The sequence below is a fragment of the Arcobacter sp. YIC-80 genome (assembly GCF_044841725.1).
Classification (GTDB): domain Bacteria; phylum Campylobacterota; class Campylobacteria; order Campylobacterales; family Arcobacteraceae; genus Arcobacter_B.
In genome coordinates this window covers 57672-114807 of sequence record NZ_JBJBSI010000006.1, presented here as the reverse complement: position 1 = coordinate 114807, position 57136 = coordinate 57672, and the positions used below count along the sequence as shown (strand labels likewise).

Annotated in this window: 63 protein-coding genes (1 of these 63 running past the window's edge); 33 read left to right on the top strand and 30 right to left on the bottom strand. The window is 27.1% G+C overall.

What is annotated here, in order from left to right; translation table 11 throughout:
* Nucleotides 1-87: 87 nt before the first annotated feature.
* Both ACH5BK_RS09580 and ACH5BK_RS09575 read left to right on the top strand, forming a co-directional pair.
* Entirely contained in the window at nucleotides 88-831 is a 744-nt protein-coding gene (locus ACH5BK_RS09580; RefSeq protein ID WP_404306792.1) for a GNAT family N-acetyltransferase, read from the top strand.
* On the top strand, nucleotides 828-1454 hold the full coding sequence (locus tag ACH5BK_RS09575) for an NAD(P)H-dependent oxidoreductase (RefSeq protein ID WP_404306790.1): 627 nt from the start codon (nucleotides 828-830) through the stop codon (nucleotides 1452-1454). Before ACH5BK_RS09580 ends, ACH5BK_RS09575 begins: the two co-directional genes overlap by 4 nt.
* Before the next feature lie 5 nt (nucleotides 1455-1459).
* Here the strand turns inward: ACH5BK_RS09575 and ACH5BK_RS09570 are convergent, their stop codons facing one another.
* Both ACH5BK_RS09570 and ilvC read right to left on the bottom strand, forming a co-directional pair.
* A complete protein-coding gene (locus ACH5BK_RS09570) occupies nucleotides 1460-2569 on the bottom strand; it encodes a divergent polysaccharide deacetylase family protein (protein WP_404306788.1) in 1110 nt (369 codons plus the stop codon).
* Nucleotides 2570-2610: 41 nt separating this feature from the next.
* Complete coding sequence (ilvC, locus tag ACH5BK_RS09565; RefSeq protein ID WP_404306786.1) at nucleotides 2611-3633, bottom strand: ketol-acid reductoisomerase; 1023 nt, start codon at nucleotides 3631-3633, stop codon at nucleotides 2611-2613.
* A 188-nt stretch (nucleotides 3634-3821) separates the two neighbouring features.
* On the opposite strand from ilvC, the gene ACH5BK_RS09560 reads away from it, so the two are divergent.
* On the top strand, nucleotides 3822-5672 hold the full coding sequence (locus ACH5BK_RS09560; RefSeq protein WP_404306784.1) for an RNB domain-containing ribonuclease: 1851 nt from the start codon (nucleotides 3822-3824) through the stop codon (nucleotides 5670-5672).
* 4 nt (nucleotides 5673-5676) lie between these two features.
* Here ACH5BK_RS09560 and fliW read toward each other — a convergent pair whose 3' ends face one another.
* Nucleotides 5677-6042 carry a flagellar assembly protein FliW gene (fliW, locus tag ACH5BK_RS09555; RefSeq protein ID WP_404306782.1) on the bottom strand — a complete coding sequence of 122 codons (366 nt, stop codon included), beginning with the start codon at nucleotides 6040-6042 and terminating at the stop codon, nucleotides 5677-5679.
* 62 nt (nucleotides 6043-6104) lie between these two features.
* On the opposite strand from fliW, the gene holA reads away from it, so the two are divergent.
* The 5 genes from holA to ACH5BK_RS09530 all read left to right on the top strand — a co-directional run bounded on the left by holA (nucleotide 6105) and on the right by ACH5BK_RS09530 (nucleotide 8610).
* Nucleotides 6105-7085 (top strand): DNA polymerase III subunit delta, encoded by a 981-nt coding sequence (holA, locus tag ACH5BK_RS09550; RefSeq protein WP_404306780.1) that lies wholly within the window; start codon nucleotides 6105-6107, stop codon nucleotides 7083-7085.
* Between the two features lie 82 nt (nucleotides 7086-7167).
* Nucleotides 7168-7521, top strand: a complete 354-nt coding sequence (rpsF, locus tag ACH5BK_RS09545; RefSeq protein WP_404306778.1) for a 30S ribosomal protein S6 — start codon at nucleotides 7168-7170, stop codon at nucleotides 7519-7521.
* A gap of 23 nt (nucleotides 7522-7544) precedes the next feature.
* Nucleotides 7545-8081, top strand: coding sequence for a single-stranded DNA-binding protein (locus tag ACH5BK_RS09540; protein ID WP_404306776.1), 537 nt, complete (start codon nucleotides 7545-7547; stop codon nucleotides 8079-8081).
* 17 nt (nucleotides 8082-8098) lie between these two features.
* On the top strand, nucleotides 8099-8356 hold the full coding sequence (gene rpsR / locus ACH5BK_RS09535) for a 30S ribosomal protein S18 (RefSeq protein ID WP_404306774.1): 258 nt from the start codon (nucleotides 8099-8101) through the stop codon (nucleotides 8354-8356).
* Nucleotides 8357-8421: 65 nt separating this feature from the next.
* Entirely contained in the window at nucleotides 8422-8610 is a 189-nt protein-coding gene (locus ACH5BK_RS09530; RefSeq protein ID WP_404306772.1) for a hypothetical protein, read from the top strand.
* Nucleotides 8611-8634: 24 nt separating this feature from the next.
* Here the strand turns inward: ACH5BK_RS09530 and ACH5BK_RS09525 are convergent, their stop codons facing one another.
* From ACH5BK_RS09525 to nusA, 3 genes are all read right to left on the bottom strand, one after another.
* Nucleotides 8635-10614, bottom strand: coding sequence for a BCCT family transporter (locus tag ACH5BK_RS09525; protein WP_404306770.1), 1980 nt, complete (start codon nucleotides 10612-10614; stop codon nucleotides 8635-8637).
* Nucleotides 10615-10727: 113 nt separating this feature from the next.
* Nucleotides 10728-12131, bottom strand: coding sequence for a cysteine--tRNA ligase (gene cysS / locus ACH5BK_RS09520; protein WP_404306768.1), 1404 nt, complete (start codon nucleotides 12129-12131; stop codon nucleotides 10728-10730).
* Between the two features lies 1 nt (nucleotide 12132).
* Nucleotides 12133-13305, bottom strand: coding sequence for a transcription termination factor NusA (gene nusA / locus ACH5BK_RS09515; protein ID WP_404306766.1), 1173 nt, complete (start codon nucleotides 13303-13305; stop codon nucleotides 12133-12135).
* Between the two features lie 150 nt (nucleotides 13306-13455).
* Here nusA and ACH5BK_RS09510 point away from each other — a divergent pair, with 150 nt between their 5' ends.
* From ACH5BK_RS09510 to ACH5BK_RS09495, 4 genes are read left to right on the top strand one after another with little or no spacing between them, the layout of a single operon-like run.
* Nucleotides 13456-13698: an HP0268 family nuclease gene (locus ACH5BK_RS09510; protein ID WP_404306764.1), complete on the top strand. Its 243-nt coding sequence runs from the start codon at nucleotides 13456-13458 to the stop codon at nucleotides 13696-13698.
* A 19-nt stretch (nucleotides 13699-13717) separates the two neighbouring features.
* The gene (gene miaB, locus ACH5BK_RS09505; RefSeq protein ID WP_404306762.1) at nucleotides 13718-15028 is read left to right on the top strand and encodes a tRNA (N6-isopentenyl adenosine(37)-C2)-methylthiotransferase MiaB; all 1311 of its coding nucleotides are present in this window, start codon (nucleotides 13718-13720) and stop codon (nucleotides 15026-15028) included.
* A 2-nt stretch (nucleotides 15029-15030) separates the two neighbouring features.
* Nucleotides 15031-15657, top strand: a complete 627-nt coding sequence (locus ACH5BK_RS09500; RefSeq protein ID WP_404306760.1) for a lysophospholipid acyltransferase family protein — start codon at nucleotides 15031-15033, stop codon at nucleotides 15655-15657.
* A 16-nt stretch (nucleotides 15658-15673) separates the two neighbouring features.
* A complete protein-coding gene (locus tag ACH5BK_RS09495; protein ID WP_404306758.1) occupies nucleotides 15674-17239 on the top strand; it encodes a hypothetical protein in 1566 nt (521 codons plus the stop codon).
* Between the two features lie 27 nt (nucleotides 17240-17266).
* On the opposite strand, the gene mqnE is transcribed toward ACH5BK_RS09495, so the two are convergent.
* From mqnE to ACH5BK_RS09470, 5 genes are read right to left on the bottom strand one after another with little or no spacing between them, the layout of a single operon-like run.
* A complete protein-coding gene (mqnE, locus tag ACH5BK_RS09490) occupies nucleotides 17267-18331 on the bottom strand; it encodes an aminofutalosine synthase MqnE (RefSeq protein ID WP_404306756.1) in 1065 nt (354 codons plus the stop codon).
* A 7-nt stretch (nucleotides 18332-18338) separates the two neighbouring features.
* A complete protein-coding gene (locus ACH5BK_RS09485; protein WP_404306754.1) occupies nucleotides 18339-18659 on the bottom strand; it encodes a hypothetical protein in 321 nt (106 codons plus the stop codon).
* A gap of 6 nt (nucleotides 18660-18665) precedes the next feature.
* Complete coding sequence (locus tag ACH5BK_RS09480; protein ID WP_404306752.1) at nucleotides 18666-19322, bottom strand: carbonic anhydrase; 657 nt, start codon at nucleotides 19320-19322, stop codon at nucleotides 18666-18668.
* Nucleotides 19319-19561, bottom strand: a complete 243-nt coding sequence (locus ACH5BK_RS09475; protein ID WP_404306750.1) for a hypothetical protein — start codon at nucleotides 19559-19561, stop codon at nucleotides 19319-19321. Before ACH5BK_RS09475 ends, ACH5BK_RS09480 begins: the two co-directional genes overlap by 4 nt.
* Nucleotides 19558-20652 carry an aminotransferase class I/II-fold pyridoxal phosphate-dependent enzyme gene (locus ACH5BK_RS09470; protein WP_404306748.1) on the bottom strand — a complete coding sequence of 365 codons (1095 nt, stop codon included), beginning with the start codon at nucleotides 20650-20652 and terminating at the stop codon, nucleotides 19558-19560. Before ACH5BK_RS09470 ends, ACH5BK_RS09475 begins: the two co-directional genes overlap by 4 nt.
* Nucleotides 20653-20883: 231 nt before the next feature.
* Here ACH5BK_RS09470 and ACH5BK_RS09465 point away from each other — a divergent pair, with 231 nt between their 5' ends.
* Together ACH5BK_RS09465 and ACH5BK_RS09460 are read left to right on the top strand one after the other, a co-directional pair.
* Complete coding sequence (locus ACH5BK_RS09465; RefSeq protein ID WP_404306746.1) at nucleotides 20884-21696, top strand: AraC family transcriptional regulator; 813 nt, start codon at nucleotides 20884-20886, stop codon at nucleotides 21694-21696.
* Nucleotides 21686-22867, top strand: coding sequence for a YbfB/YjiJ family MFS transporter (locus ACH5BK_RS09460; protein WP_404306744.1), 1182 nt, complete (start codon nucleotides 21686-21688; stop codon nucleotides 22865-22867). The genes ACH5BK_RS09465 and ACH5BK_RS09460 overlap by 11 nt, the downstream gene beginning before the upstream one ends.
* Before the next feature lie 20 nt (nucleotides 22868-22887).
* Here ACH5BK_RS09460 and ACH5BK_RS09455 read toward each other — a convergent pair whose 3' ends face one another.
* The 7 genes from ACH5BK_RS09455 to ACH5BK_RS09425 all read right to left on the bottom strand — a co-directional run bounded on the left by ACH5BK_RS09455 (nucleotide 22888) and on the right by ACH5BK_RS09425 (nucleotide 29552).
* A complete protein-coding gene (locus ACH5BK_RS09455; RefSeq protein WP_404306742.1) occupies nucleotides 22888-24483 on the bottom strand; it encodes a cation:proton antiporter in 1596 nt (531 codons plus the stop codon).
* 55 nt (nucleotides 24484-24538) lie between these two features.
* Nucleotides 24539-24871 (bottom strand): YraN family protein, encoded by a 333-nt coding sequence (locus ACH5BK_RS09450; RefSeq protein ID WP_404306740.1) that lies wholly within the window; start codon nucleotides 24869-24871, stop codon nucleotides 24539-24541.
* Nucleotides 24872-24877: 6 nt separating this feature from the next.
* Nucleotides 24878-25078: a sulfur carrier protein ThiS gene (thiS, locus tag ACH5BK_RS09445; RefSeq protein WP_404306737.1), complete on the bottom strand. Its 201-nt coding sequence runs from the start codon at nucleotides 25076-25078 to the stop codon at nucleotides 24878-24880.
* A gap of 2 nt (nucleotides 25079-25080) precedes the next feature.
* Complete coding sequence (locus tag ACH5BK_RS09440; protein WP_404306735.1) at nucleotides 25081-25746, bottom strand: response regulator transcription factor; 666 nt, start codon at nucleotides 25744-25746, stop codon at nucleotides 25081-25083.
* Nucleotides 25743-27650, bottom strand: a complete 1908-nt coding sequence (locus tag ACH5BK_RS09435) for an FIST N-terminal domain-containing protein (protein ID WP_404306733.1) — start codon at nucleotides 27648-27650, stop codon at nucleotides 25743-25745. Before ACH5BK_RS09435 ends, ACH5BK_RS09440 begins: the two co-directional genes overlap by 4 nt.
* Before the next feature lie 103 nt (nucleotides 27651-27753).
* Nucleotides 27754-28761: an SAM-dependent methyltransferase gene (locus ACH5BK_RS09430; RefSeq protein ID WP_404306731.1), complete on the bottom strand. Its 1008-nt coding sequence runs from the start codon at nucleotides 28759-28761 to the stop codon at nucleotides 27754-27756.
* A 62-nt stretch (nucleotides 28762-28823) separates the two neighbouring features.
* The gene (locus ACH5BK_RS09425; RefSeq protein ID WP_404306729.1) at nucleotides 28824-29552 is read right to left on the bottom strand and encodes an OmpA family protein; all 729 of its coding nucleotides are present in this window, start codon (nucleotides 29550-29552) and stop codon (nucleotides 28824-28826) included.
* A 124-nt stretch (nucleotides 29553-29676) separates the two neighbouring features.
* Here ACH5BK_RS09425 and pyk point away from each other — a divergent pair, with 124 nt between their 5' ends.
* Nucleotides 29677-31119: a pyruvate kinase gene (pyk, locus tag ACH5BK_RS09420; RefSeq protein ID WP_404306727.1), complete on the top strand. Its 1443-nt coding sequence runs from the start codon at nucleotides 29677-29679 to the stop codon at nucleotides 31117-31119.
* Between the two features lie 22 nt (nucleotides 31120-31141).
* Here the strand turns inward: pyk and ACH5BK_RS09415 are convergent, their stop codons facing one another.
* The 3 genes from ACH5BK_RS09415 to ACH5BK_RS09405 are packed head-to-tail and all read right to left on the bottom strand — an operon-like array spanning nucleotide 31142 to nucleotide 35468.
* A complete protein-coding gene (locus ACH5BK_RS09415; protein ID WP_404306725.1) occupies nucleotides 31142-33100 on the bottom strand; it encodes a cache domain-containing protein in 1959 nt (652 codons plus the stop codon).
* A gap of 15 nt (nucleotides 33101-33115) precedes the next feature.
* A complete protein-coding gene (locus ACH5BK_RS09410; RefSeq protein ID WP_404306723.1) occupies nucleotides 33116-34306 on the bottom strand; it encodes a TolC family protein in 1191 nt (396 codons plus the stop codon).
* A complete protein-coding gene (locus ACH5BK_RS09405) occupies nucleotides 34284-35468 on the bottom strand; it encodes an aspartate aminotransferase family protein (RefSeq protein ID WP_404306721.1) in 1185 nt (394 codons plus the stop codon). The genes ACH5BK_RS09410 and ACH5BK_RS09405 overlap by 23 nt, the downstream gene beginning before the upstream one ends.
* 140 nt (nucleotides 35469-35608) lie before the next feature.
* On the opposite strand from ACH5BK_RS09405, the gene ACH5BK_RS09400 reads away from it, so the two are divergent.
* From ACH5BK_RS09400 to ACH5BK_RS09390, 3 genes are all read left to right on the top strand, one after another.
* The gene (locus tag ACH5BK_RS09400; RefSeq protein ID WP_404306719.1) at nucleotides 35609-36487 is read left to right on the top strand and encodes an aspartate carbamoyltransferase catalytic subunit; all 879 of its coding nucleotides are present in this window, start codon (nucleotides 35609-35611) and stop codon (nucleotides 36485-36487) included.
* A gap of 11 nt (nucleotides 36488-36498) precedes the next feature.
* Complete coding sequence (locus tag ACH5BK_RS09395; RefSeq protein ID WP_404306717.1) at nucleotides 36499-37464, top strand: aminodeoxychorismate synthase component I; 966 nt, start codon at nucleotides 36499-36501, stop codon at nucleotides 37462-37464.
* 66 nt (nucleotides 37465-37530) lie between these two features.
* A complete protein-coding gene (locus tag ACH5BK_RS09390) occupies nucleotides 37531-38556 on the top strand; it encodes a Cj0069 family protein (RefSeq protein WP_404306715.1) in 1026 nt (341 codons plus the stop codon).
* A gap of 9 nt (nucleotides 38557-38565) precedes the next feature.
* On the opposite strand, the gene ACH5BK_RS09385 is transcribed toward ACH5BK_RS09390, so the two are convergent.
* Nucleotides 38566-39342, bottom strand: a complete 777-nt coding sequence (locus ACH5BK_RS09385; protein ID WP_404306713.1) for a hypothetical protein — start codon at nucleotides 39340-39342, stop codon at nucleotides 38566-38568.
* A 68-nt stretch (nucleotides 39343-39410) separates the two neighbouring features.
* Here ACH5BK_RS09385 and ACH5BK_RS09380 point away from each other — a divergent pair, with 68 nt between their 5' ends.
* Nucleotides 39411-39971, top strand: a complete 561-nt coding sequence (locus ACH5BK_RS09380; RefSeq protein WP_404306711.1) for an aminotransferase class IV family protein — start codon at nucleotides 39411-39413, stop codon at nucleotides 39969-39971.
* Here ACH5BK_RS09380 and ACH5BK_RS09375 read toward each other — a convergent pair.
* The gene (locus ACH5BK_RS09375) at nucleotides 39953-40594 is read right to left on the bottom strand and encodes a transglutaminase-like cysteine peptidase (protein ID WP_404306709.1); all 642 of its coding nucleotides are present in this window, start codon (nucleotides 40592-40594) and stop codon (nucleotides 39953-39955) included. The genes ACH5BK_RS09380 and ACH5BK_RS09375 overlap by 19 nt on opposite strands.
* Nucleotides 40595-40636: 42 nt before the next feature.
* Between ACH5BK_RS09375 and ACH5BK_RS09370 the strand changes: the two genes are divergently transcribed.
* From ACH5BK_RS09370 to ACH5BK_RS09360, 3 genes are read left to right on the top strand one after another with little or no spacing between them, the layout of a single operon-like run.
* Complete coding sequence (locus ACH5BK_RS09370) at nucleotides 40637-41074, top strand: hypothetical protein (protein ID WP_404306707.1); 438 nt, start codon at nucleotides 40637-40639, stop codon at nucleotides 41072-41074.
* A 12-nt stretch (nucleotides 41075-41086) separates the two neighbouring features.
* The gene (locus ACH5BK_RS09365) at nucleotides 41087-41770 is read left to right on the top strand and encodes an AzlC family ABC transporter permease (RefSeq protein ID WP_404306706.1); all 684 of its coding nucleotides are present in this window, start codon (nucleotides 41087-41089) and stop codon (nucleotides 41768-41770) included.
* A complete protein-coding gene (locus ACH5BK_RS09360; protein ID WP_404306704.1) occupies nucleotides 41767-42087 on the top strand; it encodes a branched-chain amino acid transporter permease in 321 nt (106 codons plus the stop codon). The genes ACH5BK_RS09365 and ACH5BK_RS09360 overlap by 4 nt, the downstream gene beginning before the upstream one ends.
* 72 nt (nucleotides 42088-42159) lie before the next feature.
* Here the strand turns inward: ACH5BK_RS09360 and ACH5BK_RS09355 are convergent, their stop codons facing one another.
* The 6 genes from ACH5BK_RS09355 to ACH5BK_RS09330 form a co-directional block, all read right to left on the bottom strand.
* A complete protein-coding gene (locus ACH5BK_RS09355) occupies nucleotides 42160-43158 on the bottom strand; it encodes a beta-ketoacyl-ACP synthase III (RefSeq protein ID WP_404306702.1) in 999 nt (332 codons plus the stop codon).
* Between the two features lie 39 nt (nucleotides 43159-43197).
* Entirely contained in the window at nucleotides 43198-44190 is a 993-nt protein-coding gene (plsX, locus tag ACH5BK_RS09350) for a phosphate acyltransferase PlsX (RefSeq protein WP_404306700.1), read from the bottom strand.
* Entirely contained in the window at nucleotides 44190-44342 is a 153-nt protein-coding gene (gene rpmF / locus ACH5BK_RS09345) for a 50S ribosomal protein L32 (RefSeq protein ID WP_404306698.1), read from the bottom strand. Before rpmF ends, plsX begins: the two co-directional genes overlap by 1 nt.
* 10 nt (nucleotides 44343-44352) lie before the next feature.
* Nucleotides 44353-44733 (bottom strand): hypothetical protein, encoded by a 381-nt coding sequence (locus ACH5BK_RS09340; protein ID WP_404306696.1) that lies wholly within the window; start codon nucleotides 44731-44733, stop codon nucleotides 44353-44355.
* Nucleotides 44734-44759: 26 nt separating this feature from the next.
* A complete protein-coding gene (gene ndk, locus ACH5BK_RS09335; RefSeq protein WP_404306694.1) occupies nucleotides 44760-45173 on the bottom strand; it encodes a nucleoside-diphosphate kinase in 414 nt (137 codons plus the stop codon).
* 120 nt (nucleotides 45174-45293) lie between these two features.
* Nucleotides 45294-45569, bottom strand: coding sequence for an NADH-quinone oxidoreductase subunit I (locus ACH5BK_RS09330; RefSeq protein WP_404306692.1), 276 nt, complete (start codon nucleotides 45567-45569; stop codon nucleotides 45294-45296).
* A 309-nt stretch (nucleotides 45570-45878) separates the two neighbouring features.
* Here ACH5BK_RS09330 and ACH5BK_RS09325 point away from each other — a divergent pair, with 309 nt between their 5' ends.
* From ACH5BK_RS09325 to ACH5BK_RS09305, 5 genes are all read left to right on the top strand, one after another.
* The gene (locus ACH5BK_RS09325; protein ID WP_404306690.1) at nucleotides 45879-46475 is read left to right on the top strand and encodes a peroxiredoxin; all 597 of its coding nucleotides are present in this window, start codon (nucleotides 45879-45881) and stop codon (nucleotides 46473-46475) included.
* Nucleotides 46476-46651: 176 nt separating this feature from the next.
* Entirely contained in the window at nucleotides 46652-47974 is a 1323-nt protein-coding gene (rho, locus tag ACH5BK_RS09320) for a transcription termination factor Rho (RefSeq protein ID WP_254576334.1), read from the top strand.
* A gap of 164 nt (nucleotides 47975-48138) precedes the next feature.
* The gene (locus tag ACH5BK_RS09315) at nucleotides 48139-49095 is read left to right on the top strand and encodes a methionine ABC transporter ATP-binding protein (protein ID WP_404306688.1); all 957 of its coding nucleotides are present in this window, start codon (nucleotides 48139-48141) and stop codon (nucleotides 49093-49095) included.
* Nucleotides 49095-49733, top strand: a complete 639-nt coding sequence (locus ACH5BK_RS09310) for a methionine ABC transporter permease (protein WP_404306686.1) — start codon at nucleotides 49095-49097, stop codon at nucleotides 49731-49733. The genes ACH5BK_RS09315 and ACH5BK_RS09310 overlap by 1 nt, the downstream gene beginning before the upstream one ends.
* Nucleotides 49734-49747: 14 nt before the next feature.
* Nucleotides 49748-50557 (top strand): MetQ/NlpA family ABC transporter substrate-binding protein, encoded by an 810-nt coding sequence (locus ACH5BK_RS09305; RefSeq protein ID WP_404306684.1) that lies wholly within the window; start codon nucleotides 49748-49750, stop codon nucleotides 50555-50557.
* A gap of 50 nt (nucleotides 50558-50607) precedes the next feature.
* Here the strand turns inward: ACH5BK_RS09305 and ACH5BK_RS09300 are convergent, their stop codons facing one another.
* Nucleotides 50608-51273, bottom strand: a complete 666-nt coding sequence (locus ACH5BK_RS09300; RefSeq protein ID WP_404306682.1) for a uracil-DNA glycosylase family protein — start codon at nucleotides 51271-51273, stop codon at nucleotides 50608-50610.
* 137 nt (nucleotides 51274-51410) lie between these two features.
* Between ACH5BK_RS09300 and murI the strand changes: the two genes are divergently transcribed.
* The 6 genes from murI to ACH5BK_RS09270 all read left to right on the top strand — a co-directional run.
* On the top strand, nucleotides 51411-52208 hold the full coding sequence (gene murI, locus ACH5BK_RS09295) for a glutamate racemase (protein ID WP_404306680.1): 798 nt from the start codon (nucleotides 51411-51413) through the stop codon (nucleotides 52206-52208).
* The gene (locus ACH5BK_RS09290) at nucleotides 52205-54472 is read left to right on the top strand and encodes a DNA polymerase III subunit gamma/tau (protein ID WP_404306678.1); all 2268 of its coding nucleotides are present in this window, start codon (nucleotides 52205-52207) and stop codon (nucleotides 54470-54472) included. Before murI ends, ACH5BK_RS09290 begins: the two co-directional genes overlap by 4 nt.
* 9 nt (nucleotides 54473-54481) lie before the next feature.
* Nucleotides 54482-55321 (top strand): DsbA family protein, encoded by an 840-nt coding sequence (locus ACH5BK_RS09285; RefSeq protein ID WP_404306676.1) that lies wholly within the window; start codon nucleotides 54482-54484, stop codon nucleotides 55319-55321.
* Between the two features lie 2 nt (nucleotides 55322-55323).
* Nucleotides 55324-56265 carry a hydroxymethylbilane synthase gene (hemC, locus tag ACH5BK_RS09280; RefSeq protein ID WP_404306674.1) on the top strand — a complete coding sequence of 314 codons (942 nt, stop codon included), beginning with the start codon at nucleotides 55324-55326 and terminating at the stop codon, nucleotides 56263-56265.
* A 29-nt stretch (nucleotides 56266-56294) separates the two neighbouring features.
* The gene (locus ACH5BK_RS09275) at nucleotides 56295-56642 is read left to right on the top strand and encodes a zinc ribbon domain-containing protein YjdM (RefSeq protein WP_404306672.1); all 348 of its coding nucleotides are present in this window, start codon (nucleotides 56295-56297) and stop codon (nucleotides 56640-56642) included.
* A 132-nt stretch (nucleotides 56643-56774) separates the two neighbouring features.
* Nucleotides 56775-57136, top strand: partial view of a hydrolase gene (locus ACH5BK_RS09270; RefSeq protein WP_404306670.1) — the 5' portion only. The gene runs 181 nt beyond the window's last position; the window shows 362 of its 543 coding nt (coding positions 1-362); the start codon lies at nucleotides 56775-56777; its stop codon lies off the right edge, out of view.

Genomic DNA, 57136 nt, shown 5'->3' with positions numbered 1-57136 from the left:
GATTAGTTATAAAAATCAACATATGTAAATGACATAAGATTAAATAGAAAGCTATACTACTTTATAAATTTAATTTGAGGTTTAATAATGAATGATAATGAATTAAGAGAAAAAAATATAAATAATTTAAGAAATTTATTTAAACTTATGGGTGCACAAAAGCAAGTATCTAAGAAGAACACAAATTTATATTTTTCAAAGACTTGGCCCAATAGATTTTGGATGCCTTATGATTATGAAATTTCAGATTTAAAGGATTTGATAAAAATAAATAATCATAAGAATAAAATTATTTCTTTATGGGAAAATAATAAAGATATTTTTACAGAGGCAAATAATGAGTTAATATCAAAAGAATACACTGTACTTTTTGAACAAATAGGAATGTATTTAAATATGAATGAATTAGATATTAATTTAAATAAAGATTTAGAAGTTAAACAAGTTCATAGTAAGGAAGATATAGAACTTTGGACAAAAATAGCTTCTTTATCTTTTTCTTACAAAATTGATTCCGAGATAATTTATAAAGTCTCAAAAGATTCTAATATAAATTTACTTTTAGCATATAAAGAAAATATACCAGTTGGTACAGCATTGCTTTATAAAAACTCTTCTGTAATGGGAATACATTTAGTTGGAGTTTTACAAAAGTATAGAAAACAAGGAATTGCAGATAATATTATGAAGAGAGCTATTTCTATTAGTAAAGAGAAAAGAATTGATTTTATGGTGCTTCAAGCATCTATGTTAGGTTTAGGAATATATGAAGAATTAGGTTTCAAAAAAAGTTTTGTATTGAAAAATTATCAAAAAAAGGAAATAAAATGAATAAAACATTTGAAGAAGCGATTAACTTCAGGCATGCTTGTAAGAGCTTTGATCCAAATAAAAAAATATCAAAAGAGGATATGTCTTTTATCTTAAACGCAGGGATTAAATCCCCTACATCTTTTGGTTTAGAGTTAACAAAGTTTATAGTTATCGAAAATCAAGAGTTAAAAGATAAAATAAAAAAAGAAAGTATGAATCAAGAACAAGTATCAGAATGTTCACATTTATTGCTTGTTCTTGTTAGAATTAATGATTCTAAAATAGAATCTGGTACTCCTAAAAAAAGATTTGAAAGACTTGGTTTGTCTTCTGATATTTTAGACATTTTTTTAAATATGTATACGGAATTTACAAAAACTCATTTAATTTCATTAAAGGATATTTATAACTGGACATCTAAGCAGGCATATCTTGCTGTAGGAAATATTATGACAGCTGCAGCAGTTAAAGGTATTGATTCTTGTCCTTTAGAAGGATTTGAAAAAGAAAAAATTGAAAAACTTTTAAATTTAGATAAAACAGAGCTTCAACTCGCTTTAGTTTTACCTTTAGGATATAGGACAAAAAGTCCTAGAAAGTCTGTACGATTAAGTTTTGATGAAATGGTTGATTTTATATAAAAATATTATAAATAAGGCAATTCATTTACAAAAATAGGTTCTATTCCTTTAAGTAAATGTTTTGACTCTTTTAAGACTTTAATAGTCATAGAATGAGGGTGTCCAATAGCTATAGCATAACCTCTTTTCTTGGCTATTTTAATTGCTTTTTTTAATTGGTTTTGAATATAAGCATACTCTTTTTTATTATCCATAAAAGTGTTTCTTACTATATACGGCATATTGTATTTTTCAGCCATTTTTTTAGCAACTGATTTAGCTGTTGTTCTACTATCTACAAAGATAAAATTATATTTTTTTAAAGCTCTAAACAGTTTATCCATAGCCTCTTCATTTTGAGTAAATACTGAACCTGTATGATTATTTGTAAAAACTGCATTTGGATACCATTTTCTTAAATCTTTAACTCTTTGTTCTATTTGTTCATAAGTATGAGTGATTTTTAGAGTATTTTTTTCAGGACCTTTAAATTTACTAGATGCTTGCATAGGAAAATGAATCATGTGAAAAGGTAAATCCTGAGCAATTTTTGCTGAATTTGGATGACCTTTTGTTGGAGGTAAAAAGGCCATATTTACTTTATATCCAATATCTAAAATAGCTTTTTTTTGTCTACTTGAACTTACATCGTCAATCATAATAACTATCTTTGGTTTACTTTTCCCATCATATTTATATAAGGATTTCTTTAAAAATAGTGAAATATCATTTGTTGTTTTACTAGGAGCTTCTTTTTTTTCTAGGGGTGTTTTTTCTATTTTCTTTTTTTCAAGTTCTTCTTTTTTCTTTTGAATTTCTTGTTTTATTTCTTCAAAAGGTTTATCTATATGATCTTTATTGAACTCTTGAGTATATTCTTCAAAAGCATCTTTTGGATCTTCTTCTAATTTAAAAAACTCATCTAATTTCTTTTCTTGGAATTTTTTTACTTCTTTTTTTTCAATAATAGTCTTATTAGTATTTTCTTTTTCATTTTTCATAATAAAATAGCTTAGTGCAGAAGCTATGAAGGCAAATAAAAATACTAATAAAAATATATTTATTAGTTTTACTTTTGATATAGAACTATTTTTTTTAGTTTTTTTTGATGATTTTTTTCTTGTTTTTTTAGTCATAGAAGAAAGAAATTTAAGGAAGAGAACTTCCTTAAATTATATTAGTTTTTGTCTTGTTGAACGATTTTTTTCTCAGCAATCCATGGCATCATAGATCTTAATTGAGAACCAGTTTGCTCAATTAAAGAAGCTCTGTTGTTCTTTCTTTCAGCGTTCATTCTTGGGTATCCTGCTTGACCTTCTAAGATGAAGTCTTTAGCAAATCTACCATCTTGAATCTCAGCTAATAATTCTTTCATAGCAGCTTTAGACTCATCATTGATGATTCTCTTACCAGCAATGTAATCTCCGTACTCAGCAGTATTAGAAATAGAATATCTCATATCTGCAATTCCACCTTCGTACATTAAGTCAACGATTAATTTTAACTCATGTAAACACTCAAAGTATGCCATCATTGGATCATAACCAGCTTCTGTTAATGTCTCAAATCCAGCTTGAACTAATGCAGTTGCTCCACCACAAAGTACTGCTTGCTCACCGAATAAATCAGTTTCAGTTTCATCTTTGAAAGTAGTTTCAATGATACCAGTTCTTCCTCCACCTACAGCAGAAGCATAAGACTTAGCTAATTCTAAAGCAGAACCAGATGCATCTTGGTGAATTGCGATAAGATCAGGAATTCCCCCACCCTTAACAAATTCAGATCTTACAGTGTGACCTGGAGCTTTAGGAGCAACCATGATTACATCATTAGTAGCTTCTGGTGCAATTCTTCCATAGTGAATGTTAAACCCGTGTCCAAATGCTAAAGTAGCATCAGCTTTTAAGTTTGGTTTAATTTCGTTAGCGTAAATATCAGCTTGATTTTCATCTGGTAATAAAATCATTACAACATCAGCTTTTGCAGTAGCTTCTGCAACTGTTAATGTTTCAAACCCTTTAGCTTCAGCTTTAGCCCAAGAAGAACCACCTTTTCTTAAACCAACAACAACTTCAACTCCAGAATCTCTTAAGTTTTCTGCGTGTGCGTGTCCTTGTGAACCAAATCCAATCATTGCAACTTTCTTAGATTTGATTAATTCAATATTACAATCTTTGTCGTAGTATACATTTAATGCCATTACTTAACCCTCAGTAAAAAATTTTTTTGAGAGTATAACTAAAAAAAACTAAAAGTTTGAGAAAAACATCAAAAATTGACTAATTAGTCTAAAAAATAACATTTCAATAATACTAAATAACAATAATTCAAATAAATTTAGATAAAATATATATTAAAATTAAATAAAATATATAAGGAAGCTATAAATTGTATAGTTCAATATTTAAAAAAATATTACAAAATGAAAAAGATTTTAACACCGATGAAAAAACTATTTTAGACAAGCTTTTAAATGAAGGTATCATTGAAAAAGATGAGAATAAATACTTATTAAATTCAAAATATAAAGTAGGTTTTATAAAGCTTCAAAGTAAAAGAGCTGTTTTAAAAGATTTATTTAATGAATATAAAGATATTACTTTGGACTTTGAGCATTTATATGGGGCTTATGATGGAGATTTTATTTTAGCAAAAAGAGTATTTAATCCAAGAAGTAAAGTAAAAGCAAAAGTTTTAAGGGTTTTAGATGGTAAAAGTGGAGAAGTACTTCTTTATGTAAAAAATAAGAAGTTTTATACAATAAAAGAGAATATAGAACTAGAAAACAAAGGTGCTTCTAAATATGAAGATGGAGATGTTTTACTTGTTGATAATAAAAGTCTTGATTTAATAAAAAATATTGGAAATATAAAAGATCCAAAAGTAGATGAATTTATTTCTTTACATCTTTATAATGAAACTATTAGACTTGAGAAGCCTTTGGAAGTAAATGCAGTTATGGATGATGAAAAACAAAGAGTTGATTTAAGAGATTTACCATTTTGTACAATAGATCCAAATAGTGCAAAAGACCATGATGATGCAATTTATTATGATGAAAAAAATGAAGTTTTATATGTGGCAATTGCTGATGTTTCCTATTTTGTTAAACAAGGAAGTGCTCTTGATAAACTAGCTTATAAAAAATCAACATCTGTATATCTTCCTGGAAAAGTTTTACCAATGCTTCCAAATGAACTAAGTGAAGATATGTGTTCATTAAAAGAAGGAGTTGATAGATACTCTTATATTTTTAAAATGTATTTAGATTTAGAAAATAAAGATGTAAAAAAAGCTGAACTTTTTGAAGCGATTATAAACTCTCATAAGAAGTTTTCTTATGGAAGGATTGATAGGGTTTTAGAAGGTCACTTGGATCAATATAGTAGTATAGAAAAAGAGATTTTTGATTACTTACTTCCTTTATATGAGATTACAAAAAGTTTTAGAGCAAAAAGACTTGAAAAGGGTTATGATTTTAGAACAAGTGAATTTAGACTAAAACTTAAAAATGGTGAACTTTTTGGAATAGATGAAGAAGAATCAACAGCCTCTCATCAGTTAATAGAAGAGTGTATGCTTTTAGCAAATATACAAGCTAGTAAAAAAGTAAATAGTGTAGGGATTTTTAGAATCCATGAAGAACCACCTTTTAAAGCTATTTCTCAACTAGTTGATGATGTAAATATTTTAGGTGTTAAAGTTAAACTTAAAAGTGATGTTCATGATACAATTACTCATATTCAAGAAAAAGCCTCTCATAGTGTTTTAAGTGAAGAAATAGATGAACTTATTATTCATGCTCAAACTCAAGCAAAATATAGCTCAAAAAATCTTGGGCACTTTGGTTTAGGATTTAAATCATATTCACATTTCACAAGTCCTATTAGAAGATATTCTGATTTAGTTTTACATAGAATGTTAAAAACAAAAAATACACCTGAAAATATAGATGAAATTTGTGAATATATTTCAACAAGAGAGCGAGAAGTTGATAAACTTGTTTGGGACTTTGAAGATAGAAAATATGCAAGGTGGGCAGCTAAAAATATTGGTGTTGAAATAAAAGTAAAGATTATAGATATTGAAAGAAGTAAAGCTGTTTGTTATGATAAGGTTAAGGGAATGAAAGTAACTTTAGAAAACTATAAAGGACAAAATTTATATACTAAGTTAAGAGTAAAAATTAAAGAAGCTAATATTGTTACAAAGCAGATTATTGCTTCAATAAAATACTAATTTATTATTTTAAATTTGTAAATAAACTAGGAATGTTCTCTTTTATAACATATTGTCCTAATAGTTTATGCTTTTTATTTATTAAAATAGGTGCTACAAGATTTACTATTGATTTTTCAATAGGGTCTTGAAGTACTACAGAAAAATAAATATCAAAATCTTCTCTTCTTCTAATATGCATTTTTTCTATTATTTCATCTTCAATTTTAAAATCAAAAGCGGCATGCTGTAGGTATTTGATATTGACTACTGTAAAATTAATTAGATTTTTTTCATCAAGCACTAATGTTGAAAAATAATTATCTATTTTTTCAATTTTAATCTTCTTAATATCATCAAAGCCAAGTAAAGGGATTGTAATTTCATACATTTAAAGCCTTTTTTATAGTGACTCAATTTTATTGAAAGTATACTTAGGATATGATATATTTTATGTATAGAAACGAATTTGACAATCATTTAAAACAGAATAAAAAATTTAATGCTTATATGTTTTTTGGCCAATCAACTTTTTTAGTTGAGTATTATGCCTCAAAAGTTGCTAAATTACATGGCAGTAAAGATGATGTTGAAAAACTATATTTTGATGATTATGACTTCAAATATGCAAAAGATAAGCTTTTACAATCCTCACTATTTTCTAACAATAATATAATTTTAATAAAATTAGATAAAAAAAGACCTAAAAAAGAAGTAATAGAATTAATTGAAGCTTGTAATACAAATGAAAATAGTACAGTTATTTTCTCTTGTTTAGGTGATAGTGAATTTAAAACTATGGGAACTTATTTTAGTGATAAAACAAATTCTGTTAGTATTAGGATGTTCTCTCCTGCAAATCATGAGGCTATAAAAATTTTAGAAAATGAAGCTAAAAATTTAGCTATAAAATATGAAATCCCCGCTCTTAACCACTTATACTTTATGCATAAAAATGATTTAGCTTTATGTATGAATGATTTAAAAAAGCTTGCTGTATTAAATGAAACAATAACTTCAAATATTGTAAATAGTCATTGTTTTGGGATTGGTGATGTATCCTTTGAAGATTTTTTAAATGATTTGATTCAAGGAAAAGATATAAGTGAAGATTTACAACTTTTATTAGATGAGGGAGTAAATGAAGTATATCTTTTAACTCAAGTTACATCTTATGTTCAACAATTATTTATGATAAGTGCTTATGCAAGAACTATTGGTGCTCCCAATCCTAAAGAAATATTAGGTTTTATTCCTCCTAAAAATATTTGGGAAAAGAAATCAAAACTTGCTATCAATATTAAACCTGAAGTTTTTGCTGATATGATGGAATATTTGCTTGATATAGAGCTAGATTTTAAAACTTCAAAAATTACTAATCAAAACTTGTATTTACAAGCAACTCTAAGAAAGTTTACAGTTTTATTTAGATAAAATCACGGACTTTACAAAAATTCATCCTTGCTGATATTAGGAAATGTAAAGATACCGGCACACACTATAAGGAGAAAAATAGATGTCAAAATTAAAACATTACGAAACAATGTTTATTGTTAAACCTACTTTAACTGAAGAAGAGACTCAAGCTCAAATTGAAACTGTAAAAGCAAACATTGCTAAAAATGGTGGAGAAGTTGTATCTTGTGATGATATGGGAGCTAAGCAATTAGCTTATGAGATTGAAGGAAACAAAAGAGGTTATTACTATGTAATTTACTTCAAAGGTGAACCATCAAGTATCAAAGAACTTGAAAGAAATTACAAATTTAACGAAAATATCATTAGATTCATTTTCATTAAATATGAAAACAAAAAAGAAATCGCTGCATGGACTAAAATGAGCGATGAGGCAGCTAAAAAAGCTAACTAATAAAATAAAGACAGGAACCACTTATGTATAACAAAGTAATTATGGTTGGAAACCTTACAAGAGATATTGAACTAAGATATTTACCATCAGGTGCAGCTATTGCTAAATCTGCTATTGCAACTTCATATAAATATAAAACATCTACGGGTGAGCAAAAAGATGAAGTTTGTTTTTTAGATTTTAATATCTTTGGTAGATCAGCTGAAGTTGCTAATCAGTACCTAAGAAAAGGTTCTAAAGTTTTATTAGAGGGAAGACTTGTATTTGAACAATGGACTGCTCAGGATGGAACTAATAGAAATAGACACTCTTTAAGAGTTGATACTATGAAAATGTTAGATTCTAAGAGTGATTCAATGAATAATACAGCTGGGGATAACCAAGGTTATAATCCACAAGGTGGATCGTATAATCAACCAGCTTCAAATCAATACAATAATATGAATTCTCAAAATAGCAATATGCAAAACAACTATGGTGGTATGAATAATCAAGCACAACAAATGCCTGAACAAAAAATACCTGAAATAGATATAGATGAAGACGAAATACCGTTCTAGAAAAAAAGGATTATAAAATGGCTGAAAGAAGAAAATACGGAAAAAAATATTGTAAATATACTGAAATGAAAGTTGATTTCATTGATTACAAAAACACAGATTTATTAAAGATTTCAATGTCTGAAAGAGGTAAAATTATGCCTAGAAGACTTACTGGAAACTCTAAAAACTCTCAAGAAATGGTAGAAAAAGCAATTAAAAGAGCTAGACACATGGCTTTAGTTCCTTATATTGTTGATACTAAAAACGTTACTGACGCAGCATACGCTAAGTAAGTAGAGATTTTATAAATCAAAAAGGGAAGAGGCTTTTGTCTCTTCCCTTTTTTTATACTTGGAATATGGATAAATTACTAAAAGAAGCTTTACGTCTTAGATTTGAATATTATAATATCTATGAAAGTAAAGAAGAAAAGTGGCATAAAAAATATAAAGATCATAAATTATATGATGTTGTAGTTGAGAGTTTTAAATATGATTTTAAACAAATAGCACAAAAAATGCCAGAGCTATTAAAAAAGAGTTTATAAAAGAGGTGAAACCTCTTTTATATTTTAGTTAATTAAGTGCATAAAATGCATGTGTTTTTCGTATTGATCTACTACATCATTTCTAATTGTGTCTTTACCCCAACCCATGATATCATAGTCTTGACCACCTTCAATTAAGTGAACAATAGCACAAAAGTATAATTCATCTTCTTGTCTATCTTCTTCTTTTTTATCATCATGAACAAAAGCAGGTTTAATTCTTGAAATATTTTTTACTTGATATAAGAAGTTTTTATTTTCACCAAAGTTTGTCTCTTCTCCAAGATTTACAACTAAGGTTACTTTATCTTTTGTTTCACTCATTTTTACTTCTACATCAAACTCATTTTCTCTTAAAACTTTAGCAACATCTTCAAATGCAGGCATAACTACTTTTTCAAGGAATCTTCTAACATTCTTTTTAGTTGGATAATTTACAATATTGTTAAGCCTTTTATCCCAATCATCTGCATTTGTTGTTGATGTTGCAATAGCTGTTGAGTATTGTAAACTCTCTTTTTTTGCTATATCTAATCTAAGAGCTTTTATAAGTCCATAGGTTGCTACAAGTAAAACAATACTAAAAGGTAGAGCACTAGCTATAGTCATAGTTTGAAGTGCTGCTAAACCTCCTGCAAGTATTAAAATTGAAGCAATAACACCTTCTCCTGCTGCCCAATAAACTCTTTGCCAAATTGGAGTGTCATCATTACCATTTGAACAAAGCATATCAATTACCATTGAACCTGAATCCGATGAAGTAACAAAAAATACAATTACCATTATAGTTGCTACAACTGAAGTAAATGAAGCAAATGGAAAGTTTTCTAAGAATGCAAAAAGTGCAACTGTAACATCATTTGATACTGTAGTTCCTAGTTGTGTAATCCCTTCAGCTAAAATTAGATTAATAGCAGAATTTCCGAAAAATGTCATCCACATTAAAGTGAATCCAGTTGGTACTAATAAAACACCAAGTGTAAATTCTCTAATTGTTCTACCTCTTGAAATTCTAGCAATAAATAGACCTACAAATGGTGACCATGAAATCCACCATGCCCAGTATAAAATAGTCCATCCACCAATCCAATCAGTTTTTTCATAAGCAAATAAGTTAAATGTACTACTTAATAGATTTGAAGCATAAGAACCAATATTTTGAACGTAAGCTTGAAGTAAAAATACAGTTGGTCCTACTATTAAAATAAATAATAATAAACCTACAGCTAATAAAAGATTTATTTCTGATAATCTTTTGATACCTTTGTCAAGACCTGTAGTAACAGAAAGTGTAGCTAATGCAGTAACACCTAAGATTAGTATTACTTGCGTTGTTGTACCAACTGGTATGTCCCATAAATAGTTTAAACCTGTATTTACTTGAAGAACTCCATACCCAAGTGATGTTGCAACACCAAATAAAGTACCAATTACTGCAAAAATATCGACAGCATGTCCTATTGGACCATAAATTTTATCTCCAATAATTGGATAAAGTGCTGATCTTAATGTAAGAGGAAGATTATGTCTATAACTAAAGAAGGCTAAAATAATAGCAACTATAGCATAAATAGCCCATGCGTGTAATCCCCAGTGAAAAAAGGTAATTCTCATTGCCTGTCTAGCTGCTTCTACAGTACTTCCATCTCCTACAGGAGGATTTAAAAAGTGCATTACAGGTTCTGCAACACCAAAAAACATTAAACCAATACCCATTCCAGCAGAAAATAGCATCGCAAACCACGATAGATTTGTGTAATCAGATGTAGAGTGATCAGGTCCTAGTTTAATGTCTCCATATTTTGAAAAGGCTAAAAAAGCGACTGTAATTAAAATAATAGCTACTGTTAATACATAAAACCAACTACCATTTTCAACTATAACTGCTTGTAAACTTTTAAAAAAACTATCAGCTACTTTTGGAAAAGCAGAAGCAAAAAGTGCTAAAGCTATAATCAAAGCAGAAGATATAAAAAATACTGTTTTATTTAATTTACTTGTCATTTATATTTCCTTTATAAAATTTTAGATTTACATTATATAAAAAAAATATAATAGTAAGGTAATAGATTAATTATTTAGATAAAATATAAAGTAAAGCCTCTTTAATTTAGGCTTTACTGTTTTTCCCAAACAACACCATTTGGTGTGTCCATTAAGTTGATATTCATTGAAGATAGCTCATCTCTTACTTTATCAGCTGTTTCAAAGTCTTTAGCTTTTTTAGCTTCAGTTCTTCGAGAAATTAGCTCTTCAATTTTATTTTTAGTTTGCTCATCAATCCCAAATTGGAAATATTCATAAGCATCATTTCCTCCAATACCTAAAGCATTTTCAATAAATTCTAAAGATGCTACTAGCTCTTTTTTGAAAGCTTTATCTTTTGGATTGTCATTTAGTTTTTCATTTGCATTATTTATAAACTCATCAATAACTGCAAGTGCTTTTGAAGTATTCATATCATCATTTAAAGCCTCAATAATTGCTTCTTTAAATTCTTTATTTACAGTAGATTTTCCACCACCATAAACTCTTTTTTTAACTCTATAAAATTTATCTAGTCTTTTTTTAGAAGCTATTAAATCTTCTTCATTAAAGTTAAAGTTTGCTCTATAGTGAGCTGTAATAAGATAAAATCTTACAACTTCGCCAGAATAAGATTTTAAAATATCTTTTAAGAAAAATGAGTTACCAAGTGATTTACTCATTTTTTCACCATTGATATTTACAAATCCATTGTGCATCCAGTATTTAGCTAAATGTTGTTTTGAATCACATCTAGTTTGTGCAGCTTCATTTTCATGATGAGGGAAAAGTAAGTCAGCTCCACCTCCATGAATATCAATCTGATATTCACTATCTTTATAAGCTAAATGTTTTTTAATCATAGCTGAACATTCAATATGCCATCCTGGACGACCAAGACCAAATGGTGCTTCAAAACTTACATCGTTTTCTTTCGCAAATTTCCATAAAGCAAAGTCTGATGAGTTTCTTTTTTCAGTGTTTGTTTCTACTCTTGATTGAGAATTTTCATCACTTGCCATTGATGAAATAGAACCATAAGTTTCATCTTTTGAAGTATCAAAATAAACACCATCACTAGTTTTATAAGCAATATCTTTAGACATTAGGTTATTAATCATATCTTTCATAATTTCTAGATTTTGAGTTGCTTTTGGTTCTAGTGTATTTTCTAATACATTTAAAGCTTGCATATCATTTTTATAGGCATTTATATATTCAGTTGTGATATCTTCTAAACTTTTTGATGTTTCATACATTTTTTTTATGATTTTATCATCAATATCAGTGAAGTTTTTTGTCATAGTTACTTCATAGTTATTTAGTTTAAACATTCTATGAAGTAAATCAAAGGCAATAGCGCTTCTTGCATGACCTAAGTGTGAGTCATCATATACTGTTGGCCCACACACATAGATTTTTACTTGATTTTTCTTGATAGCTTCAAATTGAACTTTTTTCTTCTTTACTGAATCAAATATATTTATAGTGTTCATGTTATTTAAATAGTGCCTCTAATGAAGACGTATCTGTAGTCTTCTCTTCACTTTGATTAGTATCCATAGTTGAAGTTGAAGTTCTACCTTCAATTTCAATTAATTCAATATCATATTTTGTAAGCATTGAAGCTAATCTAATATTTAAACCTGATTTACCAATTGCTTTAGATTTTTGATCACTTGGAATAGTAACAGTTGCTTTTCCTTTTTCATTTCCCTCAGGTGCTTTATCTATTTTTACAGATGAAATAATTGCAGGAGATAAAGCTCTTGCTAAAAACATTTCAGGAACTGTTGAGAACTCAACACAATCAATGTTTTCACCATTTAATTGTTGAGAAACTGCACCAATTCTAACACCTTTTACACCTACTACTGAACCAATTGGATCTATTTGTGGATCTGTTGATACTAAAGCAATTTTTGCTCTTGAACCTGGGATTCTAGCACTTGCTTCAATAGAAATTTTTTCATCTTTTAATTCAGGAACTTCAAGTTTTAATAATGACTCTAAGAATTTAGGACTTGTTCTTGAAATTTCAATTATTAAACCATTTGATTTATCTATATTTACAGATTTAACAACTGCTTTAATAGTATCACCAATTCTAAATGATTCGCCTTTAATTCTACTTTTTCTAGGAAGCATACCTTTTACTTCACCGATTTCAATAAAAGTATTTTCACTTCTATCTACTCTTGTAACAGTTCCAGAAATAATTTTTCCAACTTTGCTTTTGTATTTACTAACTAAATTCTCTTCAATAAATCTTTGAATTTTATATTCAAAATTATTATGAAGAATTGTAGCTGCATTTCTTCCCATATTTTCAAATTCAAGATCGTAATCTACTGTATCTCCAATTTCTAAATCTTGGTCAATTTCTTTTGCTTCACTTAATTCAATGAAGTTTTCAGGATTTAATTTATTTCCCCATTCATCTTCACCTAAACCTAAAGTTCTGTTATCTCCATCAGGAACAACTTCAATTTTTTGTGAAAGTTCTAATTTCTTATTTTCTCTATCGATGTTTGCATCAAATACTAATGTCTCATCTACCATTTTTTGGGCAGTTTTGATTAATGCTTCTTTTAAAGCATTTTCAACATCTTCAATTTTTAAGCCTTTTTCATAGGCAATTGAATCTAAAATATCTATTATTTTGTCCATTAATAACCTTTTTTGTGTTGACATTGAAATGATTGTTTTGATTTCCAATGTAATGTAGGCAGTTATTATATCTAAAAGTTCTTTTATACAAATTAAAGCAATTTTAAGATAAAATGTATAGTTACATTAAAAAAGAAAAGGGCTTAATAAATGGAATTATTATTTGCTAGAAATGAGTTAAATGAAAAACCCAAAAAAGTACAATTAGATAAGATAAAAGAAGAATTACAAAAAGAGGGTGAAAAAATTTTCTATTTTGATAGAGATAATTCTCACAAAGATATGATGGCATTAGTTGATGCTTTAGAAGATGAAGGCTTAAATGTATATTTCAGAGAAGTTAAATATGGTTTAGCTGATGATGAATATATGTATGAGGTTCATGCACTTTAATAGAAAGTAGTTTAGCAAAATGAGTTCAAACAAAAAATTATTTATTCAAACATTAGGTTGTCAGATGAATGACACTGATAGCCAACATATTGCAGCTGAATTAGAAAAGCATAAAGATTATACTCAAACTGAAAAAATTGAAGACGCTGATTTAATTATTATTAATACATGTTCTGTAAGAGAAAAGCCTGTACAAAAGCTTTTTTCTGAAATTGGACAGTTTAATGTTAAGAAAAAAGAAGGTGCAAAAATTGGAGTATGTGGTTGTACAGCATCACACCTTGGAAAAGACATCATTAAAAGAGCACCTTACGTTGATTTTGTAGTAGGTGCAAGAAATATCTCTAAGATTAAAGATGTTGTTGATGTTAAAGGTGCAGTTGAAATTTCAATTGATAATGATGAATCTATGTATGAATTTGCTGCTGCAAAAACAAACAAATATAGAGCAAGTGTTAATATCTCAGTAGGTTGTGATAAGAAATGTACTTACTGTATCGTGCCAAATACAAGAGGTGAAGAGATTTCTATTCCTCCTGAAATGATTGTAACACAGGTTCAAAATGCAGTTAATGAGGGTGCAGTTGAAGTAATGCTTTTAGGTCAGAATGTAAATTCTTATGGTAGAAGATTTTCAGATAAAAGACCTAAGTATTCTTTCACAAAACTTTTACAAGATGTTTCTAAAATTGAAGGCTTAAAAAGAATTAGATTTACTTCTCCTCATCCTTTACACATGGATGATGAATTTATTGAGGAATTCGCAAAAAATGAGAAGATTTCAAGATGTATTCACATGCCATTACAAAGTGGTTCAACTTCGATTTTAAGAGCAATGAAAAGAGGTTATACTAAAGAGTGGTTCTTAAATAGAGCAGCTAAAATGAGAGAGCTTGTTCCTAATCTTAGAATTACAACTGATATTATTGTTGCTTTCCCTGGGGAAACTGATGAAGATTATCAAGATACTTTAGACGTAGTAAGAAAAGTTGGATTTGATCAAATCTTTAACTTTAAATATTCACCTAGACCAGAAACACCAGCACTAGAGCTAAAAGATAAAGAAATTCCTGATGAAATAGGAAGTGCTAGATTAACACAGTTAATTGAATTGCATAAAAGACATCTTGAAGAATCTATGCCAAAACTTATTGGTTCAACTGTAAATATTTTAGTTGAGTCATTAAAGCCAAATGGCGAAATTTCTGGATATACAGATAACTATCTTCAAGTATTTGCAAAAGGTAGTGATGAACTACTTGGAAAATTTGTAGATGTAAAAGTTACAGATGTATCAAGAACAGCATTAAAAGGTGAAGTAGTACAATAATTATGAAAAAAAGAATTAAAAACTTTTTATCAACAAAACTTGCACCTTTTATTTTACAATTAATTGTTAGATTTATTTATCTTACAAATAAAAAAGTTTTTCATCATGCTAAAATAGAAAGAAATGAACCTCTTTTAATCTCTTTTTGGCATGGTGAACTTCTAATGCAACCTTTTAATTATCAAAAATTAAGACCAAAATCTTTTGCTAAAGCTATTATTAGTGAGCATAAAGATGGGGAAGCTATTACAAAAACTGTTGAATATTTAGGTATAGGTTCTATTAGAGGTTCATCTTCCAAAGGTGGGGCTAAAGTTTTAATTAGTACAATTAAAGAACTTAAAAATGGAAAAGATATAGCAATTACTCCTGATGGTCCAAGAGGACCTAGATTTTCTGTTGCAGATGGTATTGTAGCTATATCTAAGAAAAGTAAAGCAAGGATATGTGTTTTTAATTGTAAACCAAGTAAATATTGGCAATTAAATTCATGGGATAAATTTATTATTCCTAAACCTTTTGGTACAATAGAGTTTTTTATACAAGAACCTTTTGATATTAGTCACTTGGATATGGAAGAGGCAAAAGCGTTAATTCATGAGAAAATGATGATTAACGCAATTAATTAAATTTAGTAGGAAGCAAATGTTTAGTAAAGAGTCTTTATATATTAATGCTATTAAATATGATACTCAATTAAAACTAGATTATAAAAAACTAGATGACGAACAAATTATTGAGGCTAATAATTCTGTCTTCTTGGTTAAAGATGAAATTTTGTCTCATGAAATTGCTCATAAAATAAATGCATCTCAAAAGCAAACACCTATTACTTACATTTCTACTTTATTAATTAGTGATACAACAAAATTAATACCTAAAAATAATACAAAAAAACCTAATGATTGTGAAATAGCACATTTTAATAGTGATTATGATATTGCTGTTTTAAAAACAACTTTATTTGAAACACAACACTATTTTGAGAAAACAGGAATAGATTATATTTATTCAGCATTTCATATTTTAAATTTACATATAGAACAAAAAGTTTGTAAAAATCAGCTATTGATTTTTTTATTTAATAATAAAGCATTTATTTTAATACTTGATGAAAACTCTAAAATTGTATATAGCAAAACTGTTGAATTACCTACTTTTGAAAGTGTTAAAAAAACACACTTTTACGATGATGATGTAGTAGGACAAAAACTTTTTGATGAAATTTATTATTTAGAATTAAGTGAAATAATTCATAATAATCTAAATGAATTTTATGAAAAAGAATCACAAACATTTATTGATAAAATTACAATTCTTTATACCTTAAAGCAATTAAGTCAAGAACAAATAGATAATTTAAGTAATGAACTCTTATTAGCTATAGATTATCAACCTATAAACATTGATGAAGAAATTTTTGAGTTATCAAAAGATAAACATCAAAAGCAAAGTTTTATTAGACCTAGAAAAAAAGAGAAGAAGAATAACTATTTCACTATATTTATAATTTTATTTTTTCTTATATCTTTCTATGGGGTATATTTACTTTTTGATGAAGTAAAAGATAGTAAAGAAACACAAGTAAAAGTAGAAAAAAACGTAAGAAGCCAAGTTAAATTACCTGATCATGTTAATAAGAATGATAAAATAACAAAAAGAATAGAAGCAATATTTGATTCTATTCCTTATGATGTAGTTTTAAATGAAATGGTAGTAGATGGTGATGCCTTACTTTTAAAAGCAAAGTTTTTAAAAGATGATACTTTTATAAAATCATTACAACCTGAATTAGGATCTTTATATGAAACGATAGAAGTTCAATTGGAATCAAAAGATAAAAAATATTTTGTTGATGGAATTGTAATGGCAAAAGACTTATTAGATTTAGAAGACATAAAATACAAAACATATACTAATAAATATATAGTAGATGAGTTTTTCCCTATATCAAGAGTAACAGAGCAGTTAAAAATTTTGATGCCTGAAAATGCCATTGTAAAATTCCAATCTAGTCAAAACAATAAAATTACTAAGTTTAATTATTTAGTTAATATAGAAGTTTTTTCTCCTAAAGAGTTTTTTGCTTTAATTGATTTAATAAATAATGAATTATATTCTATTAGTATATCATATCCAATAAGCATGATAAAAAATAAAGATGGCAAGATAGAAATAGAGTTTAATGTACAGTTTAGTCAGCCACAATAATATTTAAATAATTATGAGAATTAAAGGTTAATTCCAAACCTTTAATTCATTATAAATAGAATCTCTTTCAACTGGAATAAAACCAGTATTTTGAATAAGTTCAACAAACTCTTTTAACGCAACTCCTCCTGCACTAGAAGCACCTGCTGCACTTTGAATTGATTCTTTCTCAATTGTTCCATCTACGTCATTTGCACCAAATTCTTGAGCAATTAATGCAAGTTTTACTGTCGATGTTGCCCAATATGCTTTGATATTTGAAATATTATCAAGCATAATTCTAGCAATGGCATAAGTTTTTAAAATCTCTTGACCTGTTAAAGGCTCTTTCACTTTTAAATAGTTGTTTTCAGTTTGATATACAAGAGGAATAAAAGCATTAAAACCACCTGTTTCATCTTGTAAATCTCTTAATCTAATTATATGATCAATTCTATGTGCTCTTGATTCTACATGTCCAAATAGCATAGTTGCATTACTTTGCATTCCTGCTTTATGCCAAAGTCTATGAATTTGTAACCATTCATCAGATTTTACTTTTCCACCACAGATTTTTTTTCGTACTTTTTCATCAAAAATTTCTGCTCCACCACCAGGCATAGAATCAACACCATGGGCTTTCATCATTTCAATTAAGTTTTCATAAGATACATTATACTCTTTACTTAAAAAGTGTATTTCTGCTGCTGTTAAAGCTTTTACATGAATTGAGGGATAGTTTTCTTTAATTTTTTTAAAAACATCCATATACCATTGTAAACCAGTATTTGGATTATGTGCTGATACAATATGAACTTCTTTTATGTCATTTTTTGAAGAGTTTTTAACAATATCTAAAATCTCTTCATGTGTCATAGTCCATTGATTAGGATTCTTTCTACTAGCACTATAAGCACAGAATTGACAAACATCTTTACAAACATTCGTTGGGTTTATATGTCTATTAATATTAAAGTATGTTTTCTTACCATGCTTTTCTTCTCTAATTTTATTTGCATAATGAGCTAAGGTAAATAAATCTAAATCGAAAAGTTCCACACCATCTTTATAACTTAATCTTTGCCCATTTTCTAATTTTTCAATAATACTCATAATTTTCCTATTTACAGTCTAAATCTTCACTATATTTTTTATCTTTTCCAATATGAATAAAACCAATACAAGTTTTATTTGAATCACCATCAAGAAATCTTACTTTATATACAGTACTTTTATATCTTGTTTTAGTATCTTCTACTCTTAGTTTATTGATAACTTCCATACTACTTACATTTTTATGTCCTAAAGTAGTAAGTATTTCTACCATTTTTTTCTCTTTTAAATCTTTTAGAACTAAAAATACTATTAAAGCAGCTACTATAACTATAGTTATCATAACAATAGTTTTTTTAGGTAATTTTCTTACTTGGGGTTCATTCATATTTTCTTAATCCTCTATTTTCATTTCTTTTAGTGGTTTAAACTTTTTTTCTTCATTATCTAAATAATCTATTTGTCCATTTTGTACATCATAATGCCATCCATGAATTTGTAGTTCACCAGATTCTAATTTTCTTTTTACATCAGGATATGTTAAAAGATTTTTCAGTTGTTGTTTTACTGAATTTCTTTCTGTAACTCTATACATCTCTTCTTCTGTGTTAAATCTTTTATCCGCTAAGGTTTTTTCTTTTGCAGCCATACCAAGTTTTAACCATGTTTTTACATGAACTAAAGAGTCTGTATCTGGAATTTGATCATATTCATATAAGCTTCTACACGCACCACAATGTGTATGTCCACATACAATAATATGTTTTACTCCAAGAACAGCAACAGCATATTCAATAGCTGCGGCACTTCCGTGAAAGTCTTCATCATGTTTAAATGGAGGAATAAAATTACCCACATTTCTTAAAATAAACATATCACCTGGTTTTGTATTTAGCATTAAATCAGGAGTTAATCTACTATCTGAACATCCTACAAATAATACCTCAGGTTTTTGTCCATTTACAACTAATTCATTTAATTCATCTTGCCATTTAGGAACTTTGTTTTCTTGGAACTTTTTATGTCCTTTTATTAATTGTTTTAAAATCATTTTATTTTACTCTTATTTATTATTATTTTTTTGTCATTTACAGTTAAAGCTGTAATTTTTTTAATATTGTCTTTTTCTTCATCATCTTCTAATTTATATTCAATAATATAATCTATTTGATGGCAAGACACTAAAACTGTATACCTAGATAATTGAACCTTTTCACAATTTTTCATTTTTTCAAACTCTGCTGAAAAAGAAAATGTAAAAATCATAAAAAGAAAAAGTACTATTTTCATGATAGTTCCTTTATTAAATTACATACATTTCTTAAATCTTTTTCTTCTATATCAATTTTAGCTATTAGTCTAATAATTGCTATTTTTACGGTTGGTTGTCTAATAGCTCCAACTATAAAACCTTTTTCTTGAACTTGCTTTTGTATTTGTTTAACTTTTTTATTATCAGCAATTTCAATAGGAATTATCAGACTTTTTGAATTAATATTTAAAATCTCTTTTACTATATTTAAATTTTTATTTATGTTTTCTTTTAGTGTTTTTTTATTGTTTACTATAAAATGTAAAGACTCTAAACCCATGGCTATATCAAACAAAGAAGGCGCAGTTGAATAAATAATAGGTTTTGCTCTGTTTTGTAAAAATTCGATTATTTCTTTTGAAGCTAAAATATAAGCTCCATAAGAGCCATAAGCTTTACCTAGGGTTCCCATTTTAATATGAGATTTATCAGGGGTTATTTTATAGTAGTCAAATATTCCTAGTAAGTTTTCACCTAAAACACCAGAACTATGTGCTTCATCTACAATTAGTAAAGCATTATAATTCTTTGAGATATGAAAAATTTCTTCTTTTGCTACATCTCCACCCATTGAATAAACACCTTCAATAGCTACAATTTTTCTTCCCTTTCTTTGGCAAGATTTTAATTTTTCTTCTAAATCTTTTTCATCATTGTGTTTAAATACAATAACTTGTTCATCTTTTAGAAGTTTTGTAGCTAAGATACCACTTGCGTGATAATCTTCATCTATAAATAAAGTGTCATTTTTTCTACATAGAGCTTCAATCATTGAGATATTAGCTAAGAATCCAGAACCTACACAAACAGCAGCTTCAAATTTATTAACTTCACAAAGCTTTTCTTCAAACTCTTTATGAATTGAATTATAACCATTTACAAGCATTGAGGCTTTGGGTGAGTAGTATTTTTGTTTTAATACTCTTTCATAAGCATTTTGAAAAATATTTATATTGGAAGCTAGACCTAAATAGTCATTTGAAGCTAAATCAATCAAACCTTCATCAAATATATCTCTAGTTCTAAATCGATTTGATTTTTTAATTGAAAGTAGTTCTTTTGAATACAAAAAATTCTCCATAAGTGTTTGTTTATATTAACTAATAAATCATAAAAATTAGTTGAATAACTTTACAATAACAATGATGCTAGTTTAATGCTATTTTGTATAGTTATACTTATCTTACTAATTTTATATACGTCCTAAAAAAGATGAATGTACCGCTCATTACATTCATCTTTCTTATATTTAGCAATATTTTCCAAGATTTTTAACAAATAATTTTGTATTATCTTTAATATGAATAATAAAATATTAAAAATAAAAGATTTAGATTATTTAGAATTAAAATATAGTAAACAATTTCATGAGTGTTCACAGAAGCATTATCATAATTTAATTTGCTTTTTAGCTTTAAAAAAAGGTAGTGCAAAAATTGTAATTGAAGATAAAGAAGTTATATTAAATAAAGAGTGTTTGGTAGTTATTAATCCAAATGAAGTACATTTTTCAATATCTAATGAAAAAAGTGAAGACTATTTTGTAATTTATATTGATAGAACATGGTATAAAGATTTACAAAATTTAATTTATAAAAATAATGATATTTTTCTTTTACCAAATAAAATTGATGATAAAAAATTGTTAAAAGAGTTTTTTAGTTTGTTTTCTGTTTTAAATAAACAAAATGAGAGTATAAAAAAAGAACTTCTTTTATTAGAGTTTTTAAAAGAATTGTTTGTAAATTATACTAAAAAAGATGAATTTATAAAGTTAGATAAGACAACTCAAATAGCAAAAGATTTTAAAGAGTATATTGAAAAGAATATAGCTTCAAAATTAACTCTTTCAAAAATAGCTAAAGAGTTAGGATATAGTCCTTATCATATTATTAGAGTTTGTAATCATGATTTTGGTTTATCTGCAAATGCTTATATTGTAAATAAAAGAGTACATAGAGCAAAAAAACTTATATCACAGGGAGTTGAAATAAGTAAAGTTGCCCTTGAAGTTGGTTTTTATGATCAAAGTCATTTAACAAATGTATTTAAAAAAGTATTTGCCATAACTCCTAAAGCATATCAAAAGGAAATAAGAAATAATGAAAATTAATTTACTTGATAAAAATAGTAATTTCAATATATTACTTGCAGGGATTATAGGATTGTTTATAGGTGTTGGAGTAGCAAGATTTTCATATACTTCATTACTTCCTTCAATGCTTGAAGATGAAGCTTTATCTTTAACTTTTTCAGGAATTTTAGCTTCGGTTAATTATGTAGGTTATTTAAGTGGTGCAATATTTGCCATATTTATAAAAGATATAGATACTAAAGTTAAATATTTTCGTTTAGGTATTGTTTTATGTATTTTAACAACACTTATTTTAGGAATAAGTTCAAATGAAATTCTATGGTTTATCTCAAGAATAATTGCTGGGTTTGCAGCTGCTATGGCTTTGATTGTTGGTGCTGCTATTGTTATGGTAAAACTAGATTTTGAAGATAAAACAAAAGCCATGGGAATATATTTTTCAGGTATTGGTATAGCTTTAGCTAGTTCGGATATTATAAGTAGATATGTTCTTTCTTATTCTACTTGGGAAAACTCATGGGTTGTTTTAACTCTAATTGCTACTCTTGTTTGTTTTTATCCTTTGTATATTTTATCATTTGATAAAAAAGTTGCTAGTAATAATGAAAAACATCCCTTTAATAAAGCTATTTTTTCACCTTTTGTAGTTGTTTTAATTGCTGCTTATTTTACAGAAGGTGTTGGTTTTGTTGTTCAAGGAACTTTTTTGCCAACTATTTTAAAATCAATTGAAGGTTTAGAAAATATTGCTGCTTTATCTTGGCTTTTAGTTGGACTTGCTGGAATTCCATCTTCTATAATTTGGATGAGACTGGCATATAAATATGGAAGTGTAAATATAATTATTTTGGCTATGAGTTTACAAGTTATTGGTATTTTAATTCCCACACTTACAACTAATATGTATTTAAATCTTTTATGTGGTGTCTTATATGGAGGTACATTTGTAGGGTTAGTTGCTTTATTTATGAATTTAGGTGGTCAGTTAGCTAAAAAAAACCCTGTTATGTTAATGGGTGCTTTAACAACTGCTTATGGAATAGGGCAGGTTGCTGCTCCCTTATATGCCGTAAGTCTTACAAAACTTACAGGAAATTATGATTATACATTATATTTAACAGCTGCAATAGTATCTTTTGGAGTTTTGTTATTGCTTTTTTCTAAAAAAGCAATTGCTTCTAGTAATTAATCTATAAGAGATTTTTTCTCTTATAGACTTTTTTTCACAAGTAGTGAAGCTATTTTATTATGAGCGTGTACAAAATTTATAATGTTTAAATCCTCAAACTCTTTTTTCTCATGAAAATTATTGATTTTTAAAACAATATTTATATCTGGTCTATATTTTAAAATAGAATCACAAATTAGTCTTTTTTTATTTACATTATCTAAGGTAATTATAATACTTGAAGCTTCATCAGCTTTAAGAGATTCTAGTACCTGAACCTTTTCTAAGTGACCAAAATAAGCTTTATGTCCACTTTTTCTTGCATTTAAAACATGTCTTAGGTTATCTGAAATAATTACAAAAGGTATATTATTTACTTTTAATTTACTAGCTACTCTTTTCCCAAGATTTGAATAACCACAAACTATTGTATGGTTTTTTTCATTAATAGGTGTAATTTTATCAGACTCAAAATATTCTTGTGCAAAAACAGAAGCTATTTTATAAATATTATTCACTATAAAAGGTGTGATCATCATAGATAATACTGTAACTAAAATCAAAAATTTACTTAAATTTTCATCTAAAAGATTATTAGCAGAAGCTAAGGCAAAAACAGCAAAAGAGAACTCACCTATTTGACATAAAGCAAGTGCTGCTTTTACTGAGTCATTTTTGTTTGATTTTCTTTTTATTAAAAAATAAATAACTATTGCTTTTAAAAGTAATATTCCTAAAAAAATTAAAATTATATATATAATATTTTCAAAAAGATATATTAAATCAATTTTTGTACCAACAGTAAAAAAGAATGTCCCTAATAATAAATCTTTATATGAAGCAATATCTGATTCAACTTTTATATGATATTTTGTTTCAGCAATAATCATTCCAGCAATAAAAGCTCCAAGTGAATAAGTAAATCCCAACTCATGTGCTAAGATAGAAGCACCAAAAACAATAGATAAAACAGAACCTATAAAAAGTTCTTCAAGTCTTGCTTTAGTTGAAAATTGTAATAACCAATTAACTATCTTTTTACCTATTGTAAACATAAAAGTAATAATAACAATAGCTGCAAATGTTGTTTTTATAATTATTTCGTTAATAGCTAAGGTATCATTTGATAAAAAGCTAATTAGCAATAAAATAGGAATAACTGCTAAATCTTGAAAGATTAAAATGGCTGTTGTTTTTTCCCCATAAGGTGTATAAATATCTTTTGATTGTTTAAGATAAGTTAATACAATAGCTGTTGATGATAATGAAAATGCCAAAGAAATTATAACAGCAGAAATAGTTTCAATATTAAATAGAAATTTTGATATTAGAAATATTAATAATGCGCTTCCTGCAACTTGAAAAAAGCCATTTACAAAAAGAAGTTCTTTTATTTGTTTAAGCCTATTTATAGACATTTCAAGTCCAATAGTAAACATTAAAAATACAATACCAAATTCAGCTATTAAATTTAAAGCATCTAAATTATGATTTTTAGTTAAATTAAAAATAGAGCTTATTATAATACCTGTAGCAATATATCCAATGATATGTGAAATTTCAAATTTTTTTAAAATAATATTTAATATTGATGATATAGCTAATGATAAAAATAGTATAAATAGTATAGATTCCATGGTTATATTTTATCCAAAAGTATATTTTTTAACAAGAAATAATTGCTTATTTCTTTTACAATGTAATATTTTCTAAATGTTCAAGTTCATCTTCACATACTATTATTGCATCAATACAAAAAATTGGATTAATTTTTTTTGTTTGTATATAATAATCTATACTTCTTTTTAATTTTGATAGTTTATTTTTATGAATATTATTTATAGCAGTTTCATAATCAGGGGCAGATTTTACTTCACAGAAATGATAGACATTATTTTTTTTACAAATAATATCTATCTCTCCTAGTTTTTTAGCATAGAAATTTTGCTCTATTATTTTATAACCCTTATCTTCAAGAAAGCTAAGAGCTTTTTTTTCTGCAAAATCTCCTTTTTGCTTACTCATAAAAAATCATCCACCACCAACAAACTGTAATAGTTCAATTTTATCATCTTCTTTTGGAGTAAATGTATCCCAGTTGTCTTTTTTTACAATTTCCATATTCACAGCAGCAGCCATAACTTTATCTTCAATTTTTAATGATGTGATTATATCTTGTAGTGTTGAATTAGTAGCAAAATTTTTTGTTTCACCATTCACAATTAAATTCATATTTAAACCTTCTCTTTTTCGTATTCAATCATATATCCAAGACCTCTAACATTTGTAATAAAATCTTCTTTTAAAGATTTTTTTACTCTATTAACTTCTGCTCTAATAGTGGCATTATCAATTTCGTCATTCCAAACAAATTCTCTAAACATGTCATAATTTACAACAGAGTTTTTAAATTTTGTTAAAAGTTGAATAATTTGTATTTGTCTCTTTGTTAAACTTTGAACTTCGTTATTATACAAAAGAGTTAAGGTATTTGGGTTAAATGTATAAGAATTTGATAATTTTTTATCTTTTTGTGGTAACATTTTTGCTTGAGCTATCTTATCAATTCTTAGTGATAACTCTTTTAAATGAAAAGGTTTTTTTAAATAATCATAACAACCAAGTTCAAAAGCTCTTGAAATATCTTCGATATCTATAAGTGCAGATATATAAATAGTAGGAGTTACCTTATTCCTTTCATGCAAGAATTCTAAAACTTCAAAGCCATTTATATCTGGAACATTTATATCTAAAATAAGTAAATCAAAGCTTTCTTCTTCAAGAATTCTAAGGCAATTATTTCCATCTCTTGCTGTTCTAACCTCATATTTTCTACTTTGTAAAAATTCAGTTATTGCTCTGTTTAGCATTACATCATCTTCTAATAGTAAGATTCTCATATTATTTCTCTTTCCTTAAAAAGATATCTAAATGAAGTAAAGTATTCATTCGAATCTATTTTAATATCAATATTTTCTTCGTCACAAATTCTTTTGACTAAACTTAGTCCTAATCCAAAACCTTTTTTAGTTGATGTCTCTCTATAATACTCTTTGAATATTTTTTCTGGATATTGAATGTATTGAGAACAACTTGAGATAACTAGGGCATAGTTTTCTTTTTCCTTTTTTAATGAGATATAAATATTTGAATTTTCTTCTGTATATTTAATAGCATTTGTCAAATTATTATCAATAATTCTTTGAAGTTTCGTTTCATTAAATTCAAAATTTAAAGAGTTTTTTTCACTAAAAAATTTAATCTCTGAGCCAATTTGTTTTGCAGATTGGTAGAAAAAATCAATTCTAGAACGAATAAAATCCACTAAATCTATTTTTTTTCTAGGATATAAAACTTGATCTTTTTTTACTAAATAACTTAAATCATCATAAATATTAAAAATATTTTTTAATGCAACTTCAATTGTTGATAGGTAATTATTTTTACCATATTGCATTTCAAAAAGCTCAATATTACTCATAATTACAGACAAGGGTGTATTTGTTTCATGTACAGCATGTCTTAAAAATATTTTTTGAGATGTTAAAAGCATCTGTGAGTTTATTTTTTCAAGTTCTAATTTTCTTGATTGCTCATCGTGATCTTTTGATGAAGCTTCTATTAGATGAGTTAAAGTTTTAATATTTCTTGTATAAAAATCATCTTGTTTATTTGTATCTTTTAGAGTATTAATCGAAAAATTATTTCGATGAGGGTTTTCACTTAATGAAATAACTGTAAAAGTTTGATTTAAAAGTTTTGCCTTTTCATCTTCATAAAAGAATTCACCATTTGCAAAAAAACCACAAGTATTAGTTATATTTGCGTAAGCTTTGCTTTCTTGAGAGATTAAATGAGGCATATATCTTCTTCTTGCTAAACATGAATATATAAAAAAGCTTTCAGTATTTGTAAAATTTTTTAGATCTTTAATAATTGGTTTTTTTAAAATTACCTCAGCATTCCCAAATCCAAATTTAACTTTGTCTTTATTTTTTATATTTCCAGTGTATTGAAAGCTTCCATCTTTATTTATTTTCATTAAAGCTCTTGCTTTAAATTTTTTATTATCTTTTATTAAAAGAGGAAAAGTAGTTGCACTCTCAGGAAGAGTTTTATGTATATTTGAACCTAAGTATTTTCTATAAAAGTCACTTACGTTTAAATTATTTATCTCATATACTTTATTATTAGTTGATTTTGTAACTTCATGCTCAATTCCAATTGAAGACCAATTAAATCTAAAATCATTTTTTACTTCTAAGATATCTGAATTTAAAGATACTCCAACTGCTGAGCTTTTGTATATTTTATCTTCACAAGATACATAAGTGTTTTTATACTTTCCATTATCTGCTGCCATAGCTCCACAAATTATAATATCTTTACTTACACTATTTATACCATTTAAAAAATCTTCAGCATTAATATTTAAAGAGTTTGTAAAAAGTATTAAAAGTTTTGTATTATCAACTATTAGTTTTTCTGCTAATTCTACGCCTTTATTATAAGAGTTCTTATTTGTACTAATAGCAGCTTTAATAAAAGTATTTTCAAAAACAGAAATAGAAACAATAGTTGATTTTGTAAATACTTCTTTTTCATAGATTTCTCCATCAGAAGAACTTCCTATACAAATTGCATTTGGTAATTGTTTTTTTATATAATTAAGAGTTTTTTGAAAGTGTTCTTTATTGTTTCCACAAAAAACTTGTATTAAAACATTTTTATAGTCTTGAAAAAATTTAAAATCAATTTCTTCTTTAGAACATTTATTATCTATTTTGAAGTTATAGGTTCTCATACGAAATTATAACAAATTAAGATTTACAAGATTTAAAATATAATAAAAAAAAACTCAATGAATAAAATTTGTAACTAATTGACATAATAAAGTATAATATAATCTACTTTGTTATGTTTAAAACTTTAAATCTATCACCCATTCCTGTTGGTTCAAGTAAAACTTTAACTTTTTGAGTTTCTCTTAAATAGGTATTTTCATCAACATTTACTTTTAATATTTCTAATAAATCTAAAATACCAAATTCTACAAGGAATTTTAATTGAGTATTAAAACTAGCTTTCTTTATATTTTGCTCTTCAAATAAATCTTGCAGGTAATTAAAATGAACATCATAAGTAATATCACTTTTTTTAAAAAGTTGCTTTAAATTTATTTCTTCTTCAAAAATAGGGTAAACATTATGTTTTTCATAAACTCTTGTAGAAAAATCATTTCTTGGATATTTATCTCCGTAGTCAAAAGTTATAAATTCAAAAGATTGTATATTTTTACATAATATTTCAACAAAGTTTTTATAATCTAAACAAACCTCACCTTTTTCAATATTATATTTTTCACAGTGTTCAAGTAGTTTTAAATCTGAACAGTCTTCAAATTTTATTTTGTGATTATCTACTATTGCATTTTGTAAAATACCATCTTTATTTGTATATACTAAATCACAAGCAAAGGCATCAAAAATTTCATTTGCTACTATAAAAGCAGTTTCAAGTTTTACTTCACTTATATCATTATAGTGTTTTAGTTTTATTATATCTCCAAAAGATTCTTGAATATATTTTTTTTGTTGAGTTTGTAAATTTTCAAACCTTTCAACTATCGCAAAGTTTAAAGTATTTAATAATTCAGGCTTTAAGGTATAAATAAATTGAATTATATCAGCAAATAAATATCCATGATGTGCACCAATTTCAACTAAAGTAGTATTCTTTGGAATAATATTTTTTTCAATAGAATCAATTAGTTTGTTTGCTATTGTTCCACCAAAAAAAGAACTTGTAGAAACAGATGTGAAAAAGTCACCTTCTTTTCCTATTTGTTTATAGTTTGAATAATATCCATTTTTCCCATATAGCCAGTCATTAAAGTAGTCATTAAATCTAATCATAAAAGTATTGTATCTAAAAGTTTATTTGAAGATGAAATGATAAATAGAAGTAAAACTTCTATTTATTTACAAGTATCAATTACAGCACTTGCATTAGAATATAAAAATACTTCAACTCTTCTATTTAAAGCCATATTTGTAGAGTTTGTGTTAGGTGCTACAGGTTTTGAAAAAGAACAACCTTTTGAGAAGATTTGGTTTTTAACTCCTGAGTTATAGATAGTATTACCTACATTTGTAGCTCTTTTTTCAGATAATGTTTTATTATATTGATATGTTCCTCTACTATCTGTATGTCCTACAACTTGAACTATTGTATTTGGATATTTTTGTAAAACACTATTTACTTTCGCTATTTTATTTTTAGCACTTTGTGTTGGTATTGAAGAGTTTGTAGCAAACATCATATCATCTCTAAACATGATTTTTACATAGTTATCTGTATGGGATACTATTAAGTCTTGGCTTGGATCAAGTACTGCATTTGGATTATTATTTACAGTTGTATTTAAACTATCTGCAACTTCTTTTGCTTGTTGATCCATTCTATATCCAATATATCCACCAATAGCAGCCCCTGCAAGAGCACCAACAGTTTTATTTCTACTTTTGCTTCCTCCTCCAATATTGTTACCAAGTGCAATACCAGCTAAGGCACCAATTGTTGTACCTATTATTGCTCTTTGATTATTGTCTATCGTTTGATTTCCTGTTGAACCTGATGTACATCCACTAAGTAATGCTATAGCTGCAAGAGATGATACAAAAGTTTTTAAATTAAAATATTTCATTTTGAAACCTTTATTTTTGATATTAATATTTTAACATATCAAGTGTGAAATAATTGTGTTATAAAACGTAATTAATATGTAATTAAATTTTGATATAATATTCTTACGAAAAAAAGGAGAAACTGTGGAAAAAAGAACAAGAATTTTGGCAACATTAGGGCCATCAAGCCATAGTATTGAAGTAATTGAAGGTTTAATAAAAGCAGGTGCTAATATGTTTAGATTAAACTTTTCTCATGGAAGTCATGAATACCATAAAGAAACTATTGATAATATTAGAACAGCAATGAAAAACCTAGATAGAACAGTAGGTATTTTACAAGATATTTCAGGTCCAAAAGTTAGAATCGGAGATTTAAAAGAACCTTTTGAATTACATAGAGGAGATATCATAACTTTTTTAAAAGAAGAGATAGTTGGATATAAAGAAGCTGATAAAAAATATGTAGTATCAATAAACTATCCAGATATTTTAGCAAAGGTTAAAGTAGATGAGTATATTTACTTATATGATGGAACTATTAGAGCAAAAGTAATTAGTACAGGTGATGAGGTAAAAGCAAAAATTGAAAATCACGGTATTTTATCTTCAAGAAAAGGGGTTAATTTCCCAAATACTGTAATAGATATTGATGTTATTACTCAAAAAGATGAAAAAGATATTGCTTGGGGTGTTGAGAATCAAGTTGATTATTTTGCTATTTCTTTTGTTCAAAATGCAAAAGATATGAAAAAAGCTAGAAAACTTCTAAAAGGTTATAAAGGTAAATTAATAGCAAAAATTGAAAAATTTGATGCTGTTGAAAATATAGATGAAATTATTGAAGCATCTGATGGATTGATGGTAGCAAGAGGTGATTTAGGAATTGAAGTACCTTATTATGATGTTCCAACTATTCAAAAAATGTTAATCAAAAAAGCAAATAGCGTAGGAATGCCTGTAATTACTGCAACGCAAATGCTTTTATCTATGACTCATAATGAAAGAGCAACAAGAGCAGAAATTTCAGATGTAGCAAATGCAGTATTAGATGGAACAGATGTTGTTATGCTTAGTGAAGAAAGTGCTGTAGGAGAAGATCCTATAAATGTTGTTGATACAATGAGTAATATTATCGCAAGAACAGAAGATATTTATAATTTTGACAAACAATCTAAATTTGATTATTTAGATCATTTTGATGTAATTCAAGCAACTGTTACTAGACTTGCTGATGATTTAGGTGCAAAAGGAATTTTAGCCTTAACAAGTTCTGGTAAATCAGCTATTAAGATGTCAAGATACAGACCTAGAACACCAATTTATGCATTTACACATAAAAGAAAGGTTTTATCATCATTAACAGCAATTTGGGGTGTAAGACCTGTAGATACAATAAAAGAAGGGCAGGCTTCTAAAATGTTCCAAAAAATGTTAAAGGCTTTAGATTCAAAAGGTTTACTTGATAAAAGTGAAACTTATGTAGCAACTGTTGGTTATCCAGTTGGAATGCCAGGAAGTACAAATACTATTAAAATTTTAACTCCATCAGAAATTGAATATTATTTAAATTTTAAAAGTAAGTAAGGTAAAAAGAGTTTATCTCTTTTTACTTATTATCTATTATTATTCTCATTAATGTACCTTTATAGGTCTTATCTTTATATTTAAAATTAATATTTTTAACATCTATTTGTCCTTGTATATGATTTACTATTATAGTTCTTGTCATATATAAGCCTATACCTGTACCTTGTGCTTGAAATTTTGTCGTAAAGTAAGGTTCAAAAATTTTATCAATAATATCTTTTTTTATTCCCCCACCATTATCTAATATTTCAATATAAACCTTTTCATTCTTTATATATGATTTTATTTTTATAATTTTTATATCTAAGTTTTTTTCTACTAAAGCATCTTTTGAATTATTTAGTATATTTAATATAGCTTGGGTTAATTCATTTTCTAAGGCATAAATTTTAATATTTTCTTTTATATCTACTTCAATAATAATCTCTTTATTTTTAAAACTTGCAGACATTAGGTTTATTACTTTTTTTATAATATCTTTTACAAAAAAGCTTTTTTTTACTTTGTCTTTTTTAAAAAAACTTCTAAAGTCTTCTATTGTCTGAGATAAATGCTTAGTATTTGAAACTATGGAGTCTAAATTTTTATAAAGTTTTTCTTTATTTAAAGTGTTTAATTCATCTTCAAATTTTGTTCCAGATGCGATAGTACAAATTGTTGATAAAGGCTGTCTCCATTGATGTGCAATGTTTCCTATCATTTCCCCCATAGAAGCTAGTTTTGATTGTTGATTTAAAATATCATCAGCTCTTCTTATTTCTAATACTTGTTTTTTTACTTTAGATTCTAAAGATTCATTTAGTTTCTTTAACTTTAAATTATTTTTAAGAAGTTCTTTTTCATAAATATTAAATTGTGTATCAATTTTTCTTGAAATAAAAATAAGTATAAGAATAAGGAATAAACTAATAATTGTAGATATAATTATAATCTTATTTTTTGTAACTCTAACTTCTTTTTTTAATTCACTTTTTTTTCTTTCTAACTCTTCTTGAATGGTAAGTGTATATTGACCTGTTCCAAGAATTAAATCAAAATTTGGTACTTTTTTTACAAAAGAAATTTTTTCAGATAAGTTTTTAGAAATATTATGGCTAGTTGGTGTGTAGTTTAAAAATGAACCATTTTTATTAATAGCTTTTTTTAGTACAATATCTACAACTTTTTTTTCTATTTGTGAAAGTTCTTCATATTTTTTCCCTACAAAAGTTTTATTTATATGTGAAAGTGTTGTTCCTTTTGAATTTATGGCAAAAATATATTCATCTTTTTTAAATCTAATACTATCAATAATACTAAGTATTTGTTTTTTGATTTTTTTATTAATATCTTCTTTATATCTTGCTGTACCTATATATACCCCTAAAGGTTTAAATAGTTTTATATACCCAAGTTTTTCTCCAACTTTATTTGTTTGCGGTTTATGCCAATGCCAAGTAATAAAACCAGATTCTTTTGTTAGGGCAATATTTCTAAACTCTTGTATAAAATATTTACCCTCTACATCTTGAAGTTTAGTAAGAATTTTACCTTCATGTGAAGGTGTTTGAGGTTGCATAATTACTTTATCTTTTAAATCAATTAAAAAATAATAACCACTTAAATTAGCATAAAATCTTTGTTCTCTTAAATTTTTTTTTATTTTTTCTAGGATGAATTCTTTAGGTTTATCTTGATATTGTTTGTATATTTGACTCATTGTTTCATAAGCTATATTTACAATGTTTTTAATATCTTTTTTTTCTTCAATTTTATTTAGTTCAACTTGTGTTTGAATTAAAGTAATAGTTCTATTGATTCGGTTTTTAATTCGGTTTTTAATTTCTTTTATATGCTTTTTTTTAGTATCTTCAATCTCTTCAACTAGTTTTTTATTTTCATAAGAAATAAATTCATAAGTTAAAATAGAAGAAGTTAAAATTACAGCTACAATGGGAAGTATTATAATCCAATAAGTAATATAGTTTAGTTTTTTCATAAACTTCCCTTTTGTTTAGAAAATTTTAGCGTACATATCCAAAAGAATAATTTGTTTATCTATTTTATAAATTTTTTCGTCTAAAAATTTAATATCTCTGGAGTTTTTAAGTGTATCATAATCACTTTGGGTTTTAATCTGAGCTTCTTTTTCTTCTTTAATAATCTTTAAAATAGAATTATAAAGAGCTAAATCTTCTTTAGTAATTTTTAATCTTTCGTTTAACATATTAAGTTTATCTATTTTTGTTTTAAAAAAACTTTTTTCATCATCAATCTTATTTTTTAGATTTAATTTAGACTTTAAATATTCAATTCTTTTACTTTCTATATCATTGAAAGCTCTTGAGTCAAGTGGCATACTAATTGATAAACCATAAGTTTGTTCATTTGTTTGACCTGCTTTTGGCTTTCCATCTGTATAATGTGTTTTAGAATAGTTATAAAAGACATTTACACTTGGTAAATATCTAGCCATAGTCATATATGAATAGTTTTTATTTTTTTCAATAGAGGCTTTTGCTTTATCAAGTTCTATATTCTTTTCTAAGAACTCTTTTTTTGAAATTAGTTCAAAGTTAGGAAGTTTAAATTGTTTATAATCTCCTGCAGCAATATTATTAAAACTATTTATAAGCTCTTGTTTTTGATATTTTAAATCAACTAAAGTATGTTTTGAACTATTTAAAGTAAGTAGGGCATTATCTAAAAATGAACTATCTAAAAAGCCATTTAAAACCTGTTCTTTTTTTCTAGTTACATCTATTTTTGCATTTGCTAAAGTTAGTTTTGTTTTTTGAATATTCAAATCTAGCTTCTTTATTTGGAAAAGTAAATTTAAAGCATCTTTTATTAAAAGCTTTCTTTGTTGTTGTATTTGAAGATTAGAATATTTATATGTTGAGTTAGCATATTTAATTGCTTGATAAATCCCACCACTTTGAAAAATAGGCTGATTGATAGATATTAAAGATGTTTCACCTTTATAATCATCACCTAAATTTTTTTTGTACTGCAAAGTTATGGGATTTATCCAATCTTTTTTTAATTTTGCACTATCTTCTTTTGCTTGTTTTTCATCTAATGTAAAAGTCTTTTTTCTACTGTCTGATAAAATCTCTTCATCAAAACTACTATTTGCTAATAAATTTACACCAATTAAACTACATAAAAGTAGTTTAATTTTATTTGATTTTAGAAAGTGCATTTTCAAGCCTTTTAAATCCTTCATTAATTTCTTCTTTTGAAATAGTTAAAACAGGTAACATTCTTAAAGTATTTTTACCAGCTCTTAAAACTAATAAACCTTCATTAAATGCTTCTTTTATAATAGAAGCTAGGGTATTGGCATCTTTTACTCTAAGCCCTCTCATAAGTCCTAATCCAACACTATGTGTGAAGATATCTTTATTTGCTTCATAAATTTCATTTAATTTATCTTGAAAATAAATGATTGTTTCATCTAATTTACCTGAATCTTTGTAGTTATCTAAAATTTCTAATACTTTCAATGAAGCAGCACAACTTAAATAGTTACCTCCAAAAGTAGAACCATGATCCCCATAAGTAAATAAATCTTTATGTTTTGTTACAACTGCCCCAATTGGAACACCTCCACCTAAACCTTTTGCCATTGTAATAATATCAGGCTCAATTTCATAAAGATTTGTTGCTAAGAATTCTCCTGTTCTATAAGCTCCTGTTTGAACTTCATCAATAATAAGTAAAATTCCTTGCTCTTTTAAAAATTTTGCTAATTCTTGTATCTCTTTTTTATCAAAAGGTTGAACTCCACCTTCTCCTTGAACAAGTTCTATCATAACAGCTACTGTTTCATTATCAATAGAGTTATAAATATCTTCAATCTTATCATTATATAAAAAACCATCTGGATATGGAGAAAAGCTTGGTGTGTGCATAGAGCTTTGACCTGTAGCTTTTACTGTTGTAATTGTTCTTCCATGAAAAGAGTGTTCTAATGTGATAACTTTATATCTTTTGTTATCAAAATTTGTTTCACCATATTTTCTTGCTAATTTAATAGCTCCTTCATTTGCTTCAGCTCCACTGTTTGCAAAAAAAGTTGCTACATCCATCCCTGATAATTTAGCAATTTTTTCACCTAATTTTGCTTGTGGTTCAATAGCAAAAAGGTTTGAAATATGAGTAATATTACTTACTTGCTCATAAATGGCATTTGCTACTTCTTTGTTTCCATGACCTACTGAAACAACACCTATACCTGATGTGAAATCTATATAGTCTTTATCATTTTCATCAAATAAAGTTGCATTTATACCTTTTTTAAAGTTTACATAGTTTCTTGCATAAGTTTGAAGTACATAATCTTTATCTAATTGTTCTATCATTTTTTTTCCTAAATACTTTATAAATTAGAAAAGATTATATCAAAATAATTTAAACGATATGTTAACAATTGCTTTTGAAAAGACTATTTTTTCTTTAAACTCAATTTGGGTAAAATAAAAACTAAAATTAAAGGGAAAAAATGCAGCATTTAATCAGGACTTCTGATTTTTCTAAAGAAGAGATTTTAAGTTTATTTAACGACGCAAGAGAGTTTTTAAAGTTTGAATACAATGAAACTTTAAAAGGAAAACTTATAGTTACTTTGTTTTTTGAGAATTCAACTAGAACTAGGAGTTCTTTTGAAATAGCGGCTAAAAGACTTGGTGCTGAGGTTGTATCTTTGGATGTTGGAACTTCTTCAACTTCAAAAGGTGAAACAATCTTTGATACAGTTGCTAATATTAATGCGATGAAACCAGATGCTTTAATCATAAGACATTCTGAATGTGGACTTCCTGATAAACTAATTGATTTTGTAGACTGTCCTATTTTAAATGCAGGAGATGGAAAACACGCTCATCCTACACAAGCACTATTAGATATGTTTACAATACATGAACACTTTGAAGGTCAAACTGATGGTAAAAAAATTGCTATCGTTGGTGATGTAAGAACTTCAAGAGTTGCAGGTTCAAATAAAAGATTATTACCAAAATTTGGTATTGATGTTTGTTTTGTATCTCCTGAATGTTTTAGATATGAAGGTAATGATTTTGAAACATATACAAGTTTAGATGATGTAATTGATGATGTAGATATTATTATGAGTTTAAGAACTCAGTTAGAAAGACACAACCAAGTATATTTTGAGTCTTTAAATGAATATGCAAAAGATTTCTGTATTACAAGTGAAGTAATGGGAAATAGAGATATTTTATTATTACATCCAGGTCCTGTAAATAGAAATGTAGATATTTCAGATGAAATGCTAAAAGACCCTAGAAATAAAGTATTAGAACAAGTTACAAATGGTGTTGCTATTAGAATGGCTGCACTTAAAAAACTAGTTTTACAATAAAAAAGTAGAAATTGAATAAAAAACTAATTGAAGAAGAAATAAATAAATATGGCTCATTAAATGAGCCATTTTTTTTTACAATATCTTATGACTTTACAAAATTCTACATAAATAAAATTTCTACCTTACCTAATAGAATAAAGTTTGAAATTAATTCAAAAAGTAAGAATAAGAATAAACATCAAACAAAAGTAGAAAAATATCCAATATCTTTTAAAGAGTATAAAGAAAAATTTGATTTTTTACAAAATCAAATAAGAGAAGGAAATACATATCTTTTAAATCTTACTGCTAAAACAAAAATAAAAACCAATTTTTCTCTTGATGAAATATATGAGAAAGTAGATGCAAAATTTAAGTTAAGATATAAAAATAAAGATGATAACTTTGTTTGTTTTTCTCCTGAAAGATTTGTAAAAATAAAAAAAAATAAAATCTATACCTATCCGATGAAAGGAACTATTGATTCAAGTATATCTAATGCAAAAGCCAAAATCTTAGGTGATATAAAAGAAATGGCTGAACATACTATGGTAGTTGACTTATTAAGAAATGACTTAGGAGTTGTGGCTTCAAAAGTTAGAGTAGATGAGTTTAGATATATTGATAAGATAAATGCTGGGAATAAAAAACTTTTACAAGTTAGTTCTAAGATATCTGCAAATTTAGAAGAAAATTGGCAAAAAAAACTAGGAACAATAATAACCTCGATGCTTCCTGCTGGATCAATAACAGGAACTCCAAAGAAAAAGACAATTGAACTTTTAAAAGAAATAGAAGGTTATGAAAGAGATTTCTATACAGGTATTTTTGGAGTGTATGATGGTGAAAACTTTGATAGTTCTGTAATGATAAGATTTATAGAAGAAGATAAAAATAATAATCAATACTATAAAAGTGGTGGTGGAATAACTTGTGATTCTAATGCCAATTTAGAGTATGAAGAGCTACTTGACAAAATATATTTACCTTTTTAAATTGTAACTTTAATGTAATCAAATAATTTTATAATCTTATTTATATTTTAAATAGGATAGTAATAAATGAAAAAAGCAGATACAGTTTTTATTATTGAGTATCAAAAGGGTAGTGATAAAGGTTTTGATGGTTTTAGACCGGATACTAAACCAATTTTAAGAGCAATAGAAGAAGTTACTTCTTTTAAAACTGAAATTGTATTTTTTAAGCCAAATAAAAAATATCAATTATTAGAGTATTTAAAACAAAATGCTTTTGCTGTAATCTCAAGGATTAACCCTGGAAATTTGAAACAAGTTGATGAATATTTCCAATTTTTAAAAGCTTTAGGGGATAGTGGTGTTGAAATTCATACTCACCCTGATGTTATGATTAATTTAGATTTTAAAGATATCTTAGCAAAATTAAAAGGTAGTGTTTTAGGTGATGATGAATCATATTTTTACCATAACTTTCCTGATTTCGCATCAAAATTTCCAGCTGATTTAAAAAAACATGGAATAAGAGTTTTAAAAACAAATTATGGTTCAACAGGTGAAGGTGTTTATCTTGTACGACAACAAGAAGATGGTTCGATTATTTCCACAGAAGCTGTAAATAATGAAAAATTCTTTTTTGATGATATTCATGAGTTTATCTCAAAATTTGAGAAGAACTTTGAAGATGATAGTGAGTATGCTGAATATTTCCAAGGAAAAGTAGGGTTTGTTGGTTGTAGATATTTAGAAAGAATTAAGGAAGGTGAAATAAGAGTTTTATTAGTAAATGATAAACCAATTTCTGTAGTACATAAGAAACCTCAAGAAGGTCAATTCTCTGCAACACTTTTTTCTGGTGCTAAATATAAATACGAATCGCCAGATGAACCTAAATGGAAAGATGTAATTGATTTAACTAAAGAAGGTTTAGAAGTTTTAAAACCATATCTAAGAGGTCAAAACTATCCATTGTTATGGACTATGGATTATATTTTAGATTATAATAAAGATGGGTCTGATAAATATGTATTATCAGAGATTAATTGCTCTTGTGTTGGAATTACTAGTGAACTTCAATACTCAAAAGATGTAGCACAAGTGTTTGTAAAGTAAAAGAAGTCTTTAGGCTTCTTTACTCCAAAGCTTTAAAAAGCTTATAATATCATCTTTTACATAGATATTAGAAGTGATATCATGTTTAGTTTGAGGTAGTATTATAACCTTTGCATTTTTATATTTTCTTAGAGCTTTTGTACAGTGTCCTTCCACATCATAATTTTTTGTAGGATTTGCACTATTTGAAAAATATTCATCATGTGTTCCAATGATATTTAAAATAGGTTCATTTTTATTTGCACCTATTTCAAAATTTTTTGAATAGTATGAGTTTTCACAAGAGTATGCAGTTATAATTCTACCTTTAAACTCTCTTCCTTTAAATGAAGCTACGGCTAAACCACCTTCTGAATTACCCATTAAGAATATATTTTTTATATCTATAAAGCTTATATTTTGAAGTTTTTGTAAGTTGTGGTGTATTTCTGCTTGTCTAAACTTATGAACTTTTTCGTAATTTTTAAGTTTTGTAGGTGTTTCATACGTTGGTCTATTTTTTACTTTAAACGAATTAGGACAAAAGAAAATAAAATTTGCTTTTTCAACAATCCATTTTCTATAAATAACACCCTTATTTAATCCAGCAGATCCATGTAAAAATAAAACTGTAGGAATTTTATTTTTTGCTTTAAAGTTTGGATATAGTTTTTTAAAATTTTGAAGTGTACCAAAATAGTGTTCTTTTAAGCCACCAAAACCTTTTGGAATACCTATAAAAGCATATTTATATGTATTATCAAAATCTTTAAAACTATTAATAATCTTCTGATATTTCTTTTGCATGAGAAGCCTTAAAATAAAGTTTAGCTATTATATCTTTTAAATTTAAATTGATTATAAAAGAAGAAAAAGTGTATTTTGAAACTATTAAGTGTGATGATTTTGAAGTTTTTAACTTAGAGTATCATCAAGAAAGAATTGCTAAAACAGTTGGTTTAAATATAAATTTAAGTGAATATATATATCCTTTATCAAATAAACTTTTAAGATGTAAATTAATATATGATGAGTCAGGTGTTTTAGATGTAAACTATTTTGAGTATAAGAAAAAAGATATAAAAACTTTTAAATTAGTTTATGATGAAAATATAGACTACTCAAAAAAATATCTAAATAGAGAAAAACTAGATGAATTATGTGCTAAAAAAGATAATTGTGATGAAATAATCATTGTTAAAGATGGATTTATAACAGATACTTCCATTGCTAATATAGCAATTTTTTATGATAATAGATGGATAAGTCCAAAAAAACCTTTACTAAAAGGTACAACAAGAGCAAGACTTATATCACAAGGAAAACTATATGAAAAAGATATAAGTATCCAGATGCTTCAAAAGTGTGAAAAGTTTGCTTTAATGAATGCAATGATAGATTTTGACGAACTTGAGATTTATTCGTTTTTTTCATAAACTCTTATAAGGAGTTTTTGCCATTTATTTTCATTTCCCCAATTTATTTTTACTTTTTTAGTAAAACCATCTTTTGTAAATTTATAAGCATCTATTTCATTAAATGCAAATTGGGGAATTAGTTTTTTCCTTTTGTTAAAAGGAATTACTTTAAAACTAAGATTATCTAAAACAAGAGGGCTTTTCTTTTTATCTTCTACATAAAGTAATACCATGTGATAATCTCGTTCACCTTTTACTTTTACAACTGCAAAATAAAGATTTTTCTTTTTAATGCCAAGTTCTAGTAGTGTGAAATATTTACTTATAACATAATCTTCACAATCCCCATGACCTTGTATTAGAAACTCTTTAGGAGTTGCCCAATAATCAATTGATGAATTTGCTTTAATATCATGTTTTGGTAGAATTTTATTAAAGAAAGCATTTATATGTGAAAGTTTTCTAATTAAAGTATAATCAACAACTTCCTCTTTTAAAGTCTTGTACTTTTTCAATCTATTCACTATAAAAGATTGTTTTTTTGATTCTTGAATATATTTAATATCATCTTTATTTAGTTTAAACTCATAAGCAAAAGTAATATTATAAAGTATTAAAATAAGCAAAAATATTCGTTTCATAGGTTATAATACCACTAAAATTTTAAAATGGATATTAATAGAATGATAAATAATATAATAGAAGATGTAAATTATAAAAACTTAGTACAAAAACAAGTGTTTGAAACAATAAAGTTTCTTTTAGAAAAAAATCAAGAGTTTTCAATAACAGCAAATATTGAACCAATTGAGTTTAACCCAGCTTTACCAAACTCTATAAAAGAACAACTTCAAAAATTTTCACTTTTTATTTTAAGTAATTATACATATACAACAATAGAGTTAACAAATGATTCTATAAGTTTTGAAGCAGGTTTTGGAAGTGAAAATTTTGGTTCAGTTGTTAAGATACCACTTCATAGTGTATTTCAAATAGTTGTTGATGAATCAATTTTATATATTAATTCAGTGGCAACTGTTGATAAGTTTAACAAGGATCCTAAAGAAAAATCAATGAATATTTTTAAAAATAATCCAAATAATAAAAAGTTTGATAAGTAGGTGGTATAAGTATTGAAGTATGAAAGAGAGATAAAAACTGCATTTAAAGTATCAATTCCTGTTATGATGGGATATGCAGTTTTAGGCTTTGCATTTGGTTTGCTCCTTGTATCCTTTGATTATCCTTGGTATTTAGCTCCTATAATGTCACTTTTCATTTATGCAGGTGCATTACAATTTGTAGCTATAAACTTTTTTAATTTAAAAGCTGGATATGTAGATATAGCAATAGCAACATGGTTTATAAATATAAGACAATCTTTTTATGGATTATCTTTGCTTAAAAGATTTAAAAAAACAGGAAAATTAAAGCCTTATTTGATTTTTGGTCTAACTGATGAAACCTATGCACTTTTAACAACAATTAAAGATGATGAACAGTTAAAAAAAAGATGGTATTACTTTTTTTTAACAGCTTTTAATCAATCTTATTGGTTCTTAGGATGTACTTTTGGAGCCATAATTGGTTCAAATATAGAGTTTAATACAGCAGGATTAGAGTTTTCTTTAACAGCACTTTTTGTAGTTTTATGTATTGAACAGTATAAAAGTTTACAAAATATAACTCCTTTTATCGTAGGAGGTATAGCTTCTGTATTTTCACTTATTTTTATACCAAGTGATAAGATGTTAATTGTCTCAATTGTTGTTGCACTTATTTTGATGTTTACTTTTAGAAGAAAGATTGAACAATGAGTGGAATTGAAATATATATAGCAATTGCTATAATGGCAGTAGTAAACTTTTTTACTAGAGTTTTTCCATTTTTATTTTTTAGAAAAAATGAACTTCCTTCTTATGTAGTATTTATTGAGAAGTTTTTCCCTGCTGTAATTATGACAATTTTAATAGTTTATTCCGTGAAAGATGTAGATTTTTCCCTTGCACCTTATGGTTTAAAAGAAATAGGTGGTATTTTATTTACTGCAATTTTGCATATAATTTTTAAGAATTATTTGATTTCTATTTTTGCTGGTACAATTTTTTATATGACTTTAGTCCAGTATTTATAGTATCAAAGTTAGTATTTTTTTGAAATAAATAAGAAAGTATTATAAAATAAATAAAAGGCTTTAGCCTTCTATTTAGTTCTTAGGTGAGAATGGGAAATAAGCACTTCCCCAAGTAAGTCCTGCACCAAAGGCATCAAATAAGATATTATCACCTTTTTTGATTTTTCCTTGCTCATAAGCATAATTCATTGCCATTGGAATTGAAGCTGCTGATGTATTACCATATTTATCTACAGTAACTACAGTTTGTTCATCACTTAATCCTAAAGCTTTTCCTACTGCGTTTATAATTCTAAAATTTGCTTGATGAGGAATAAAGTGGTCAATATCATTGTTTTTAATATTGTGTTTTTCCATCATTTTTTCAACGTCAGCTGTTAGAGTTTTAACTGCAAGTTTGAAAGTTTCATTTCCTTTCATTCTTATACAAGCCATTTTCTGTTCAACTACTTCTTGTGAACATGGATGTTTACTTCCTCCGCCAGGAGTTTTGATTAAATCATCATAGTTCCCATCACTTGAACAATTAACATCTACGATTGCTTCACTTTTGTCTTCTGTAGCTGATATTATAGCTGCTCCTGCTCCATCTCCAAAGATAAAACAAGTTCCTCTATCTGTATAATCTAAAATTGATGTATAAGTCTCTGCACCGATTATTAGAACATTTTTTTTCATTCCTGATTCAATAAATGCTTTTGCTACAGATACAGCATATACAAAACCTGTACACGCGGCACTAATATCATAAGCTTGAACAGGAGGTAAATCTAATTTTGATGCAATTAAACAAGCCGTTGAAGGCATACATAAATAATCAGGAGTTACAGTTGCACAGATAACCATATCAATGTCTTCTTTTGCAATTCCTGCTCTATCAATAGCAACTTGTGCTGCTTTTGCTCCTAAATCAGATGAAGCTTCGTTTTCTTCAGAAATTCTTCTTTCTTTAATACCAGTTCTTTTAGTAATCCACTCATCACTAGTATCAATAATTTTTTCAAAATCTGCATTTGTCATAATCTTTGGAGGAATATAAGCTCCAATAGATCTAAAAGCTGCATATGTCATTTACATATCCTTAAATAAAAGTATAGTTATTATATCTAATTAATTACTATACTGTGATAATCTCTCTTCAATATGACTATTTAAGTTAGAGCTAGCTGCATTTATAGCTTGGAATATTGCATTTTGTATTGCTTTAGGATTTGATTTCCCATGGGCAATAATAACAGGTGCTTTTACTCCAAGTAATGGAGCTCCACCATATTCTGCATAATCAACTCTTACTTTTAAGTTTTTGAATACCTTTCTCATAAGAACTGCACCAGCAATTGAAATTAGAGATCTTTTTAAATTCTTTTTGATGATTTGTCCGATTGTATCTGCAACACCTTCGGCTGTTTTAAGTAAAATATTACCTACAAAACCATCACAAACAACAACATCAACTGTTCCTTTGAAGATATCACTACCTTCTACATTACCTGCAAAATTTGGAACTTTTGATATAAGTTTATAAGCTTCTTTTGTTACTTCATTTCCTTTGCTTTCTTCTTCCCCATTTGAAAGTAATCCAACAATTGGTTCGTCAAGTTGTAGTACATCTTGTGCATAAACTTGTCCCATTACAGCAAATTCAAATAAATTTTTAGCGTCACTATCAACATTGGCTCCAACATCTAATACTAAAGTATTTTGGTTTTCACTAGTTGGCATAAGTGTTGCTATAGCAGGTCTTGATACACCTTTTATTCTTCCAATTCTAAGTGTTGCTAAAGACATTGAGGCACCTGAGTGTCCAGCAGAAACAACAGCATCAGCTTCTTGGTTTCTTACTAATTCAATAGCTTTATAAATTGTAGAATCTTTTCTTTTAAGTGCATCTGTAGCTGAGTCATGCATACTAATTACATCATCTGTATCTAGTATATCAACTCTTGATAAAAATTGTTTTGGTAATAAAGCTTCAATTTCATCTTTTTTACCAACTGCAATTGCAGTGAAGTTATTATTTTGTTTTAAAGCTGCAACAAGGCCTTGAATAATAGGCTCAGGACCGAAGTCCCCACCCATTGCATCTATTGCGATTTTTAACATTAGCTTTTGTATTCACCAGTGTTTGGGTTAACCGTATGAGGCATTTTCCAAGAACCATCACTATCTTTAACTGGTTTTTTTAAAGTTATTTTATAGTGAGTTCTTCTTTTCGCTGCTCTAGTATGAGATACTCTTCTCTTTGGTACTGCCATTTTTTTCTCCTTAAAATTCTTTTTGAAATTCACTATCGTCATGTGAACAGTTTTCACATAGATAGTAATCACTTTTAATTGATTCTAATTCACTTTGAATTATTTCATCAAAGTCAATTGTATTATTGTCTATTTCGATTACTAAATCTTCTGATTCAGAATCATCTTTATAAATACCATCACTTAATAAAAAATTTGCTTCTTCATTTAAAGTAATAGTATCTGTGATACCACATCTGCAACAATCGATTTGTGTATTACCTTTTAATACAGCATCAATTTTTACTAACGATTGCGATATTTTACAAAAAGTACCTTCAATTTCTACTGAAGCAAGTGAAGCACTGAATTCTTTAGGGCTTTGTGGTACTTTTTTAAATTCTATTTTCATGTTAAATTATAAAAACTTTTAATTTATTAACAAATTTCTCTGTCAGAGAAGAAGAATTTAATTTCATTTGCTGCATTTTCTAATGAATCTGAACCGTGAACTGCATTAGCATCAATTGATTCTGCAAAATCTGCTCTAATTGTTCCAGCTGCTGCTTCTTTAGGATTTGTAGCACCCATTAAGTCTCTATTTTTAGCCATTGCATCTTCACCTTCTAAAACAGTTACAACAACTGGTCCAGAAATCATGAATTCTACTAATTCACCAAAAAATGGTCTTTCAGCGTGTACTGCATAAAATGCTTCTGCATCAGCTTTGCTTAATTGAACTTTTTTAGTTGCTGCAATTCTTAATCCATTTGATTCAAATCTGTCTAAGATTTTACCTACAACATTTTTAGCTACCGCGTCAGGTTTGATGATTGATAGTGTTTGTTCCATATTTGTATATCCCTCAATATTTTTTTAAGTCGCGGATTATACCTAAAAAAATAAAAAAAGGCAAGTAGTTAAAAAAACTACTTGCCTTTTATAGTGTTTGGATATAGTTAAAACTAAAAATTAGTCTTCTACTACAGGAGTTCCAGCTTCACCTCTGTCTTCTTTTTCAACAGAACCTGAACCAGCTTCATCCCATACAATACATCCCTCAGTTGGACATGCGTCAGCACATGCTGGCTCATCATTGTGACCTACACACTCAACACATTTGTCAGAGTATACATAATATACATCTTCACCAGTTGGGTTATCATCGTTATCAACAATTGCTTCTACTGGACACTCATCTAAACATGCGTCACAGCTAATACAAATATCAGTAATTTTTACTGCCATAGTAAATCTCCTATAATAAATTTAGTAAAACTTTATCACAGTAAATATAAAATTTACTTTAAAAAATAAAAATTATCAATTGATACTAAAAATGTAGCATTTATGGTAACACTGGCCATTTATTAAACTTAAAATGATAATGATTATTGAGATAAATAAAGCTATATAAATATACTTATATATCAAGGATAAAAATTATCTTAGGATAAATTTTCACAAATTTCAAAATTTAAGGAAAGTTGTAGCTTAATTTGAAAGTTTTTGGTGTATAATTACATCACAAATAAAATATTAATAAAGGAATTAAATATGTTAGTAACTAAAAAAGCTCCAGATTTTACAGCTACAGCTGTACTTGCAGACGGACAAATTGTTGAAGATTTTAATTTATATGAAAACATTGGTGAAAATGGTGCGGTATTATTTTTCTACCCATTAGACTTTACTTTTGTGTGTCCTTCTGAAATTATTGCATTCTCAAAAAGAATTGAAGAATTTTCTTCAAGAGGTATCAATGTAATTGGTGTTTCTGTTGATTCACAATTCTCACACTTTGCATGGAGAGAAACTCCTGTTGAAAATGGTGGAATTGGAAGAATTCAATACCCATTAGTTGCAGACTTATCTAAACAAATTTCTAGAGATTATGATGTATTATTCGGAGATTCAGTTGCTTTAAGAGGTTCTTTCTTAATTGATAAAGATGGAACAGTAAGACATGCTGTAATTAATGACTTACCATTAGGTAGAAACATTGATGAAATGATCAGAATGGTTGATACAATGTTATTTACAAATGAGCATGGTGAAGTTTGTCCTGCTGGATGGAATAAAGGTGATGAAGGTATGAAAGCTTCAACAGAAGGTGTAGCTGAATATTTAGGTAAGCACGAAGGTGACTTATAATATATAATTAAATGTATTTTAAATAAAGGTGCTTTTGCACCTTTATTATCTAGTACAAATCAATTTAATTGACTTTTTTTTAAATTAACACTACAATTACACTATTACTTTATAAACTACAAAAACTACAAAAAAACTACATACTTAATATGTAAAATCAAAGGTTAAGATTACTCATGGAAGAGTCTAAAACTCAAAGTAAAACAAAAAACACTAGGAAAACTAGAACTCATATACCTGTTGAAGGGTATAAAATTGAACAATTAAGAGAACTTCCTTTAGAAGAACTTTTAAATATCGCAAAAGAATTAGATGTAGAAAATCCCCAAGAATTAAAAAGACAAGATTTAATGTTCTCGATTTTAAAAAATCAAATTGATGCAGGTGGATTTATTTTATTCACAGGTATTTTAGAGATTAAAGAGGGTGGATTTGGATTTTTAAGAGCAATTGATGGGAATTTTTCTGACACATCAAATGATTCTTATGTAAGTGCAACTCAAATTAGAAAATTTGCATTAAGAACTGGAGATATTGTAACTGGACAAGTTAGACCTCCAAATAAAGAAAGTGAAAAATATAATGCTTTATTAAAAATTGAAGCAATTAATTATTTACCTATAAAAGCATCAAAAAACAGACCATTATTTGATAACTTAACACCTTTATATTCAACTGATAAGTTTAAGTTTGAGTATGAATCTACAAGAATGACAGGAAGAATGCTTGATTTATTTGCTCCAATGGGTAAAGGTCAAAGAGGTCTTATTGTTGCACCTCCAAAAACTGGTAAAACTGAGTTATTAAAAGAGTTAGCTCATGGTATTACAAAAAATCATCCAGAAGTATCTTTAATGGTTCTTTTAATTGATGAAAGACCAGAAGAAGTTACAGATATGCAAAGAAGTGTAAAAGGTGAAGTTTATAGTTCAACTTTTGATTTACCTGCACATAATCATGTAAGAGTTGCTGAAATTGTTATTGAAAAAGCAAAAAGACTTGTAGAGATGAAAAAAGATGTAGTTATTTTACTTGATTCTATTACAAGATTAGCTAGAGCTTATAATACAGTAACACCAAGTTCTGGAAAGGTACTTTCAGGTGGGGTTGATGCAAATGCTTTACATAAACCAAAAAGATTCTTTGGTGCTGCTAGAAATATTGAAGAGGGTGGTTCTTTAACAATTATTTCAACTGCATTAATTGAAACTGGTTCAAAAATGGATGAAGTTATTTTTGAAGAGTTCAAAGGAACAGGTAATAGTGAAGTTGTATTAAGTAGAGATGCAGCTAATAAAAGAGTTTATCCTGCTCTTGATATTACAAAATCAGGTACTAGAAAAGAAGAGTTACTTCTTACTCCTGAAATTTTACAAAAAACATGGATTTTAAGAAATGCAATTGCATCTATGGATGAAGTTGAAGCACTTAAATTCTTATATTCTAAAATGAAAAAAACTAAAGATAATGAAGAGTTTTTTGCAGGAATGAATGAATAAAAGAGATTTTCTCTTTTATTCAAAATATAAACAATACTAAACTAGTCAAATTTAAACTACACAAAATTACAATTAATTTCAAAAAAATGCTACTTTTCTTTTTCATTTAACACATATTTTATTCAAATTTTAATACTATTCCATCACTTAATGAAGGATTTATCATGATAACTATAGAAAACTTAAATAAATACTATGGTGATGTAAAAGTTTTAAATGATATTTCTATAGATATTAAAAAAGGTGAGATGTTTGCCATTGTAGGGCATAGTGGTGCTGGAAAATCTACACTTCTTAGATGTATTAATGGACTTGAAGATTATAGTGAAGGTTCATTAAAGGTCAATAATAAAGAAATAAAATCTTTAAATAAGCAGCAGTTAAGAGAGTTTAGAAAGAATATTGGGATGATATTTCAACATTTTTCATTAATTCAAAGAAAAACTGTATTTGAAAATGTAGCACTTCCAATGCAACTTTGGGGTTATAAAAAAGAAGACATTTCAAAAAAAGTTAAAGATTTATTGTCTTTAGTTGGTTTAGAGCAAAAAATGAATGCTTACCCTAGCCAATTAAGTGGAGGGCAAAAGCAAAGAGTTGCCATTGCAAGAGCTTTGACTTTAGATCCAGAAGTATTATTAAGTGATGAAGCAACATCAGCACTTGATCCAAATACAACTACATCTATTTTAAATCTATTAAAAGAGATAAATGAAAAACTAAATATTACTATTGTTTTAGTAACTCACGAAATGGAAGTTGTAAAACAAATAGCTCAAAAAGCTTTACTTTTAGAGCATGGAAATATAATAGGTTTTGATGACACAGAAGAGTTGTTTTTAAAACCTGATGAAAAAATGAAAGACTTTTTAGGAGAAACAGAAGTTGTTCCTAATGATGGTGTAAATATAAAATTATATTTTCCAAAAGATAATGCATATCAGTCATTTATTACAAAAATGGCAAGAGAGTTAGATATGGATTTCAATATCGTATGGGGAAAACTTGAAGAGATTAATTCTCATATTGTTGGAAATATGGTTATAAATATAGACAGTAAAAATAAAGAAATAGTTACAAACTATATTAAAGAACATGATATTGTATGGGAGGTTTTATAATGGTTGATATTTTATTACCTGCACTTGGTGAAACTGTATATATGTCATTTGTATCTACTTTTTTAGCTGTAGTTATTGGATTTCTTTTAGCAATTGTTTTAATTCTAACTTCAAAAGGTGGGTTAAGAGAAAATTTAAAAGTGTATGCTATTTTAGATGTTGTTATAAACACTTTAAGATCATTCCCTTTTATTATTTTAATGATTGTTCTTTTCCCTTTAACAAAGTTTTTAATTGGAAAGAGTATTGGAACGACAGCTGCGATTATTCCACTTACAATTGGTGCAGCTCCATTTATTGCAAGATTGATTGAAAGTGCATTTAAAGAAGTTGATAAAGGTGTAATTGAAGCAGCAAAATCCTTTGGTGCAAGTGATTCACAAATTATTTTTAAAGTAATGCTTGTTGAAGCTTTACCAAGTATTATTTCAGCAATTACTTTAACACTAATTACAGTTATTGGTTTTTCTGCTATGGCAGGAGCTGTTGGTGGTGGAGGTTTAGGTGATGTAGCTATTAAGTATGGTTACTATAGATTCCAAACTGATACTATGATTTATACAGTTATTATTCTTATTGCACTTGTTCAAGCTTGTCAGAGTGCAGGGGATTATTTATACAAAATTACAAAAAAATAAAGAAAGGAAAATATATGTTAAAAAATTTATTAAAATTATTACTTACTGTTGCAGTTGCTTTAGGATTAGTAGCTTGTACTGATTCAAAAGAAGAAGAGAAGAAAGTTGAAACTAAAGTTATCAAAGTTGGAGCTACACCAGTTCCTCATTCTGAAATTTTAGAAATAGCTCAGCCTTTATTAAAAGCAAAAGGTTATGATTTACAAATTGTTGAGTTTACAGATTATGTAACTCCAAATATTGCAGTTGATGAGGGTGAGTTAGATGCTAACTTCTTCCAACATGAGCCATACTTAATTGAGTTTAACAAAAGTAAAAACACAAAATTAGTTAAAACTGTAAATGTTCACTTAGAGCCAATGGGATTATATTCAAATAAATTAAAAAACTTAAGTGAATTAGAAGATGGTGCTACTATTGCTGTACCAAATGATCCTACAAATGAGAGTAGAGCCTTAGATATTTTAGAAAAAAAAGGTTTATTAACATTTAATGATGTTCAATTTAAAACAGCTTTAGATATTAAAGATAACCCTAAAAACTTAAAAATCAAAGAGTTAGATGCTCCTCAATTACCAAGAGTTTTAGATGAAGTTGATGGTGCTATTATTAATACTAATTATGCTTTAGCAGCTAACTTAAATCCTTTAAAAGATGCATTAATTATTGAACCAAAAGATTCACCTTATGCAAATATTTTAGTTGTAAAAGAAGGAAATGAAAATAGTGAAGCTATTAAAGCTTTAAATGAGGTATTAAACTCAACTGAGATTAAAAACTTTATTGCTGAAAAATATGAAGGTTCTATTGTAGAAGCTTTCTAATAAAATCTTTATATTGAATAGAAAAGTTTTCTTTTCTATTCAATACTTTCTTAAATTTTATCTTTAAAAACTTTTTTATACTGTTCTACTCTAAAATCAAAAGTAGTGTAACTTTTATTTTCTAATTTTCTTTTTTTATATAAAGCATTTGAACCTATATATCTATTTGCTGCATTTGAAGGAGATGTTAAACTTATAGTATTTATGATTCTATTGTCATAAGTGAAACTATGAACTTTAGGTATGTCTTTACAAACTAAATTTAATTTTATTTTTTCCTCTTTTAAAATTTGTCTTAAAAAATATTCAGGACCATTTTTACTATTCCCACCTGTAAATATTAGAGTTTCTATATTTTTGTACTTTTTTATATATCCTAGAATATCACGAAGTTTAACATCACTCATTCCTAAATCACTTGCATCAATTTTTTCTCGTTGACAGGACTGGACAATATCACAAATACCTATTTGATTTTTTATTAAAAACTCTTTTCTTTGAGTAATTGCTTCTTTTTTATTTTCATAAAGTAAATTTAAATCAAATATTTTATCAAGACATTTCCATAAAAGACCATCTTGGGAACCATAACAAAAATCTACATCTTTACTTTTAAACTCTTTTTTACAAAATCTTGGAGGAGGTAACGTTCCTACTATTACTTTTTTAGTATGCTCATTTAAAAATGGTTCATAAGGATGAAAGTGAAAAAACAAAGTTAGCCTTTATTAAAATATTTTATTTACAAAGATTTATTAGTTTTAACATTTTTATTATAAAAATACCCTAATTGTTTTCATCTACTTTTTTGACCTTTTTAGATATAATCTCATAAATTTATAAAAGGCAAAAGTTGAAAGTAGGTGTATTTGATTCTGGGCTTGGTGGTCTTACTGTTGTAAATGCTATCAAAGATGTTTTTAATGGTGCTGATATTTTTTATATTGCTGATACAGCCTATGCTCCTTATGGAGTAAAAACCCATGAACAAATTCTTCAAAGATGTATTGAACTTACAAACTATTTTATTAAAAAACATGATATAGAAGTTTTAATTGTAGCTTGTAATACTGCAACTTCTGCTGCTATAAAGCATTTAAGAGAAAACTTTCCTTTTTTAATCGTAATAGGAACAGAACCTGGGATTAAACCAGCTATACAAAATAGTAAAAGTTTAAGTGTAGGAGTTTTAGCAACTCCTGCTACATTAAAAGGTGCTAAGTATCAAACTTTAGTTGATTCTCTTGCACGTAATAAAAAAGTAAAACTTTTTGAGCAAGAGTGTCCTGGTTTGGTAGAACAGATTGAAAAAGGAAGAGTTTTAGATAAAGATACAAATGAGATGTTAAAAAAATGGCTTCAACCTATGAAAGAAAATGGTGTTGATACTATTGTTTTAGGATGTACTCATTACCCTTTAGTATCACAAGCAATTAAAACTATTATGGGTGAGAGTATAAACTTAGTTCAAACAGGTGAAGCAATTGCAAATAGATTATTAAGTCTTAGTAGCCAAAAAGGGCATAATAATCTTGGTGATTTAAAAATATCAATTTGTTATACAGGTGAAATAAATAAAAATATGGTAGATATGATTTTTAGAGAATATAAAAAACAAGATGAAATAATGGTAAGGAAATGTGAAGTATGAGTGAATCAATAGAAAAAAGAGTTTTAGCTTTAAAGTATAGACCGCATAGATTTGAAGATTTAGTAGGGCAAAGTACTGTTTCTCAAACTTTATCATTAGCATTAGACTCAAATAGATTATCTCATGCTTATTTATTCAGTGGGCTTAGAGGAAGTGGAAAAACAAGTACGGCTAGAATTATGGCAAAAGCTCTTTTATGTAGCCAAGGGCCTACTTCAAAACCATGTGAAGTATGTGATAACTGTAAAAGTGCAAATGCTTCAAGACACTTAGATATTATAGAAATGGATGCTGCTTCAAATAGAGGTATTGATGATATTAAAGATTTAATTGAACATACAAAATATAAACCAAGTAGTGCAAGATTTAAAGTATTTATAATCGATGAAGTTCACATGCTTACAACTCAAGCTTTTAATGCTTTACTTAAAACCTTAGAAGAACCTCCTGGTTTTGTAAAGTTTATTTTAGCAACAACTGATCCTTTAAAACTACCTGCAACTATTCTTTCAAGAACACAGCATTTTAGATTTAATAAAATATCTAATTCTGATGTTATTCATCATTTATCTCATATTTTAAATGAAGAGGGAATAGATTTTGAAAGTGATGCTTTAGAGATTTTAGCAAGAAGTGGACAAGGTAGTTTAAGGGACACTTTAACTATGCTTGACCAAGCTATTATTTTCTCTAAAGGAAGAGTTTCAACTACAGCAGTTGTTGATATGTTAGGTCTTATTGATCCTGAAGTAATGGATACAATTTTCCAAGTTGTATTAAATAAAGGAGATATTACAGCTATTGTTAAAGAGCTTGAAAACTATGAAGTATCACAAGTTTGTGATGAAATGACTATTTATTTAAAACATAGAATGCTAGAAAAAGATTCAAGATTTGATTTACTTTTATATGATAGATTCTTTAGAATATTAAGTGATGCAAAACATCTTTTAGCAATGAATTCTGATGGAGGATTTGTACTTATTTTAACTTTAATGAAAATGATTGAAGCTGTTGATATTAAAACTATAGATGAAATAATTGATCAAGTTCAAAAAATAAAAGAAAAAGTAGAACCAGTTCAAACAACTCCTAGTGTTCAAAATCCTGAATCTAAACCAAATAAAGTTCAAGAGATAAAACCTCAAACAACTCCTGAAATACAACAACAAGTTACTCAAGAAATGCCAACACCTTCAAAGATACAAGAAGTTCCAACTCAAAATGTTGAAGATGTTGTGCAAAAAGTTGAACAAACAATTCAAGCTCAAATGCAAGAAAATAATACAATAAACAAAAACCCATTTGAATCTGAACCTGAAACAAAAATAGAAGAAGCTACTCCTGAAGATTTAGCTTATGCTAATAGTGTGGGTGATATTGTTGATTTAGGAGTAACAGATGCAATTGAGACTGTGTCTTATCCAACGCCATTTGATGATTTACCAACAAGTGCACCAATTTCAAATACACAAGAGCAAAAGAAAAATGAAGAGTTTGTAACTAATACTCAAGAACCACAAGCAAATCAAAATATTCAAACTAATATGCTTCAGAACAATGAATTAGTTGTAAATAATATAGATTCTAATCCTTTTGAACAAACAGTACAAGAGAGTATTCAACCATCTCAGTCTAAGCCTTTAACTCAAGAAATAAATAGTTCAAATGAAATTCAAGTAGAAGCAGTAGAACAACAAGTAGCTGTAAATCCAAATATGGAAGTAGAAGCTGTACCTTTTGAAGAACCAATACAAGAACAGCCTAAAACAAACGACTTATATGATAAATTGACTCAAAAAGTATATGATAGGGATTATTCTCTAGGTGAATGTTTTGAACAAAATTTTATCTATAATGGATATGAAGATAATAAGTTATATATTATTTCAAAAGCACAAGGTGATGATAGGAAGTTTTTATATAAACATTTTGGATTGATAAGAACATTTGCTCAAGATGTTTTTGGAAATGAAGTTGAGCTAGATTTTACAAAGGAGCAGGCCCGGGAAGCTTCAAGCTTAGATAAAGAGAATAAAAAAGTAGAACAAACAGTATCAAATGAAAATAACTCAAATGATACAAGTTCTATGCTTGAAGATGTTGAAGTAGGTTCTGGCTGTGTAGCAGATATGCAAAAAGTAGCAGATCCTAAACCTTCACAAAGGGAATTACAACTAAATGATATTTTAAATTCACCTATGTTAAATAAAGCTAAAGAGCTTTTAGATGTGAAGAAAATTACAGTAAAATCAAGAAGTTAAAGGAGAAATATGAAACAAGCATTAAAATTTTTAAGTTTAACAAGTTTATGTACAACATTACTTTTTGCTAATATTAATGATGAAAATATTATAGAGTTTGAGAAAAAAAGAGTTTCTCAAAATCCTAATGTAGAAGTTTTAGATGTGAGCGTAAGTTTTAAAAAAGAAATGCCTTTAAAAAATTGGTATGGATATATTTTAGATGTTCAAGCGGAAGTAAAAGCTTCAAAAGACTCTACTAAAGTTATAAGCGTAAAAGATATTGTTTTTTCAAATGGTAAGTATGTTTCACTTGATTTACAAGATATTAAAACTGGAAAATCTCTTAAAAGTTTAGTTACTCCAACTCTATCTGATAATTATTATAAAAAAGAGAAATTAATTGCAGGGAATCACAATGCAAAAAATAAAGTTGTAATTTTTTCTGACCCTTTATGCCCTTTTTGTATGGATTATGTACCAGATGTGATTAATTATGTAAATAAAAATAATAGTAATATTGCTTTATATTATTATCATTTTCCTTTACTTAGAATACATCCAGCAGCAGGACCTTTATCTAAAATTATGGAAGTGGCTAAACATAAAAATATTAAAGATTTAGAGTTAAAAGTTTATTCAATTGATTGGGATAAATATTTTGATTCAAAGTCTACTAATATAAATAAAATCTTGGAGGCATTTAATAAAGAACTTAAGACAAATATCACATTAGAACAATTAAGAAAAGCTAATATTCAAAAAGATATTAATATGGGTGAAAATGTGATGGTTCAAGGTACACCAACTATTTTTGTAAATGGAATAAAAGATACAACAAGAGAAAAATATAAAACATTAGGGAAATAAATATGGAAAAATTAGTAATAGCAACAAGACAAAGTAAATTAGCATTATGGCAAAGTGAATATATAAAAGCAGAACTAAACAAACACTATCCAGATATGAAGATTGAATTAAAAACATTTTCAACAAAAGCAGACAAAATCTTAGATGTACCCTTAGCAAAAATTGGTGGAAAAGGTTTATTTACAAAAGAGTTAGAAATTGCACTTTTAAATAAAGAAGCTGATATTGCAGTACATAGTTTAAAAGATGTACCTGTTGAGTTTGAAGAAGGGTTTGTATTAGCTGCACTTACAAAAAGATTCGACCCAAGAGATGCTTTTTTAAGCCAAAAGTATGAAAGTATTGAAGCTTTACCACAAGGTGCTGTAATAGGAACTACAAGTCTTAGAAGAAGAATGGAAATTAAAATGCTAAGACCTGATGTTGAGTTAAAAGACTTAAGAGGAAATATTAATACAAGAATTGCTAAATTAAAAGCAGGTGAATATGATGCAATTATTTTAGCAGCAACTGGTGTACAAAAGCTTCAAATTGAAGATGAAGTAAATTACTTTACTCCAATTTCTACAGATGATATGATTCCATCAATGGGACAAGCAACTTTAGGAATTGAAACACTTGATAATAAAGAACTAATTGAACTTTTATCAGTTTTAAATGATGAAAATGCCCATATTGAAGCAACAATTGAGAGAAGTTTTGTAAGAACATTAGAGGGTGGTTGTCAAGTTCCTATTGGAGCAAAAGCAACAATTTTAGAAGATGGAAAAAATGTAAAGTTCCAAGCAATTGTTGGAATGCCAGATGCAAGTGAAATGATAGAAGAAGAAGTAATTGAGCCAATTGAAAATTATGAAACAATAGGTATTAAAATAGCAAATAAGTTTATTGAAAAAGGTGCTAAAGAACTTCTTAAAAAAGCAGAAGAAATAGCTTTTAAATAAAAAATTAAATCTAATAAGAAAAGGAAAACATGGAAAATTTACCAAATTGCCCAAAATGTGACAGCGAATATACTTATGAGGATATGGATTTATATGTATGTCCTGAATGTGCCCATGAGTGGTCAAAAGATGCTTCTTTAGAAGAAGATGAAGATAAGTTGATTGTAAAAGATGCAAATGGAGCTATTTTAGAAGATGGTGATGATGTTACAGTTATTAAAGATTTAAAAGTAAAGGGTAGCTCATCAGGTATTAAAGTTGGTACTAAAGTAAAAGGTATTAGATTAGTTGATGGTAATGATGGTCATAATATTGACTGTAAAGTTCCAGGTGTTGGAGCTATAAAATTAAAACAAGAGTTTGTTAAAAAAGCTTAAAAAACTACATAAATTGACAAAAGAGTTTCTCTTTTGTCAAGACTTCAAAAAATTTCAAAAAAGCAATATTTTCCAAGAAAATTAAATAATAATTTTAGTATCATATTTCTATAATATATTAAGGAGTAATATATGAGAATAAATGTTGAAGATTCATTATTTTGTTTAGTAGATGTTCAAGAGAGATTATTTCCTCATGTAACAAATAATGAAGAGATTGAAAAAAAACTAATTACATTAATACAAGGTTTAAAAGTTTTAGAAGTTCCTTTTATAGTAAATGAACAATATAAAAAAGGAATAGGTGAGACTATACCTTCTTTAAAAGAACTTGTAAGTGAGTATCCTCATTTTGAAAAAACAACATTTTCTTGTTGTAAAAATGAACCAACGATGGAAGCTATAAAAAGTACTGGTAAAAAAAACGTAATTGTTGCAGGTATTGAAACTCATGTATGTGTATTACAAACTTGTATTGATTTATTAGAAGCAGG

Coding starts and splice junctions, on each gene's coding strand:
- ACH5BK_RS09580 (WP_404306792.1), top strand. CDS start 88: ATGAATGATAATGAATTAAGAGAAAAAAATATAAATAATTTAAGAAAT.
- ACH5BK_RS09575 (WP_404306790.1), top strand. CDS start 828: ATGAATAAAACATTTGAAGAAGCGATTAACTTCAGGCATGCTTGTAAG.
- ACH5BK_RS09570 (WP_404306788.1), bottom strand. CDS start 2,569: ATGACTAAAAAAACAAGAAAAAAATCATCAAAAAAAACTAAAAAAAAT.
- ilvC (WP_404306786.1), bottom strand. CDS start 3,633: ATGGCATTAAATGTATACTACGACAAAGATTGTAATATTGAATTAATC.
- fliW (WP_404306782.1), bottom strand. CDS start 6,042: ATGTATGAAATTACAATCCCTTTACTTGGCTTTGATGATATTAAGAAG.
- holA (WP_404306780.1), top strand. CDS start 6,105: ATGTATAGAAACGAATTTGACAATCATTTAAAACAGAATAAAAAATTT.
- rpsF (WP_404306778.1), top strand. CDS start 7,168: ATGTCAAAATTAAAACATTACGAAACAATGTTTATTGTTAAACCTACT.
- ACH5BK_RS09540 (WP_404306776.1), top strand. CDS start 7,545: ATGTATAACAAAGTAATTATGGTTGGAAACCTTACAAGAGATATTGAA.
- rpsR (WP_404306774.1), top strand. CDS start 8,099: ATGGCTGAAAGAAGAAAATACGGAAAAAAATATTGTAAATATACTGAA.
- ACH5BK_RS09530 (WP_404306772.1), top strand. CDS start 8,422: ATGGATAAATTACTAAAAGAAGCTTTACGTCTTAGATTTGAATATTAT.
- ACH5BK_RS09525 (WP_404306770.1), bottom strand. CDS start 10,614: ATGACAAGTAAATTAAATAAAACAGTATTTTTTATATCTTCTGCTTTG.
- cysS (WP_404306768.1), bottom strand. CDS start 12,131: ATGAACACTATAAATATATTTGATTCAGTAAAGAAGAAAAAAGTTCAA.
- nusA (WP_404306766.1), bottom strand. CDS start 13,305: ATGGACAAAATAATAGATATTTTAGATTCAATTGCCTATGAAAAAGGC.
- ACH5BK_RS09510 (WP_404306764.1), top strand. CDS start 13,456: ATGGAATTATTATTTGCTAGAAATGAGTTAAATGAAAAACCCAAAAAA.
- miaB (WP_404306762.1), top strand. CDS start 13,718: ATGAGTTCAAACAAAAAATTATTTATTCAAACATTAGGTTGTCAGATG.
- ACH5BK_RS09500 (WP_404306760.1), top strand. CDS start 15,031: ATGAAAAAAAGAATTAAAAACTTTTTATCAACAAAACTTGCACCTTTT.
- ACH5BK_RS09495 (WP_404306758.1), top strand. CDS start 15,674: ATGTTTAGTAAAGAGTCTTTATATATTAATGCTATTAAATATGATACT.
- mqnE (WP_404306756.1), bottom strand. CDS start 18,331: ATGAGTATTATTGAAAAATTAGAAAATGGGCAAAGATTAAGTTATAAA.
- ACH5BK_RS09485 (WP_404306754.1), bottom strand. CDS start 18,659: ATGAATGAACCCCAAGTAAGAAAATTACCTAAAAAAACTATTGTTATG.
- ACH5BK_RS09480 (WP_404306752.1), bottom strand. CDS start 19,322: ATGATTTTAAAACAATTAATAAAAGGACATAAAAAGTTCCAAGAAAAC.
- ACH5BK_RS09475 (WP_404306750.1), bottom strand. CDS start 19,561: ATGAAAATAGTACTTTTTCTTTTTATGATTTTTACATTTTCTTTTTCA.
- ACH5BK_RS09465 (WP_404306746.1), top strand. CDS start 20,884: ATGAATAATAAAATATTAAAAATAAAAGATTTAGATTATTTAGAATTA.
- ACH5BK_RS09460 (WP_404306744.1), top strand. CDS start 21,686: ATGAAAATTAATTTACTTGATAAAAATAGTAATTTCAATATATTACTT.
- ACH5BK_RS09455 (WP_404306742.1), bottom strand. CDS start 24,483: ATGGAATCTATACTATTTATACTATTTTTATCATTAGCTATATCATCA.
- ACH5BK_RS09450 (WP_404306740.1), bottom strand. CDS start 24,871: ATGAGTAAGCAAAAAGGAGATTTTGCAGAAAAAAAAGCTCTTAGCTTT.
- thiS (WP_404306737.1), bottom strand. CDS start 25,078: ATGAATTTAATTGTGAATGGTGAAACAAAAAATTTTGCTACTAATTCA.
- ACH5BK_RS09440 (WP_404306735.1), bottom strand. CDS start 25,746: ATGAGAATCTTACTATTAGAAGATGATGTAATGCTAAACAGAGCAATA.
- ACH5BK_RS09435 (WP_404306733.1), bottom strand. CDS start 27,650: ATGAGAACCTATAACTTCAAAATAGATAATAAATGTTCTAAAGAAGAA.
- ACH5BK_RS09430 (WP_404306731.1), bottom strand. CDS start 28,761: ATGATTAGATTTAATGACTACTTTAATGACTGGCTATATGGGAAAAAT.
- ACH5BK_RS09425 (WP_404306729.1), bottom strand. CDS start 29,552: ATGAAATATTTTAATTTAAAAACTTTTGTATCATCTCTTGCAGCTATA.
- ACH5BK_RS09415 (WP_404306725.1), bottom strand. CDS start 33,100: ATGAAAAAACTAAACTATATTACTTATTGGATTATAATACTTCCCATT.
- ACH5BK_RS09410 (WP_404306723.1), bottom strand. CDS start 34,306: ATGCACTTTCTAAAATCAAATAAAATTAAACTACTTTTATGTAGTTTA.
- ACH5BK_RS09405 (WP_404306721.1), bottom strand. CDS start 35,468: ATGATAGAACAATTAGATAAAGATTATGTACTTCAAACTTATGCAAGA.
- ACH5BK_RS09400 (WP_404306719.1), top strand. CDS start 35,609: ATGCAGCATTTAATCAGGACTTCTGATTTTTCTAAAGAAGAGATTTTA.
- ACH5BK_RS09390 (WP_404306715.1), top strand. CDS start 37,531: ATGAAAAAAGCAGATACAGTTTTTATTATTGAGTATCAAAAGGGTAGT.
- ACH5BK_RS09385 (WP_404306713.1), bottom strand. CDS start 39,342: ATGCAAAAGAAATATCAGAAGATTATTAATAGTTTTAAAGATTTTGAT.
- ACH5BK_RS09375 (WP_404306709.1), bottom strand. CDS start 40,594: ATGAAACGAATATTTTTGCTTATTTTAATACTTTATAATATTACTTTT.
- ACH5BK_RS09370 (WP_404306707.1), top strand. CDS start 40,637: ATGATAAATAATATAATAGAAGATGTAAATTATAAAAACTTAGTACAA.
- ACH5BK_RS09360 (WP_404306704.1), top strand. CDS start 41,767: ATGAGTGGAATTGAAATATATATAGCAATTGCTATAATGGCAGTAGTA.
- ACH5BK_RS09355 (WP_404306702.1), bottom strand. CDS start 43,158: ATGACATATGCAGCTTTTAGATCTATTGGAGCTTATATTCCTCCAAAG.
- plsX (WP_404306700.1), bottom strand. CDS start 44,190: ATGTTAAAAATCGCAATAGATGCAATGGGTGGGGACTTCGGTCCTGAG.
- rpmF (WP_404306698.1), bottom strand. CDS start 44,342: ATGGCAGTACCAAAGAGAAGAGTATCTCATACTAGAGCAGCGAAAAGA.
- ACH5BK_RS09340 (WP_404306696.1), bottom strand. CDS start 44,733: ATGAAAATAGAATTTAAAAAAGTACCACAAAGCCCTAAAGAATTCAGT.
- ndk (WP_404306694.1), bottom strand. CDS start 45,173: ATGGAACAAACACTATCAATCATCAAACCTGACGCGGTAGCTAAAAAT.
- ACH5BK_RS09330 (WP_404306692.1), bottom strand. CDS start 45,569: ATGGCAGTAAAAATTACTGATATTTGTATTAGCTGTGACGCATGTTTA.
- ACH5BK_RS09325 (WP_404306690.1), top strand. CDS start 45,879: ATGTTAGTAACTAAAAAAGCTCCAGATTTTACAGCTACAGCTGTACTT.
- rho (WP_254576334.1), top strand. CDS start 46,652: ATGGAAGAGTCTAAAACTCAAAGTAAAACAAAAAACACTAGGAAAACT.
- ACH5BK_RS09315 (WP_404306688.1), top strand. CDS start 48,139: ATGATAACTATAGAAAACTTAAATAAATACTATGGTGATGTAAAAGTT.
- ACH5BK_RS09310 (WP_404306686.1), top strand. CDS start 49,095: ATGGTTGATATTTTATTACCTGCACTTGGTGAAACTGTATATATGTCA.
- ACH5BK_RS09305 (WP_404306684.1), top strand. CDS start 49,748: ATGTTAAAAAATTTATTAAAATTATTACTTACTGTTGCAGTTGCTTTA.
- ACH5BK_RS09290 (WP_404306678.1), top strand. CDS start 52,205: ATGAGTGAATCAATAGAAAAAAGAGTTTTAGCTTTAAAGTATAGACCG.
- ACH5BK_RS09285 (WP_404306676.1), top strand. CDS start 54,482: ATGAAACAAGCATTAAAATTTTTAAGTTTAACAAGTTTATGTACAACA.
- hemC (WP_404306674.1), top strand. CDS start 55,324: ATGGAAAAATTAGTAATAGCAACAAGACAAAGTAAATTAGCATTATGG.
- ACH5BK_RS09275 (WP_404306672.1), top strand. CDS start 56,295: ATGGAAAATTTACCAAATTGCCCAAAATGTGACAGCGAATATACTTAT.